Origin of the sequence: Acinetobacter sp. IK23 (assembly GCF_035615275.1) — a bacterium.
Taxonomy (GTDB): domain Bacteria; phylum Pseudomonadota; class Gammaproteobacteria; order Pseudomonadales; family Moraxellaceae; genus Acinetobacter; species Acinetobacter seifertii.
In genome coordinates this window covers 57672-115342 of sequence record NZ_JANBNX010000003.1, presented here as the reverse complement: position 1 = coordinate 115342, position 57671 = coordinate 57672, and the positions used below count along the sequence as shown (strand labels likewise).

Sequence of the window (57671 nt, the reverse complement as noted above, 5' to 3'; positions counted from 1 at the left end):
GATTTCATTGAGAGTGGTGATATTTATGAAAAGTATGAACAAGCTGTTGGTAAAAAATTTGTTATAGAACTTATTTATCGTTTCGATCCGCTTGTGACTGATCTTAAATTTATGGATAAGATTAAAAATTTTTTGAGTAGTATAGGCATAAAATTTCAATTTTCTAAGCTAGTCATCGGGTCGTAATTTATTGTTATTACAGACCTGAGTTTGATCATTATATGACTCGTTGAGCCAAAGAAAGCAAAGCTTTAATAGCTTTGCTTTTTAGTAAAACTATTTCTATTCCCTCACCCATCTTGGCATAGGAACCTGACTCTTTCGAACAGAGGATCAAATCTTTTCCCTAAGCTTGATGATTAAGCTATTTATAAAATTAATAAATAAACATATTCACCAACATTCATCCTAAGAGTAAAGGATATAAACGCGATCTAACTTTAGAGCAGTAGTAAATGAATAACCTAATTTCTAATGTACAAATTATGGAAGATCCTGAATACGGCGTAATACTAGTTTGTCGAAATTTGGAGCTTGCAGATCAATTTGAAGATTTTCTAACAGAAAAGCATTCTGTACTTTTCCATATAAAACTTGAAACAAATCAAGTTTCATTCTTTTTTGGTAAAACAAACACTGCTTCAGAGGTTAAAGAGTTATTCAATCAATTTATGTTATCTAGTTAAAATATTAAAGGAGATTGCGTATCAGATATCAAGCGGGAAATATGGGGGTAATTATTAATTAGGACTCACTTAAAAGTATTATGACACTGAGCGTACAAGGGGTTTAATACATGAAAAAGCAAAGGTTTAAAGAGGGTGCTTTATTACAAATTGACTTAAAAAATGGTCAATATGCATTTGGTCGGGTCATAAATAATGAGGAACACTTTTTTATGACTTTTTTACAGATAATATTTCTAGTCTTGGTCTCGATAAGATTTATTCAGCAAAAGAATTATTTCGATTGCCCGTAATGAAATATGCTATTACTTCTGGTCAATGGGTAGTGATTGACAATAAGCCTATTGAGGCAGATTTGGCGATACCAAATAAATATTTCATGCAGGATGTGATTACCAAGGAGTTCTCAATTTATCACCAAGGTAATATTCTGCCTGCAACATATGAGGAAATTAAGAATTTAGAATGTGCAGCGGTCTGGGAGCCAGAGCATGTGGAAGATAGATTGAGAGATTATTTTTCAGGTGTACCTAATGTATGGGTTGAAGATTTAAAACCAAAGCCTTAAGTAAGTATTCTGATACGGGGAACGAAGCTGTATTATAGAGATAATAAATCTCTAATTTCCAACTTACATTTCAAAATTAGCGCCGCATTAAGCCTAAAAATCCCCCTCTATAACCCCCCACTTAACAATAACCCACCCATTATTTAGCCTTACTTTTCTAATGATTTAATTTAAAACAAATGGCATTTTGTGTGCTTGACTGCAAAAGGGTTGGGCACTATTCTTTGCCTGCTGGCCTACATTGCCAGTCGGTCGTCGCGGACCGTAGTGAAAGATCGCATCAGAGTTATTCCGTCTGAGGGATACTCTTATGTGTTACTCCTAGTCTCCTCCCGTTGCGGTAGGACGGGAGTGGGACACCTTCGGGTGTGCTGGTTATCTTTCCCAGTCCGCGAACCCTCTTCCGTTCTGCCACCATAATTTCTATTCATGTCGGCAGAACTCCCAATAAAAAGGAGTTGGCTTTGCACATCCATTATTTCTTGGCTCTCAATGCCAAAAGCTATAACGACACAGCTTAAAAATTAAAGCAGCTTGAACGCCCTAAGGTTTTCAGGCTTTAAGTCTTTTTTATTTAAAACTTAGCAACAACAAACTTGAGATGTGCCAAGCACAGTCTTTACGGCTTTGCTGTGCCTTTTTTTCTCCCAAAAAGGGCACAGGCTTTTTATCTCATTTAGAAACAACAAGAATTTAAAACGGAAAAATTATGTCTCATTTAGAAATCTCTTCCAAAAAAATACAGGTTGTTCAAACCGCAATCCAACTCTTTACCACTCGTGGCTTTCACACTGTAGGTGTAGACCTGATTGCTAAACAATCCCAAATCACTAAATCTACGTTTTATAAATATTTTGGCTCAAAAGAACGCTTAGTTGAAATGTGCATCGCCTTTCAAAAAAGCCTGCTCCGAGAGAAAGTGCTCGCTATTATTTACTCAAGCTGTTATTACGCGTCAAAATATAAACTCAAAGAAATTATTATCTTACATACCAATTTAAACAGCCTCTATAACCTTTTACTTAAAGCTATTTTTGAAATAAAACTACTTCATCCGCAGGCTTACCGTATGGCGGTTGAGTACCGAAAGTGGCTGCGCCATGAAATTTTTGATCTGATTTTTAGCGGAGAAATCCGTGAGCCACAATTCGATGCCAACATGGTGGTAAACCTGATAGATGGTTTACTGTTTCAGGTTTTAGGCTCGCAAGGTTTGGAAGAAAGAGATGTAGTATTGGATTATTTTTTAAATTCTTTTGTTAGAAACTCTAGCCCACGATTACGGGAAGTATAAGCCCTAATGATAAATAGCGATTAGATGAGCTTTGAGCGTTGCAATAACAGAGTAATAAGTTGACTTCAAATTGTGGCTTAAGTGGTCTGAGGTCAAGTTTTTTTAAAGAGACTTCAGCAATATGGTTTGCGTAACTTCAATCAAATACTGAAATATGTCGAATTAGCGTATGAGTTGCCTACATCAGTCATCGTGTCACGCAAAAGTATGCTGAATATAAATAGAGGAGTCATTCATGGGTACGCGTTCAACCATTATGGATACCAATAGCTTTCGTCCAGAACATGCTGCTGAGCTGGACCATGCTACCCGCAAACTGACCGATAAAAGAAATAAAATTTTAGGTGAATCCTATCGCTTGTTTTATCGTAATCCCGTGCATCTGGTAAAAGGACAGGGGCAATATTTATGGGATGCAGCAGGTCATAAATATCTAGATGTTTACAACAATGTTGCCAGCATTGGTCATTGTCATCCTGCAGTGATTGAAGCAGTAAATGAGCAAATGAAAATGCTCAATACCCATACCCGTTATTTACATGAAAATATTTTGGATTATACCGAAGAACTTTTACAAACCACTCCCGATGAAATTGACCGTGCCATGTATATGTGTACTGGCTCGGAAGCGAATGATTTAGCGATTCGTATTGCCCGTGAATATAGTGGCGGTACAGGAATTATTGTGTCTCAAGAGTCGTATCATGGAACCAGTAGCTTAACCTCAGGATGCTCTCCGGCACTTGGAACTGAGCAGCCTTTAGATGCGACAACTCGTCTAGTTCCGGCACCCGATTATTATCGAATACAAACTGATGATTTGGGCACATGGTTCGCGCAGCAAATCCAACAGCAAATTGACGATATGAATGCAAAAGGCATCAAGTTTGCAGGTTTTTTAGCGGACTCAATATTTTCTTCTGACGGAGTCATGCCTAATCCTGTTGGGTTCTTACAAAAAGCAGTTGATGTTGTGCATGCCAATGGCGGTATTTTTATTGCCGATGAAGTACAACCGGGTTTTGCGCGCACTGGCGATTCTTTCTGGGGCTTTGGTCGTCACAATGTTGTGCCTGATATTATTACCACAGGTAAGCCAATGGGTAACGGAGTGCCAGTGTCAGGACTTTTAGCCAAGAGTGAAGTCCTTGCTGCTTTTAGCGATAAAATTCCATATTTTAATACTTTTGGCGGTAATCCTGTTTCTATGGCAGCGGCACAGGCTGTACTTAAAGTTATTCAGGAAGAAGAATTGCAAACCCATAGTAAATATGTGGGAGGGCTACTTCTCAAAGAACTCACTAAACTTATGGACAAACATGAGATGGTCGGCGATGTCCGTGGCGCTGGTCTGTTTATAGGGTTTGAACTGGTTAAAGATAGAGCCACAAAAGAGCCGAATAAAGCATTGGCTTTGAACCTTATTGAAGAACTCAGAAACACTCATCGAGTTTTAACCTCAGTTGCAGGTCCTTATGGCAATGTATTAAAACTGCGCCCACCTTTGGCTTTCCAAATAAAAGATATCGATTGGTTAGTTGGCGCTTTAGATCAAGCCTTAACAAAATTAAAGTAAGTCACTTAAATATAAAACATACCCTTCAAGTTGGATGTTAAATCTAATTTGAAGGGTATTTTGTTGTTCAATGATCTTATGTGTCTTTAGAATTTATCTCGAATTGCTTAAATAATAAAAAGGCCTTTATTCAAGGCCTGTATTTGCAATGTTTTAGTGTCTTAATTGACGTGGTGTAACACCAAACCAGCGTTTAAACGCACGAGATAGAGCACTTACTTCTGAGTAACCTAGCAGGAATGCCATTTCTGAAATTGGAATATTTTTCTGTTTAATATAATGTTCGGCCAACTCACAACGCACTTGATCAACTAAATGGGTAAAGGTGAGTCCTTCATTTTTTAAACGGCGGGTAAGGGTGCAACTCGTTAAACCAATATCATGAGCAATTTTTTCAAGGTTGGGTTCACCTTCACTCAGTTCAAGTTGGATGTGAGAGCGAACCTGATCTGCAAGACTTTGACTTGGTGACGCGCGATTGAGTAGGTGCAACGTATCTAGAATCACTGTTAATAAAATAGAATCACGCCCCGGCATAGTATGCTGGACGTCTTTTTTTGAAATGATGATGGAGTTAAAAGGTTGATCAAAATAAACAGGCGCGTTAAATAGTTTGCTGTGTTCTTGCCAGAATTCAGGTCGAGTATGCTCAAAGTGAATGGCACGTGGTGAATAATGAGGACCCATCACTTCACGAATCACATTCATAAACATGCCCATGGTGAGTTCTGCATCTTGGCGGCGCGTTAAAATTGCGCCGTGTTGAACTTGATAATCTATACGCCAGCTATCTCCTAAATCGACCATTCGATTGAGGGTATCTTTCTGATGCAAATAAAAATTATTGGTCATGTTCATCAGTGCAGACTCTAATGTATTTGAGCAAAGACCAATGTAACCAATGAGCCCTAATGATTTCGGTTGAAACTGTTGACCATAATGCAGACCAAAATTATCACAACCAGAAACCAGTGCTGCCTGTTCAAGCACCTTGCAATAATTTGGGAGTTGTAAGCTCAAAGTTGGGCTGATTAAAAGTTCAGGATTAATACCACTAATTCCTAAAACACGATCAACATCGGCACCTTTTTGACAAATAAACTCGCTTAATCCAGATGCAGCCGCAGACAATACACCTTGATTACACATATTTGAATCGACGTGATGAGCTGGATTGAGATGTAACATGTCAAGTCTCATAATATTTATTCCTAACTATTATTATATTAAGCAAAAGCCATACCAGTTTTTGCTTACATCCATGATTTTGTGTGATTAAAAGTATTTATAAAATAATGACTTATGTTTTGCTGTTTTAGGTTTCAGTTTTGATTCTTTAAGAAAAGATCAATCATTGTATTTAAGGTTGGTTAGCGAACTAAAAGAAGGCAGAAAATGCATTAGAGATAGGCAAAAAGGGCAGAACTCAAACAAGAAATTAAGCAGCTTCTCATGCATACAACATGTATTGTAGGCATGAGAAAATAAGTGAAATATTAATTTTTTGTAGTTTTTGCCGTTTGCGCGCCATAACTTAAACTGGCCATTGAAGGTCTAAATTGACCTGTATTGGCATCGCGGCCTTGCAGTAAAAATTTAGGATTGGCTTGACCATAGCCCTGCACAGCCTGCTGAGAAAACTTTCCAATATCAGAGCTTGGGCTGCGCAATCGATTGATAATCAGAACCTTCTGAGTCGCCTCAAAATCTTGCATCATATTTTGATCGCCTTCACTGTCACCTGCGATAAAAATTGGCCCGTAACCATATTTAGAGACTAAAAAACGCTGGATGGTTGCGGTTTTGCCTTTACCTTGAGTTTGCGCATAGCCATGACGAAACTCGGGTAAAATTCGATTTTGTGCATCTCGTTCCAACTCCATCGCGTAGGCATTTTTTTCATTAATGTTATAGCCGATCTCTGGATTAGAAATAATTTCCTTAATCACATCAATAAAAGATGCCGAGCAGACATAGACATCAATGCCATTGTCCTGAAAGGCCTTAAATAGATTTTGCATTTCTCGGTATGGTCTTAAACCATTTTCCCAAGTAGTTTTCACAACACCTGCTTGGCCTGAAAGCGCTGCGGGAGAGGTCCATGTTACAGGTCCAATCGGTTGCTGCATTTGCCAAGCCACCGTTGCTTTCACCAAATTACGGACTTGTTGTTCGGTAAGCCCAGTAAATAAATAAGTGACCCACGGATATGCAACTTCATGATCAAAGGTGTCTCCAATCGCCGCATATAGATACCTCATTTTAGTAATGAAATCGAGATAATGCGGATCTTGTTTAATTTGATCGAGACTTTGCTTACCTTTTAGACCGCTATAGTGGTGATAAAGCCATGAGTAGCTGGCAATAATATCTGGGGCAATTTTATCAATATTGACGGCTTGGCCTTGCTGGTTATTGTAGGCCGCTTCAAAATTTTTCGAGCTAATTCCTTTACGAATAATCTGATTTAGCTGCTCTGGCGTGACATTAAATGCTAAGTGTTCAAGCTGATAAATTAAAGTTGCTTCTTCGATGTCTAAAAATACCGAGGTATTGTCAAAGTCAGTGACAATATACGGGCGCTTGTCAGGATTGTAGTTTGGGCTATCTTTTCCATAGGTAGCAATTAATTGGTTAAGTTGGTCAAAGTTAAAAGCGTCCCATTGACCTTTTTGTATATATTCCTTTTTTTGAATAGCGACTGGGGGAGATGTGTTTTGTACAGGGTTGTAGTTACATGCGCTTAGGGCAATCATGCTTGCCAGACTACTGGTGAGTAATAGTGCTTTGGCAACTTTGCTCAGTTGATGGGTAGCTTGCATAAACCCTTCCTTTAAATTCTATAAAATTTAAAAACTAAAAATTGAAAATGAAGAAAAGCGATCTAAATCACTTTTCAAAGTCCGACAGGCATTTGTCCGTTTAGATATTTTTTACAAAGACGCACAGTTTCATTGGACCATTGATCGCCAAGACTTTGAGCCATTTCTGTTTGTGCGTGAGAACCATTCCAAGCCATCATTTGAATGCGGCGTTGCATAATAAAAGTCGGAATCATTTCATATTCTTCAGACTGAATATGACCTACGCGCTCGTAGCCTTTTAACCAGTAATCAACCCAATGCGGCGCATTTGCATAATGTTCATTGAAGCTAATTGCAGCGGCGAGGTCATGCATAAACCAGCTCATGCCGCAGTCATCAAAATCGATCACGCCGATACGTTCTTGTTGTAGTAATAAATTGGTTAAACGCAAATCGGCATGAATCAGGCCATAACGTTCTTGAGTTTTACCAAAGAAATTTAAATCTTTCGAAATCTGTGCAATGGCTTCTTCAATCACGCCGTGATCTTGTGGTCTTAAATGAGGTGCATTTTTCCAGTTTCCCCAGTGTCCATCTGCACCGACCATAGTTTCATGGTTCCACACAATACGTTGAAAGTTTTCAGGCGCTTGCCATGTCTTACTATGTACGTGCAACTTTGCGGTAATTTGTCCTAATTGTTCAAATGCAGTGGGGTCAACTTCAACAGTCGGCATATCGCCCTCAACCCAGTTGAAAAGGACTGCATAACGACAAATATCATTCGATAGTTTCAATGTAATTACGCGTTCACCCGATTGATCTGCAATCGCAACAGGAACTTGGATTCCACTCGCATTTAAGGCATCTAACCATTCAAGCTCACTTTGTATATCCAGTTTGCTGTGATAGTTGGGACGATGGATTCGAAGTGCATATCGGGCAGAACCAGTCGAAACCTGAAACGTTGCATTTTCAGACTGACACAGTAGTTTGACCTGTCCTTGATAGTCTGATGGATATTGCTTAATTGCTTGTTCTGCCAGTATTTGTAATTGAACTTGGCTTAAAAATTCATTTTGTTCTACAGACATAACCCATCTCCTCAATTTAATTTTTAAACACGTTTTGTGTTGAGATGCCGTCGATCTTATAAAAGAAAAAATGAATCAACTTGACTTCAAGTGGTCGGGGAGATGTTTTGCTGTCAAGTTTTATGAATATCTTTTGCGCAACTATTGGTGGTGTAAATTTGGTCGATAAGGCAATACGACAATGAAAGAGTCTGAATTAAGCGTAGATGTTGGTGCTCTACAACAGGACGCAGAGTATTTTGCAAAACGTCAGTTAAAAAAGGGGGCAGTAGGTTGGTTACTTTTAGTGGGGCTGGGTGTCTCTTACGTCATTTCGGGTGACTTTGCGGGTTGGAATTTTGGGCTGGCTCAAGGCGGCTGGGGAGGACTCTTTATTGCAACAGTCATCGTCGCGTTTATGTATCTCTGCATGAGCTTTGTAATGTCTGAGATGTCGACGATGTTGCCCACTGCTGGCGGTGGCTATAGTTTTGCCCGCGTTGCATTTGGTCCTTTTGGAGGATACCTCACAGGGACTGCGATTTTAATTGAATATGCAATTGCACCTGCTGCCATTGCCGTATTTATTGGGTCATATTGCCAATCACTCTTTGGAGTTGGCGGCTGGGCTGTTTATTTAATTTGCTATTTAGTTTTTATGGGCATTCATCTCAAAGGTGCAGGTGAAGCGCTTAAAATCATGTTTGGAATTACCGCCGTTGCTTGTATTGCACTGGTTGTATTTATCGTTGCGATGCTTCCACATTTTGACAGCGCACGTTTGTTTGATATTCCAGTCAGTTCTCATGCAGGTGCAAGTAGCTTTTTGCCGTTTGGCTATATGGGAATATGGGCCGCAGTACCTTATGCCATCTGGTTTTTCCTTGCAGTTGAAGGGGTCCCACTGGCAGCCGAAGAAGCAAAAGATCCAGTACGTTCTTTACCACGTGGCTTGATCGGTTCAATGTTGATATTGGCATCGTTTGCACTTTTAATTTTATTTTTGGGAGCAGGTGCAGCGGGTTCAAATGCTTTAAAAAATTCAGGGGCACCTTTAGTTGATGCACTTATTGCGGTATATGGTCAGCACACATGGTTGGCAAGCTTTGTTAACTTTGTCGGTCTTGCGGGTCTTGTCGCAAGTTTCTTCTCAATTATTTATGCATATTCACGCCAGATTTTTGCATTGTCACGTGCGGGATATTTACCAAAAAACTTATCGCTTACCAATGAAAATAAAGCACCATATTGGGCCATTATCATTCCGGGCATTATTGGTTTCTTACTCTCTTTAACAGGTGAGGGTGACTTACTCATTTTAATGGCAGTATTTGGTGCAACTATTTCTTATGTGTTGATGATGCTCTCACATATTAAATTGCGTTTGTCTCGCCCTGAATTACCACGCCCTTATAAAACGCCTGGTGGAATATGGACGTCTTGTATTGCTTTGATTCTTGCTGCTGTTGCTGTAGTGGCAGGTTTAATGGTGAATCCAAAAGTTTGGTTATTGGCCGCGCTGATTTATGTCGGATTTATACTCTATTACTTGTTATATAGCCGTCATCATTTGGTGAAAGGTACGCCTGAACAAGAGTTCGCCATGATTGATGACTGAGTTTGAGTGCAATGAAAATAAAGAGGCTTCGGCCTCTTTTTAGCTTTTATAAGTTATATCTGGCTCATGGAATCAATTATTTTCGCCAGTAAAAAGATCACATCTTCGGACTTTCGCTGTCAATGTGGAGGCTTTTACATTTTTTGTTCCCATGCTTTATTTATATGCATTCAAATGTTAATAAACTTAATACTAACCTCACGGTACGTAACTTATATGGGTCATAAATAAATATTATATTAAGGCTTATCACTATTAGATCCAGAAATTTTGGGATTTTATTTACTCAGCTAATTTTGAACATAATTTCATCAAATTAAGTAATACTCTTTTTATAGGATCAAACTTTTTTATAAATGCAGCTATATAATTTACACAGGATGAAGAATGAATAATTTGAATTTTAAAACTCTAAAGAAGTACTGGCTGCGATTCGTGGGTATTGCTGTAATCGCAGGTTTTTTAGTATTGGCATTTGCTTGGACTGCTGGTCTATTTGGACATCGAACAACATCCAAAACTTTTTTGGGTGACACAATAAACAACTTTGATCCCGGATATCGACGTGCACACGGTAAAGGGATTTGCTTTGATGGCACTTACCACAGTAATGGTGCAGCAGCAGCACTCTCGAAAGCCACTGTATTTGCCAAGTCTGATATACCGGCAATTGGCCGATTTTCTATTGGAAGCGGTAACCCGCATGCGGCAGATAATTCTACCGCAACAGTGAGTATGGCTTTATTACTTTCTCCAGCCGATCATTCGCAGTGGCGCATGAAATTAAACAACTTTCCTTATTTCCCTACGCGAAATGCTGAAGGTTTTTTGGCGCAGCAAAAAGCATTTAAACCGGTTCCGTCTACTGGTAAACCTGATCCAGTCCTTGTTGAGGCGTTTTTAAAAGAATATCCCGAAGCGCGTAAGTCTATTGAGCAAAAGGCAAAAATGCCATTAACCGGTAGTTTTAGCGGCGCAGAATTTTATGTCGTAAATGCCTTTATATTGTGGGCAGCCAATGGACAAGAACAGCCAGTACGTTGGTCTATGCATCCTCATTCAAAATTTATTAGTCTGACCAAAGAACAACGTGATCAAGCTGACCATGATTTCTTATTTAAAGACATCAAAAAACGTTTGGCTGAAGGGCCGCTCTATTGGGACTTAGTTTTGCAACTTGCCGAGCCAGGAGACCCAGTGAATGACCCATCTCAGCCTTGGCCAAAAGACCGTAAAGAAGTTATAGCAGGAACATTAGAAGTCAAAAATGTGACTGATCAGGTAAATGGCGCATGTCGTGATATTAACTTTGATCCAACTTTGGTGCCACCCGGAATTGAGTTATCAGATGATCCCGTACTCGCAGCACGAGCGGCGATCTATTCACAGTCTTACAATGCTCGATTACGTGAAATTGGATTTGGCAAAGCAACCGATGCTGTGGGCAAATAGGAGAGCGGAACAATGCAAAACAAATCTAACGATAATGCTCCACGTCATTTTAATTTGACTGCGCGATTACTGCATTGGCTTATGGCGGCAGCAATTCTGGGTATGCTATTTATTGGGGTAGGAATGACCACCTCAATTACGTGGCGTCCGTGGTTAATCGATATTCACCGTCCTTTAGGGATCGCAATCTTACTATTGGTCATCATCAGATTAATAAATCGACTTTATTACCCAATTCCACCATTGCCACCGACTGTACCGCGCTGGCAGGCGTTTATTGCTCATGCATCACATTGGCTGCTTTATATTTTGATGTTTAGTTTGCCATTGCTCGGATGGGCAACGCTATCGGCAGGTAATTGGCCTGTCACTTTATTTCCGGGTTGGGACCTTCCGCCTATAGCACCCACTAACTCTACGCTTTACGCTTGGTTCCGTACATTACATGGAATTTTGGCTTGGCTATTATTTGCTGTCGTTATTGGTCATCTCTCTGCTGCGTTATTACATGCATGGATTTATCGCGATGGCGTATTTTCGAGTATGGCTTTGGGGCCGTCTTCTAAAAAAGAGGACGCTGACTAGTTTGCTTGAAAGTTTTTGATTGAACGATGACTAAATTCTATTGAGCTACATCTTTGGATGTGGCTTTTTTCTAAAAAATATTGGGCATGATTCATATAAATTATGACATTCACAAAGCAAGCATGACTGTACAAAAAGGCCATGTTCAAGTGGACGAGGCCTCTTTTATTTTAAGCTTGCTTGTTCAGTTCAGGGGGTAAATGCTGTGCTAAATAATCAATTGCAAGACGGGTTTTTAGTGGCATAAACGGCAGCGCAGGCCATAGCAAATGAATCGGAAAAGCAATGCTCGACATGGTTTCTAATACTTGTACGAGTTTACCATCCTGTAATTCATTTTGAATGAGCCAATCGGGTAGCCAAGCGATACCTGCTCCAGCAAGCGCTGCATTTTTAATGGCCTGTAAGTCGTTTAAAAGAAGTTTTGCTTTGGGTTTAAAAAATAAAGGCTCGCTATTTTCCTTTTGGAGTTGCCACTTTTTTATTTGACCAAAATGCGGATCGGCAATGGTGGCGTGGTGGTCTAAGTCCTCAATATGTTCTAGGGGACCTGCTTCATTTAAATAGTCAGGTGAGGCACAAAGTAGCATTCGATGCTCACCAATCGATTTAGCAACGAGCTGAGTTGTATCAGACAATGTTCCGATTCTTATACATAAATCAAAACCTTCTTCGACCAAGTCTACAGTCCGATCATTAAATGAAATTTCGAGCTGTAAGTCCGCGTGCTGCTGAGCAAATTTAACCATGAGCGGGGTAGCAAAGACTTGTCCGAATAGCACTGGCACAGACATGCGCAAACGGCCTGTTGCGTTAATTTTCCCTTGGTCTAACAGAGCCGCAGCATTTTGTATTTCACTGACCGCTCGGCGGCTATGCTCATAAAACAAAGCGCCTTCATCAGTCATGCTGAGTGTTCGCGTTGTTCTTTTAAATAAAGCAACGCCAAGCTGCTCTTCGAGACGAGCAATATTTTTACTAATAGCTGAGCGAGTTAAATGTAATTGCTCAGCAGCTCTTACAAAACTTCCAGCTTCAACCACAGTCACAAATATAGAAATTGCATTCAGCTCATGTTGCATTATTGTTGCCTAAAAGGAACCAATGGTAAGAAATAATATCACCACTGTTGAATTTATTGTAAGGGTAATATGATTTTATCGAAAACGTGGAGTTAGTCATGGTTAAAATATTAGTATTAAAATCCAGCATTATGGGTGAGAGTTCTGAAACGAATCGTTTGATTGATTTAATGCTTGAGCATCGAAAAGAACAAGGTTTGCAAGATGACATCACCATACGCAATTTAGCTGAAATGAACCTGCCTATACTAGATTTGGAAATTTTTCAGGCGCTTCGTGGTGCTGAAAATATGAATGAAGAAATTAAAGAAATCGTCGGTTTATCTGATGAGTTAATTGCTGAATTAAAAAGTGCTGATTTAGTGGTTATTGGTGCGCCAATGTACAATCTAAATGTCCCGACTCAACTCAAAAACTGGTTTGATTTGGTGGCACGAGCAAGACACACTTTCCGCTACACCGAAACGTCTCTTCAAGGTTTGGTTGAAGGCGTGAAAGCTGTGGTTGTAAGTAGTCGGGGTGGTCTTCATTTGAGTCAAGAAACTGATGCGGTAACACTTTATCTCAAAGCTGTGTTAGGGCTAATGGGGGTTCATGACGTTAAGTTCATTTATGCTGAAGGTTTAAATATTCCAGAATATCGTAAAAATTCATTAGATAGAGCAGACCAGCAAATAAAGCAATTTGCGATTTAAAATCATGACCTGAAACTCTTGCATCCCTGTTTTGAAAACAAGAGTTTCTTGGTCTATTTAAATCACATTTCGTAGTTCATTTGCCGTGTTGCGTAGCAATGGCAAAATTTGCTGAACTAAATAATCTTCTTGTACACGGTTGGTTTGAGACATGCAGTTAAGCGCTGCTATCGCTTGACCTTGGGCGTTAAAGACGGGTACTGCAATCGCAATTACGCCAAGCTCATGTTCTTCTTTGGAAAGACAATAATCCGATAACGAAATACCCTTAAGCACTTCAAAAAACTTTGACTCATCTACTATGGTAAAAGGCGTTAAGCGCTTTAAACCGTAGGTTTTTACCCATGCATGTTGAGCTTCTTCGGACAGTGATGCTAACAATACTTTACCTGTAGACGTGGCATGGGCAGGCAGTCGGTTTCCTAAATGCATACCATAAGGGCTAACACGCAAATTATCTTGCTGTGGTAAATAACTACGAGCAATCGGCACCACTTCGTTATCGTCCAGAACCACAATTGAAAAAGTAAGAGATGTCTGTGCACACAAAAGATTTAAAAATGATTGGGCAACTTTAGGCAAGTGAGCAGAGCTTAAATAAGAACTCGAAAAGCGCAGTACACGATGAGTGAGCCAAAAGTAATGTTCATCGGTTTCTAAATAGCCTAAGTATTTTAAAGTCTTCAGATAACGCCTTGCCGCTGTACGACTAATACCGGTTCGCTCGGCCACTTGAGTCACGTTGAGCCGTTGTCGGTCTGTTCCAAAAGCTTCCAGTAAAGCTAAGCCTTTTGCTAATCCTGCAATGTAGTCATCTTGACGTATTTTCTCATGCGAGTTCGGGTGCTCTAAAAAAGCATCGAGAGAAGGCATCCTTTCATTCCTGCTATTTTGGTTGTTTCTGTCCGCTATTCGGACAAACTAAATGATAAACGGTTATTTTTGTCTTGCATACATAGTGTACAAAACTTAAAGCCAGTAATTTAAAAGTCAGGATGGAACAAGGATGAAGTTATGGATATTTTAAAGACACAGGTTGCAATTATTGGTTCTGGGCCAGCAGGGTTATTGCTTGGGCAACTTCTATATAAAGCTGGTATCGATCATATTATTGTTGAGCAACGTAGTGCTGAATATGTGGCTTCACGCATTCGTGCAGGAATTTTAGAGCAAGTTTCAGTCGACTTACTGAAACAAGCAGGCGTTGATCAAAACTTAAAAGAAAAAGGATTACCGCATTCGGGCATTGAAATCTTAACCAATGGTGAATTGCATCGAGTTGATTTAGCAGCACTCACGGGTGGTAAACAAGTGACCGTATATGGTCAGACCGAAGTCACCAAAGATTTAATGACTGCGCGTGAAGCGGAGCAGCTCAAGTCATTTTATGAAGCTCAAAATGTACAAGTGAAAGATTTTTACACTGCACCAAAAGTTGAGTTTGAGTACCAAGGTAAAGATTTTCAAATTCAGTGTGACTTTATAGCAGGGTGTGATGGTTACCACGGTGTCTGCCGTGCCAGCGTACCTGAAGATAAAATTAAAACCTTTGAAAAAGTTTATCCGTTTGGCTGGTTAGGGGTGTTGGCAGATGTCCCACCTGTAGCCGATGAACTCATTTACGTACAATCAGAACGTGGTTTTGCTTTATGCAGTATGCGTTCAGAGACACGTAGCCGTTATTATTTGCAAGTGCCTTTAACAGATCACGTAGAAGACTGGTCCGATGAAAAGTTCTGGGATGAGTTAAAAAACCGCCTAGACCCTGAAAGCCGTGAAAAGTTAGTGACAGGACCTTCTATTGAAAAAAGTATTGCGCCGTTACGTAGCTTTGTGACTGAACCAATGCGTTTCGGAAAACTATTTTTAGCAGGTGATGCTGCGCACATTGTTCCACCGACAGGAGCAAAAGGCCTAAACCTCGCTGCATCTGATATTGCTTATTTATCAAGTGCACTCATTGAATATTATGCCGAAGGTTCAGAGCAAGGTATAAATGAATATTCTGAAAAATGCCTGCAACGTGTATGGAAAGCAGAGCGTTTTTCTTGGTGGATGACTCATTTATTGCATCGCTTTGAAACTGAAAGTGAGTTCGATCACAAGATTAAACAAGCCGAGTTAAGTTATGTACTGGGTTCAATTGCAGGTAAAACCACATTAGCCGAAAACTATGTCGGTTTGCCTTATGAAATTAAGCAAATTGATAGTTTTAAGCATGCAAGCTAAAGACTAAATAAAAAGGGTATGAAAATGCTCTTTTTTATATAAGAATTTAAGTAGGATGTAATAGATTAAGAGATATGGTCATACTAAAAGTAGCCCCGATACTTTTTGAAATATAGGGCTACTTATCAATTCACCTAAAGTTTACTCAGCGGTTGCTGTAACTTGATGATTACTGATTTGCGTTGATTGCTGAGATTGAATAGGTTTAATCACTTGTGGATTAGAGTTACTCCATGGAGTATAGGCCTCTGTCAAAATATGGCCTGTAAGACTCGTTAAATCACTAGATTGAACCTCAGCATTGCCTTGACGACCATATAATACAACTTCATCGCCAGCTTTGGCTTCTGGAATATCTGTTACATCAACCATAACAGTATTCATTGATACTCGACCAACCACTGGCGCTTTTTGTCCATTGACTAAGACAAAAGCTTTATTACTAAAACTACGACGGTAGCCATCCGAATAACCTACAGGCAAGTTTGCGAGTTTAGAATCACGTGTCAACGTATAAGTTTGGTCATAACCTACAGTTGAACCTTTAAGGTAATTATTAATTGCAGCAATTTGTGTTTTAAATGCCATCATGCGTTTAAATTCAGGGTGATTAGGAAAATCTCCATAAATAATTGCGCCTGCACGGACCATATCTAAATGTGATTCAGGAACATTTAAAGTAGCAAATGAATTTGCTGTATGTAATGTTAATTCTTTACGATTCAGTTTGGCTTTTTTAATCAACCATGCTGTTTGTTCATTAAATTGAGCTAGGCGCTCACGAACATATTTTTCATCTTCTACAGCATAATGGGTCATAATGCCGTCAATTTTAAGATTTGGAAGCTTAGTGATTGCAACAGCTTGTTCTTTACCTTGAGCTGTAGACATTTCAAGACCATTACGATCCATACCACCCGAATTTAAAGCCAAGCTATAATGAACAGTTGTATTGTTCGCTTCTGCCCATTTAGAGATACGGGCAGCCTGATCATAATTACCCAAAAGCTCTTCGATATTTAACGCATGTGCATTGATGATTTCACTATCAGTTGCTGTACGTAAACGTGTAATTTTACCTTTATAGCCATGCTTACGCACCATCGCCGCTTCTGCATTACTGGTGATGCCAATACAAGACACATTTAATTTCATAACACTCGGCATAAGTAGATCAATACTATGCCCATATGCATTTGCTTTCATGACTACACAAAGTTGTGTTTTGCCATTAAGTAATTGATTTGTCCTTTTAATATTATCTTCAAATGCTTGAGTGTCAACTTCAATCCATGCATTTGCTGTAGGTGCAGGGCTGACTTCATTTGTGATATGAGACGTGAGTAAAGGTGCAGCATGGGCAAATTGTATGGAACCGAATAATACCAATGCACAGCTATAAGCGAGATGCGAAAAATTTGTTTTAAGTTTCATGAGTTTTTTAATCTTTCCTGGCTGAATATGATTTAACGCTGGGTGGATTTTTATGGTTAAGTACAGAGATATAATTAATTTAAAATGTCACACGATTTGGTCGTAATAATACTTTCTCCTTAAAATATTATAGTCAGTGTTAAGTAAAATTTAATTTTGCTTAAACTGTATTCATAAAATACAAATGTGATTTTTAAATAATCTTAATTAAATCTAAATATACATTTGTGAAAAAACAAGAAGAAAAATCATTATATTTTTTTGAATGTTATTTTTTTAATCTAATTATTGGTGATATTTTTAATGACATTTTTTAAAATATAACATTTGGTAAATAATTAACTTTATTATTGCAAGAGGTTTTTTATTTTTTATAATTTATTGATTGTGATTTTTTATCATTTGGTAAAATATAAAAAATATATGGAGGTAAACATCCGAAACCTTGTTTTATGGCATGTGAAATATTAAAATCATTATATTTATCATATACTTAATTTTGTATATTAAAATTATTTAGAAATTTTTGGTTATACTGTGACAAATTTTTAAGCATCAAATGTCATATTTAATAGTTTTTAATTAATTAATTTAAATTTTATAAATGAAATATTAATTAGATTGAATAAATAGTTGAGTAGTATTTAACCTTGGAGATATAGCTATAGTTTTGTATAATAAATCGACGAATTGGCCTTATCTTCTTTTTTTAATTAAATTTGTTGTTTGAAATTTTGATTAAATTAAAATTTTATGTTTATTTTTAAATCAGGAAATTTTCTTAATATTTTAGTTTTTATTAAATGGGGGAATTTTATATTGAGAGTTTTTAAATATAAGATGATGGGTTTATTTTTAAATTACTCAAGAAGTTTTGGGTTTTTATTGACCATACTATTCTAATTCTACAAGGCAGTAATATAGCAGAGCGGATATTGAGTGTTAGGGCAAATCCTCAATTCCTGTAAGAGTCAGTACAAAATATGAATTTTTATCTTAAATAAGTGTCTCAATAAATATGATGTAATGGTTACGCTATGCCGTTTTCCTTGATAAACAGATGAGTCAAGGAAAGTTTTCCAAAGCCAGAGTACGCGTGCATACACGATTTTTTATGGAAAAGCTGAATTGAAGAAAAGGGGGGGATAGGACGCGTTTTGCTTAAAAGATCAGCATTAATAAAAGCTTTTGTCACATTTTTTCAGTATATTGCTATTAATTTCTTTATTTATAAATTCTAAGTTTGTATGGAACAGGACCAAGCACGCATACCTAAATATATTCCTATTCGCGATGCGATTGCCCATGATATTGAATCTGGTGTATTAGAAGCCCACGCAAAACTCCCATCAGAAAGAGTGCTGTCTGAACAGTTCCAAACTACTCGTGTGGCTGCACGTGAAGCTTTACTGGCTTTGGAAACTGATGGCTTGATTTATCGCTTGGACCGCCGTGGTTGGTATGTTCGTTCTCCTCGTATTATTTACCACCCGCAATCGACAAAAAATTTTAATCAGTTTGTGATTGAACAGGGCTATGAACCTTCGACCGAAGTGATTTCGAGTGAGCTTACACAAGCCACTTCTTGGGATGCCAAGCATTTAAAAGTTGAAAAAGGGCATCCGATTTATTCAGTTTGGCGACGTCGTTGTATTAATGGACGACCTGTTTTGGTTGAGCATTTACGTGTTAACACCGAGTTTTTCCCTGAGTTTTTAACTCATGATCTTAAGCAATCCATTACTTTACTGATGGCAAATCAATATAACTGCCATATCACCAGAGCTGATATTAACCTCTATCCAACCGCTTTATCGGAACAGCAGGCCAAAGCACTGCATGTGAATGTTGGGGCGCTTGGTCTATATATTTGTCGTAGCAACAGAAATGAACAAGGCGTAATCACCGATGTTGACCAAGAATATTGGCTACACGATGTTTTAGATTTGCACTTCGAAGCGCGAGCATAAAAATACAATCTGGTTTAAACCAGATTAATTAAACTGTCATATAAAGCTGTTGAAATACGATCATCAAATAATTGCATTCGATGGTTTGCAGATGAAACAGTACGTTCAACAGACAATTAAACTTGGCACTGCATCAGTTTTAGGTGTGGTGGTCGCTATTCAAATGGGATGTTCATCAGCAACATCAAAACAATCAGAAGAAATTACAGTCTATACGGCAGTGGAAGCCGATCAGCTTAAGCAATACCAAGAAGAATTACACAAAGCCTATCCAGAACTCAAAGTAAAATGGGTACGTGATTCAACAGGGGTGATCACCGCTAAACTTTTGGCAGAGCAGAAAAATCCTCAAGCGGATGTGGTTTTTGGTGTGGCTTTAACCAGTTTGCTGGTCATGGAAAAGAAAGACATGCTTGAGCCTTTTAAACCTGAAGGCATTCAAAATTTAAAACCAGAATTTGTCAGCCAAAAAACTGTACCGACTTGGACGGGTATGGACGCATGGGAATCTGCAATTTGTGTTAATAAAGTCGAATTAGAAAAACGTAAGCTACCGATTCCAAAAACTTGGAAAGATTTAACCAACCCGATTTATAAAAACTTAATTGTGATGCCAAATCCAGCCTCAAGTGGTACAGGTTATTTTGATGTCACAGCTTGGATGCAAATTTGGGGTGAAAAGCAGGCATGGGACTATATGCAGGCTTTAAATAAAAACATTTCACAATATCCTCACTCTGGTTCAAAACCTTGCAAGATGGCGGCACAAGGTGAAATTCCAATTGGTGTTTCTTTTGGTTATCCAGCATTTAAATTAAAAGCCGAGGGTGCACCTTTAGAAGTGGTTTATCCAACTGAAGGTTTAGGCTGGGAAATGGAAGCTTCAGCGATTGTGAAAGGAACGAAGAAGCTAAGTACTGCACAGAAATTTATAAACTGGTCGGTAAGCAAAGCGGCAAATGAAGCCTATGCACACAACTTTTCAATGGTGGCCTATAAAGGCATTGAAAATACGACGGTGAGCTTCCCGAAAAACCTTCCTCAAATGCTCGTAAAAAATGATTTTTATTGGGCGGCCGAGCAGCGTGAACGTATTTTGGCTGAATGGTCAAAGCGTTTTGAAAAGTGATCTTTTAGATAAAGGCCTCATTATGCAAATTCCTTCGTCATTGCAATCATCGCTGCTAGGTCAAAACCAGAAAGGTGATTTAGCAGGGCATTTACTGTCGTCATTAACGACCTATAAATATCCTGAACATGGTCCGTCGGTTTTAGAAGTGGTGGATATACAAAAAAAGTTCCAACACTTTCAGGCCATAACGCATATTAATTTAGACCTGAAAGCTGGCGAGTTCGTGAGCTTTTTAGGGCCTTCAGGGTGCGGTAAAACCACTTTACTACGCATCATTGCGGGTCTAGAAAAACCTGATTATGGAAAGGTTATAAAAAAGGGCGTAGACATTACGTTGCTTAGTGCTGAAAAGCGTCACTGTGGCATTGTGTTTCAGAACTATGCGTTATTTCCAAACTTAAACGTCGAAGAAAATATTGCTTTCGGCTTAGAGAAAAAAAAGTGGGATAAGGCGCAGCGTAGCCAACGAGTTCAGCAGTTATTAGAACTGATTGAATTACCAGATATTGCAAAAAAATATCCAAACCAATTGTCGGGTGGGCAGCAGCAACGTGTTGCGCTTGCTCGTGCAATTGCACCAAAGCCTGATATTTTACTGCTTGATGAACCATTGTCTGCACTTGATGCTCAGGTACGTCTAAAATTAAGACAAAAGATTCGCTCAATTCAATCACAGCTTAATTTGCCAACCATTATGGTCACGCACGATCAAGAAGAAGCGTTAAGCATTTCTGACCGTGTGGTTGTCATGAATCATGGCGTCATTGAGCAGATTGATACACCGCACAATATTTACTACAAGCCACAAACCCAATTCGTTGCCAAGTTTATTGGCACCATGAACTTTTTAAGAGCCACTTGTTCGATAGTTAATCAGCTCGAGGTTCTAGGTTTTATTCCTCTAAATTTGGAACAGCAAAAACTTAAAGCAGGGCAAAGCTACAACATTGGTTTTAGACCCGAAGCTGTCGAATTGGTTGATGATTTTGGTAGTGATAAAGAGTCGTTGTATTTGCCAGTCAAAGTATTAAGCACAGAATTTTTAGGTGCCAAACGTCGTTTGTTTTGCACTATTCATATCGATGGAATTGAGCAAGCAAAACACCTGTTGCAAATTGAAATTGAAAATACCAAGTTCAAATCTTTGCAAGAACTGATGTTTATAAAAGTGCCTAATCAGCTCATTCATGTCTTTGACGAACAAGGGTACGCACTATGTTAAATGAAGCTGCATCAGCGGTTTTAAAAACACAGCCGCGTCGAAAAACTGAATTTTCATTAAGATCAAATATTGCTTTAGCAAGCGTTGCAATTGCTTTGACTTTAGTGATTGTTGCTCCTTTAATCATGCTGTTTGAAACTGCATTTTTTGATGAAAATCAAAATTTTGTTGGTCTTGAGAATTTTTATCATTATTTTGGCAGTCCCGCTTTACTCAGCTCTGTATTTAACTCAGTGTGGGTTGCTTGTACTGCTACTGTCATTACAGTATTTCTTGCCAGTATTTATGCTTTTGCACTTACCAACGTCAATATGAAAGGCAAAGGCTTCTTTAAAGTGGTCGCTTTTTTACCCATTTTAGCGCCGTCACTTTTACCTTCTTTGGCATTGGTTTATTTGTTTGGTAAGCAAGGTGTGTTTAAACCTTTACTGGGCGATATACAAATTTATGGCCCAATCGGTATTTTAATCAGTTACTGTTTTTGGCTATTTCCAGCAATTTTAATGTTAATGATGGTGTCTTTTCGAAGTGTCGATCAGCGTTTAATTGAGGCGTCTTTGTCACTGGGTAAAAATATCTGGAAGACACATTACCACGTCACATTACCTGCAATTCGCTATGGACTCATCAGCGCAAGTCTAGTGGCTTTTATTTATGTATTAACCGATTTCGGAATTCCGAAAGTCATTGGCGGTTCATTTAACATGATGGCGCTTGATGTCTATAAACAGATTATTGGTCAGCAAAACATGAGCATGGGTGCGGTAATTTCCATCTTATTGTTGTTACCAGCAGTTTTTGTATTCATTTTCGATCGTATTCAAAGCAAACGCCATGCACGTTTTCAAGCTTTTCAGGCTAAACCTTATATCTCAACATCGAACAAAAAACTTGAAGTCGTTCTGAGCTTATTTTGTGGTTTAGTTTCAGGTTCGATTTTACTGATTATCTTAACGGCTGTGCTGGCGTCATTCATTCAGTCTTGGCCTTATGATTTGTCTTTGACCTTGGCACATTACAGTTTTGAATATGTCGATGGCGGTGGTTGGACTGCATACTTCAACTCGGTTCGCATGGCACTCTTTAGTACGGTTTTTGGAACGGCACTTATTTTTATGGTGGCACTGTTAACCGAACGTTTTAAAGCACATCCACTGATTAAAAATTATGTGCAAGCTTTAGTTTTATTACCTCTTGCTGTACCGGGGCTAGTTCTAGGTATTGCCTACATTTTGTTTTTTAACCAGCAAAGCAACCCGTTAAATGTGCTGTATGGAACCATGACCATTTTGGTGATTTCAACCATCGTGCATTATTACACCGTGCCACATCTTACTTTAACCAATGCCATTAAACAGATTCCGCTACAACTCGATCAGGCAGCACAAACACTAGGAACATCGAAGTGGAAAACTTTTTGGAAAGTGTATTTGCCTATGTGCTTTCCAGCGCTATGCGATGTGTCGGTCTATGTTTTTGTCAATGCCATGACCACTGTGTCGGCTGCCATTTTCCTCTATTCACCAGACACAAGTTTAGCTGCGGTGGCGGTTTTAAATATGGATGATGCGGGAGACACGGTTGCTGCTGTTGCGATGAGTATTCTCATTTTAACGACCTCATGTGTTGTAAAACTCATTCACTGGTTATTTACCAGAAAGATTATGGCAAGAAGTCAGCAATGGCGTGAAAGCACTCACTAAGTTTTAGCTAAACACAATTTTTATTTAACCGACTGAAATGAAAATGCTTTGTTCAACAAGGCAAGGGTTTATTCATCCTAAATTTCGCAAATTGGAAGTCTTATGAATAACGCACAGTTTGATTTAATTGTTGTAGGAGCCGGTATTTTAGGTTTGTCCGCGGCCATACAAGCGCAAGAACAAGGCTTAAAAGTTTGTATGTTCGAGAAAAATGCCAAACCTGTGGGCGCAACTCGTCGTAATTTCGGCATGGTTGGAACATCAACCTTAACCCATCCTGAACAGCAGTGGCGAAAATACGCTCTTGAAACGCGTTCTTTTTATCAGCGTATCCAGGCTGAAACCGATATTTCGTTTGCTCAACGCCAAGGTATTTATCTCGCAAACACTGCACTTGAATGGCAGGTTTTAAAAGAATTTGCTGAGCGTGCAAATCATTACCAAATTCCAGTTCATTTGCTAAAGCATGATGAACTGGTCACCCAATTTTCTTATTTAAATCCCGAACAGCAGTTTCAAGGCGGCTTGGTTTTTGAAGAAGATTATTCGGTCGAACCACATGTGATTGGGCAGCGACTGTTGGCATATGCCGAAAGTAAAGGCGTAAAGATTTATACCAATGCTTGTGTTGTTCAAACTCAATATCAACATAGAAGCTGTCACGTTCGTTTAGCAAATGGCGAGGTATATCAGGCAAATAAAGTTTTGATCTGTCACGGTGAAATCATCGATGTTTTATATCCAGATCTATTACAAAGTTTAAATCTGAAACGTTGTGGCTTACAAATGGCCCTGACTCAACGGTTTCGCCAAAACTTAAATGCTTCTCTTTATTCGGGCTTATCCATTTCACGTTATCCAGCTTTTGAAATTTGTCCAAGTCATGCAGAGCTAATTAAAGCGTCACAACAAGGCTTCATTAAAGAATTCGGTATTCATATTCTGATTAAACAAAACGAATTTGGTGAACTGATCGTGGGCGATAGTCACGAATACCATCCGATTAATGAAGCGCCTCAGTTCGAGCAGCGTGAAGAGATTAATGAGTTTATTCAAGCTTACTGCTACGAAAAACTAGGGCTGACTTTACCTCCAATTCAAAAACGTTGGAATGGTTATTACCTGACCCATGAACATGAGTTGGCCTGTGTCACTGAAGCCGAAAAAAATATCTTTCTGGTGAGTGCGATTGCTGGCAAAGGCATGACTACAGGGGCTGGATTTATGAAAGAAATATTAGAACAAAATATTTACTAGTTTGTCATCTGGTTTAAACCAGATTGGTGTATATTGAAATGAACGCAAAAGAAATGAGTAACATTATGAACATGCAACCCCAACTTGATATGGATTTAGAGAACAAGTATTTGCTTCTTACTCCAGGGCCATTATCAACTTCTGCGACAGTCCGCCGTGCCATGCAAAAAGACTGGTGTACTTGGGATCAAGAGTATAATTCGCTTGTACAAGATATCCGCTCTCGTCTAGTCAACTTAGCAACTAGCCAATCTGAAAAATATACGGCTGTGTTGATGCAAGGCAGTGGAAGTTTTGCTGTGGAGTCTGTGCTTGGGTCAGCTATTCCGCGTGATGGCAAAATCTTGATCATTAATAACGGTGCATACGGTGCACGTATGGTGCAAATGGCGCGTTGCTTAAATATTGAAGTTGTAGAACTGAACTATTTAGAAACCCAAACACCAGATTTACAAGAGATTGAGCGCGTTTTACAAGATAAAACCATTAGCCATGTTGCGTGTGTGCACTGTGAGACCACCACAGGAATTTTAAACCCGATTCAAGACATTGGCCGTTTGGTGAAAGCAGCAGGAAAAATCTGGATTGTGGATGCCATGAGTTCATTTGGCGGTGTGCCAATGGATATGGCTGAGCTTGAAATTGATTTCCTGATTTCAAGTGCGAATAAATGTATTCAAGGTGTTCCGGGCTTTGGTTTCATTTTGGCGAAACGGGATTGCCTAGAAGCGTGTAAAGGTTTGGCACGTTCGGTTAGCCTCGATTTATATGACCAGTGGAACACAATGGAGCAACATAATGGTAAATGGCGCTTTACCTCGCCAACCCATGTGGTACGTGCATTCTATCAAGCATTGCTTGAGCTTGAGGCAGAGGGCGGAGTAGCTGCACGTTATCAACGTTATTTACAAAACCAGCAAACCTTATCTCAAGGTATGCAACAGCTTGGTTTTGAGTTGGTACTCGGTAAAGAGTGTCCACAATCACCAATTATCACCACATTCCTTTATCCGACAGTTGAAACATTTAGCTTTCAGACCTTTTACGAAACCTTGAAAAAATCAGGTTATGTAATTTATCCGGGTAAAGTCACTGACCTTAACTGCTTCCGTATTGGCAATATTGGCGAAGTTTATATTCAAGACATTGAAGGACTTCTTGCTGCAATTGCGAGTTATTGCAAAAACCACCTAAATCAAGCTGTAACAGCATAGTTTTTATTAAAATATTTGAATTAAAGGAAATACACCATGACGACCAACAATACACAAATTCAGGCTGTGGTTTTTGACTGGGCAGGTACAACTGTAGATTTTGGCTCACGGGCACCAATTTTGGCTTTTATGGCGTTATTTAAAGACAATAAAGTTGAAATTACGATTGAAGAAGCGCGTGCGCCAATGGGCTTAGAAAAACGTGATCATATTGCAGCAGTTTTAAAAATGCCGCGTGTAGCAGCGGCATGGCAGGAAGTATATGGGAAGCCTGCAACTGAAGCCGATATCGACCGTTTATATAAGGACTTTATTCCTTATCAGTTAAACTCTATTCCAACATGCTCTGCTTTAATACCGGGTGCATTGGCGACTTTTGAAAATATTAAAAAGCGTGGCGCAAAAATTGGCAGCAACACAGGTTATGCATCCATGATGATTGGTCGTTTGGTTAAAGATGCTGCCGATCAGGGCTATCGACCAGACTGTATCGTTACGGCAAGTGATGTGAAATATGGCCGTCCATATCCTGAAATGTTATGGAAAAACTTAATTCAACTCGACGTATCCGACATTAAAACTGTTGTAAAAGTAGACGATACCGTGGTGGGCATTGATGAAGGTTTAAATGCCGGATGCTGGACAGTAGGACTTGCAGTTAGCGGTAACGAAGTCGGTTTAAGCTTTGAGGAGTGGAGTGCATTATCGGCTGGTGAACAGATTGTACTAAAAGATAAGGCATACCAAAAAATGAATGCGTCGGGCGCTCACTATGTGATTGATAGTGTCGCTGACTTACCAAATGTACTTGATGATATTGAACGCCGTTTGGGGCAGGGGGAACGTCCTTAAACAAATAATTTTGTAAAAAAAACCTGCTATAAAGCGGGTTTTTTTATAAGTTGAAATACCTGTATTGGTGAAATTTAAAAGAAGAATATGTACATTATGAAGTCTTTTATAATTATTTATGAACTTCATAATGTATTTTTTAGGTACTAATGAATCTTCTGGAGTATCTAATAAAATCTTAGGAATTAGTTTTAGTACTCACTATTTTAATAGGTTGATTTTAATGGTTTAGCCAGACAGGTTTTCTCGCCCTATAGTTAAAATTGCAATGGTTAAGAATAGAAGTGATGGAACATAATCAAACCATGATGCTTTTTGTATGATAGATTTTAATTTGTGAGCCATTACACCTACAGTCATATTTACACAGATCCCACCAAAGTTAAATACTAAGCCATATAATAGGAAATATAGCCAAGCTGGATGAGAATCCGAAGATATAAATTGTGGTAATAAGCTAATAAAGAAGAGGCCAATCTTTGGATTAGACAAGTTAATTAACATACCTTTGCTAAATGAATAACGAGCTGATTCTGTAGAGTTTTGTGAAGGAACATTCGAGCTTTCTATTGATTTACGTTTGGGCCAAGCTACATAAGCTAGATATAGTAAATATAAAGCGCCAGTGAATTGAAGAATTTTATATAACAGAGGAATTTGTTGAAATATAAACATTAATCCAAATGCTGATAACAATACATAGAAAAATACGCCAAATTCAACTCCTGCTGCTGCTTTTAGTCCCGCTTTTATTCCATATTTTAATGATTGATTCATTACATAAAACATAGCAGGGCCTGGTGCTAAATTAATCACTAGCGCCGTTAGAACAAAAGATAAAAAACTATAATTCATTACTTCTTATTTCCATCAAGGTGTTTTTTAGAGTGCAGATTTGGAAATGGTTTATAATGCTTTAAAATATAATTTATTTCTATATGTTTTTGATTGATTAATTGGTGTGTAGATTTTGAGTGGTTATGGAATTTTATTTTATTGTTGATACTAATTTAAATTTATCTTAACTTTATTTTAAATAATATTAATAAATTTAAATATTTTAAATTGAGAATAATAAAATAGTGGAATAAGTAATATCTAGCATTTTGCAAAATTAGCTATAACAGAAAAACGATTCCAAATTTGAATTTGTTCAGTAAGTTCTGTTGATTACTATTTATAGTAAAAAAATTATGCCAAATTTTTCTACAATTACGAGGTGAAATCAACAAGTGAAATTTTACCTAGTGATTAAATTTGTAATTTTAGACTCATCAGTTTTTGGTAGGAAAAACCAGTTGAGCCAAATAAATAGAGGGTTAACATAAGCATTAAAACGTGAATTTTCATCAAATATTGATGTTGGACAAGGACTAAGGAAAGAAAATCATGAATGCTTATTATCAATTACTGAATAGAACAATTGGTCCTCAAGGTGAAGTGATTGCTCATTATTGCTCAACTATCCATGCACAAGGGGCTTGGAACCCTCATGAACAGCACATGGCACCTGCAAGTGGTGTCATCGCAGCTGAGTTAGAGCAATTTTCACCTCGACAAGATATGCGAATTGGTCGAATTAGTTTTGATATTTTTGGATTGATTGCATTTGGTGAATTTACGATTAAGACACATGTGATTCGTGCCGGTAAAACGATTGAATTGATTGAAGCTGAAATGCAAGCACAAGGTAAAACCTGTATTGTGGCTAGAGCATGGCGCATGTGTACTCAAAACAGTTCCGAGATTGCGGGGCTTGAAGATCAACCAATTCATCATCCCGATACTTTTACCGAATGGACAGGTATGAAAAGATGGCCGGGTGGTTTTATCCAGACACTCGTCACTAAAACGGATGATCAGCATCGCGCAGGTAAAGGCATTGTTTGGCTCAATAATGATAAAGAAATGGTTGAAGGGCAGCCGACGACAGATTTTGCCCATTTGATTGGCATGATAGATACAGCAAACGGGATTGTACCAAGACAAGAAGGCGAATTTACTTGGGGGTTTCCAAATCTTGATTTACAGATTCACATGCACCGTTATCCGCAAGGTAAATGGTTGGGGCTGGAAACCGTTCAGCAATATGGCTCAGATGGTATTGGTTTAACCAGTGCTGTTTTACATGATGTGTATGGTCCATTTGGACGAAGCGAGCAGATTTTAACTTTACGTAAAATGACTAAGTAAATTTTAAGTCAATAAAAAGTCATCCCTAAGGATGACTTTTTTATTTTCAGATTTAAATTCTAAGCAATTTCTTAGCTACGAACTTTAATGAGTGTTGGTGTAAGTTCATCCCAACGCTGTTTTGCAGCATCCATTGCTTTCATTTTGATGTGCCCATAACCACGAACTTCTGCTGGTAATTTTGCAATTTGTTCAGCAACTGCCAAGTTATGATTATCTGGTGCTTCAACAAGTGATTCAACAAATGCGATGTAACGATCACGCCATGCTTGTTCATGTTGACGCTCTTCTTGACGTGCAAATGGGTCAAGGAAAGTTTCACGAAGCCATTGTAAGCGAGCGAGCATCATCATTGGGAAGCGCATCCAGTAACCAAACGCACGTTTACGAACATTTTTCAGACCACCGAGTAAAGCTGGTGGAGCAAGGTGATACGTTAAACGTAAGCCTTTACCGAACTGGGTTTCAATCGATTCTTTGAAGCTCTTACCTGTTAAAAGACGTGCAACTTCATATTCATCTTTATAAGCCATAACTCTATAAAGCTGAGTTGCTATCATACCTGTTAATTCTTCAGGTAACTTTTTAGCTGCTAGTTCGACAAGTGTGCGGTATTTAGCTGCGTAAGCTTCATTCCAATAGTCTGTTAGACGAGCAGAACGGTCTTCAACAAGTTCAGCTAAAGTTTGCGGAGTTTTGGTCTTTGGCATTGCCGCAACTAAACGTGCAGCTAAAGTTGGGTCACTTGCAAGATGACAACCCACACGGAAAGCTTCGAGGTTCTTTTCAACAGCAGTACCATTCAAACGAATTGCTTTTTCAATGCTTTCACGTAATAGCGGAATACGACCAGATTGCCATGCCATACCGAGTAATAACTGGTTGGTATAAATTGAATCACCTAACAGTTGTGTTGCAATACGAGCTGCTGGCAAAGAAACCAGTTGACCTTGACGAACACGACCACGGAGGCGATCAATTAAATCGCTAATAGGTGCATACCAGTCACGAGATTTAATAAACTCAGAAGTAGGAGTACTGTCTTCATTCACAATAACCAAAGCATCATCTTTTAAGCGAGATAGAGCAGCGCTACCACCAGCCACTACCGCATCTGCACCAATCAATAATTCACATTTGCCTGCCGGAATTTTGGTAGAAGAAATTTGCTCATCACTTGCTGCAAGTTGAACGTATGAATAAACCGTACCACCTTTTTGCGCAAGTCCAGCCATGTCCATTACACGTGTTGCTTTACCTTCTAGGTGAGCTGCCATACCAAGCAGTGCACCAATAGTCACAACACCTGTACCACCAATACCACCGACCATAATACGACTTGGAACGTCATATAACTGAGGAATAACTGGTGATGTTGGCCAGCCTGCACCAATACCTTCAAATTTAGCCGGTCGTTTCATGTCGCGTGTATGAACAGTCACAAAACTAGGGCAGAACCCTTCAGCACAAGTGAAGTCTTTGTTACAGCTACTTTGGTTAATTTGACGTTTAGTACCCAATGCTGTTTCTACTGGCTCAATAGATAAGCAGTTTGATTTTTTCGAACAGTCGCCACAACCTTCGCAAATATCACTATTAATGTATAAACGCTCAGCTGGGTCAGGGTAGGCATCACGTTTACGGCGACGGCGTTTTTCACTGGCGCAGGTTTGTACATAAATTAAAGCGGTGACACCTGTAACTTCACGAAGCTCGCGTTGAACTGTATCGAGTTCATTACGGTGGCGAATTTCGACACCCGGTGCAATGCCGTCTTCTTCGTTTAATAGTTTAACTTCATCAGTTACGATGACTTGTTTTTTAATACCTTCAGCAGCAAGCTGACGAGTTAACTGCGCAACGCTCAAATGACCATCTACATGCTGACCACCTGTCATAGCGACCGCATCGTTGTAGAGGATTTTATAGGTAATATTAGTTTTTGCAGCGATAGACTGACGGATTGCTAAGTAACCAGAGTGGAAGTAAGTTCCGTCACCAAGGTTCGCAAAAATATGTTTTTCATTGGTAAATGGTGATGCACCCACCCAACTTACACCTTCACCGCCCATTTGAGAGAACGTTTCAGTACCGCGGTCAAGTGAAACGGCAATATAGTGACAACCGATACCGCCTAATGCACGACTACCTTCAGGGACGACTGTTGATGAGTTATGTGGGCAACCGCTACAGAAATACGGTTTACGTTCAGCAAGATCAATAACACGTTTTGATTCTTGCTCTGCTTTTAGCAGTAAATCGATTCTGCTTTGAATTTGTGTTTTTAAGCTTTCTGGAATATCGAGTTTTAAGAAGCGAGCAGCCAGCATTTTTGCAATAGGTTCAGGCTGGTACTCATAGTGACCAATGAGCGGCGCTTCTTCAATAGAAGTACTCCATTCGCCTTTGCCGTCAGGTGCTTTACCAATCACATGTGGGCGTTTGCCATCAGGCAGTGAGTACAGCTCATCTTTAATTTGTGTTTCAATAATTGGACGTTTTTCTTCAATAACGATCAGTTCTTGTAAACCTTCAGCAAACTCGCGAACGCCTTGAGGTTCTAACGGCCAAATCAAACCAACTTGATAAACACGTAGCCCAAGCTGCTGAGCAGTTTCATCTTCAATACCTAAAATACGTAAGGCTTCAATCGTATCTAAATAACCTTTACCACTTGCGGCAATACCAATACGGGCATTTTCACAAGGCCATGTAACAGTATTGATTTTGTTCGCGCGGGCATAGGCCAAAACCGCAGGTAAGCGATATTTATAAAGACGTTCTTCTTGTTGGATACCATGATCTGGCCAACGAATATTGACGCCTCCTTCTGGGAAATTGACATCTTCTGGTATAACTGGAGTGACACGGTCTAAGTCGACATGAACAGATGCAGAAGTTTCTACGATTTCACTGACGAGCTTCATTGAAGACCAAAGGCCAGAAAAACGTGAAACTGCAATGGCGTGAACACCAAAGTCTAAAATTTGTTGAACGGATGTTGGATAGAAAATTGGAATACCGCAACCAATCATGACATGTTCAGACTGGTGAGGGATTGTAGAAGATTTACATGAGTGGTCATCACCAAATAAAGCAACGACACCACCACGTTCAGAGGTACCAGCTAAGTTAGCATGGCGGAGTACATCGCCTGAACGGTCAACACCCGGGCCTTTACCATACCACCATGAAGACACTCCATCATATTTGCCTTGGCCTGAAAGATTAACTTGTTGGGTACCCCAAATAGCGGTAGCAGCCAAGTCTTCGTTTACACCAGGTTGAAATACAACATTATGGGATTTAAGTAATCCTTGAACTTGCCAAAGGAAACTATCATAGTTACCAACAGGAGAACCGCGATAACCAGAAATAAAACCAGCAGTATGATAACCATTCATCGCGTCACGGCGAGTTTGGGCAAGAGGCAACCGAACAAGTGCCTGAATGCCGGTCATATATGCTGTACCGTTATCACTTACATATTTATCTTCAAGTGACACATCCTTTGTTGTAATAATATTTGGAGTGACTTTTGTAGCTATATTCATTTATATCTCCTTAGAATTTTTAGTAGCTCGGACTACTTTCTTTTTTCAACATCCAGTTGAATATTTGGAGCAAGTGACATACGAAATAAAAAAAGATCGGTTCCTCTTCTTAAAAAGAATTAGTGCCAATGTATGTACATTTAGTCATTGTGGTTGAACTAAACTGGTGCAACAATCCGTAATTTAGGAAAACATATTTACGTTATGCGCAAAAATCTCGATGGTGGACTATTGCATGCAATGCATGCATTCCTGAAAGTGATTGATAGCGGGAGTTTCACAGCAGCAGCTGAGCAGATGGATCTGACCACAGCACAGGTTTCACGTCTTATCAGCGAGCTAGAAACACGCTTAGGTACAAAATTAATACAACGCTCAACGCGCCAGCAGGCACTGACCGATATTGGTGCGACTTATGCAGAGCGCTGTCGCCAAGTCATTTCAATGGTGGATGAAGCAGAATCAGAAGTAACAGGAACGGCATCTAAACCGAAAGGACGTTTGCGGGTATTAAGCATGGGAAGCTTTGGGCATCATTATGTTTTTCCAGTGATGGCCGAATTTTGTAAGCATTATCCTGAACTAACCGTGGAATATACGACCTCACAATACGTTCCAGACTTGTTGGCAAAAGGGGTCGATGTCAGCCTGTATCTGACCGAATCCTTAACAGACTCTCGGTTTGTTGCACGCAGAATTGGCACTATTTTTTCTGTTTTATGTGCTTCACCAGCGTATCTAGAAAAACATGGTATGCCAAAGTCCCCAGAAGACTTAAAAAATCATGCCTGTTTACGCTTGGTAAACCCGTCTATTACACCAGATTGGCATTTATTAAATGCTAATGGTGAGTTTTACCAAATTGATACTGGCGGGCAACTCATTGCAGATAATCCTGAATTATTGTTAGATGTGGTGCAGCAGAATATGGGCATCGCATTATTGCCGATGTTTTCGGCTTTAGATGCAGTTCAAAATGGAAGATTATGTCATATCTTGCCAGAGTGGCGTTCACCTGATATCGGGGTTTATACCTTATTGCCTTCACGCCATTTTATTGATGCGAAAACGCGTGCATGGCTAGATTGGGTGGAAGAACATATTTCTCCAAGAATTGAAATGGATGCTTCTTATTTTTATAAATAATGAGATAAATTTTTAAGGACTACAATTGAAAAAGGATGAAGAATAATAAGGATTTAGAATAAAAATAGGGTAGAGAATGCTTCTGTTGAGAGAGGCATTTGATACAGAGATAAATGATAAATTTTAAAAAAATTGCATGAGGGATTTAGTCCCAATTCCTGAACGAAATGAGATAAAGATTAGACGTGATAATCTGGTATTCGGCCTAATATTAAGCCTTATACCAGATGCTGAGCTATTTTAATTTATGACTATGCACACTTAGTCTGCCAATAAGCATTTGCATAATTTGACAAGCTTTTTCGGTTTAATACATTGCTAATATTTTGGCTGGCTTGCATCAGTTTTTCTAAGTCGATGCCAGTTTCAAAACCCATGTGTGACAGCAAATAAAACAGATCTTCGGTCGATACATTGCCAGAAGCACCTTTGGCATAAGGGCAACCGCCAAGTCCTGCAAGAGACGAATCAAAAACACGAATGCCTTGCTGTAAAGACTGATAAATATTGGCAATCGCCATGCCATAGGTATTGTGGAAATGCCCAGCCAAAACCTTGCTGTCAAGTTCAGCGAGGCAGGCTTGCCAAACCTTTTGAACGCGATCTGGTGTTGCGGTACCAATAGTTTCACCTAAAGACACTTCATAGCAGCCCATGTCATAGAGTCGTTTAACAACTTTTACGACTTGCTCAGGGGCAATTGCGCCTTCATATGGACAATCGACAATACAGGAGACATAACCACGCACACGGATGTTATGTGTTTTTGCTGCACTCATGACATCGCTAAATTTTTCAAAGCTTTCGTCGATTGAGCAGTTAATATTTTTACGGGTAAAGCTTTCAGAAGCTGCGGTAAATACCGCAACCTCTTTGCATCCTACTGCTTGAGCTGTCTCAAAACCTTTGATATTGGGGGTGAGCAGGCTAAATTGCACATCGGTTGTTTGGGGTAATTGCTTAAATAGCTCGTCACTTTGAGCCATTTGCGGCACCCATTTTGCTGAAACACATGAACCGACTTCAATCGATTTCAGACCTGTATTAATCAGGTCATTAATGAAGTTTAAGCGTTGTTCGACGGTTAAAGCCTGTTTTTCGTTTTGCAGGCCATCTCTGGGACCGACCTCCACGATTTTGACAAACTCACTCATGCAACTTCCTCCTGTGCAGGCTGAAATTCCACAAGCTCATCGCCAGCTTTGACCTGATCACCGACTTGGAAATAGGAGTCTACAATTAAGCCGTCTTTAGGCGCACGAATGGTATATTCCATTTTCATGGCTTCAAGCGTCATTAAAATATCGTCTTTCTTCACGCTATGATTTGCGCTTACTAACACTTGAGTGACCACACCCGGCATAGGTGCTTTTAGGTGGCCTTCATCGGCTTGGCTATCTGTTTGATTAAAATCTTGGCGAATATAAGCAAACTTATAGCTTTGTCCATTTTGGAATAAGGTAATGCCTTGCTGACTTTGGTTAAAAGACAGTTTTTGCTTAGTCCCAGCAATTTGAACAGAGGCAGTATGTGCATCAATCAATTGACCTGAAATCGGGTAGCTTTGACCGTTATATTCTGCGGTGAAGCCATCTTCATGTGAGGCAAATTTGATTTGGATATTTTGGTTTAAATAGTTCAGTTTAATACTGTGCTGATAAGCAATATTTAAACGCCACAATGGTTGAGCCTGCCAAAGCTGTTTTTGGCTTGAGCTGTTGTTATTAAGTTTACTTAGAAACTCAATAAATGCCGCTGCCACCACCAGTTCTGGTTTGATCTCTTCAGGGCTAAACAAGAAGTTTTGTTCACGTTGAATCAGGTTGGTATCAAGCTTGGCTTGTTTAAACGATTCGCTACGAACAATTTTTTCAAGAAAGGCAATGTTGTTGCCTAAACCATCGACATGGAATTGGCTTAAAGCATTTTGCATTTGAATAAGCGCAGCTTCACGGTTTTTACCCCATACAATCAGTTTGGCAATCATTGGATCGTAATAGGTCGTGATTTCATCGCCTTCAACAATACCGCTGTCTACACGCACATATTGGTTTTGAGTTGGGTAGCGCAAATAGTCAATTTTACCGATTGCAGGTAAAAAGCCTTTTTCAGGTTCTTCTGCGTAGATCCGTGCTTCAAGCGCATGTCCATGAATCTGCAATTCGTTTTGTAGTTTAGGCAAAGGTTCGCCATAAGCCACACGAAGTTGCCATTCGACCAAGTCTTCACCTGTAATCATTTCAGTAACAGGGTGTTCGACTTGTAGACGGGTATTCATTTCCATGAAATACGCTGTACCGTCTTGTTCTACAATAAACTCAACCGTACCAGCACCGACATAATTTACGGCACGTGCAGCATCAATTGCAGCTTGGCGCATTGCATCGAGCTTCTCGCTTGGCATTTGTGGAGCAGGGGCTTCTTCTAGCACTTTTTGATGGCGACGCTGCACAGAACAGTCGCGTTCAAACAAATGTACATAGTTGCCATGTGTGTCACCAAACACTTGAACTTCAATATGGCGTGGTTGAATCACATAACGCTCAATTAAGACATCATCATTACCAAAGCTCGATTTGGCTTCACGCTTACAAGAAGCTAAGGCATGCAGAAAATCTTCACTGCGTTCCACTAGACTCATGCCTTTACCACCGCCGCCCGCGCTGGCTTTAATTAAAACAGGATAGCCAATTTGGTCTGCCTGTTGCTTTAAAAAGTCGGCATCTTGGTTGGTTCCGTGATAACCCGGTGTTAAAGGGACACCAGCTTTTTCCATTAAAGCTTTAGAAGTCGCTTTTAAACCCATCGCTAAAATGGCATCCACTGGTGGACCAATAAAGCAGATGTTGTGTTGTTGGCAAGCGAGTGCAAACTGATCATTTTCTGAAAGGAAGCCGTAGCCAGGGTGAACCGCTTGGCTACCTGTATCAATCGCTGCTTGAATAATGCGGTCAGCTTGTAAATAACTTTGAGTTGCAGGGGACTGACCAATATAAATCGCTTCATCTGCAAGTTTGACATGTTGTGCATTTGCATCTGCATCTGAGTAAACGGCAACCGTTCTAATACCTAATTTTTTAGCTGTACGAATTACACGGCAAGCAATTTCGCCACGGTTCGCAATTAAAATCTTTTCAAACATGATGATCGTCCTTAATTGTTGTTATTCGAGTTAGAAACCCAAGCAGGCTGTTGTTTATTTAAAAAGGCACTCAGACCTTCTTTTGCTTCGCTGCCTTGACGAACTTGAGCAATATGATGTGCTGTCTGTTGCAGCAAGTCATTACTCATGGTCTGGTTGCTCACCATTTGAATGAGTTGTTTTGAGGCCGCTTGAGCATGCGGGCCACCGAGTAATAGAGCATCAATAATTTCTTGAACTTTTTTATCTAAGTCTTCGGCATCTGCTACTTCGTGTGCTAAACCAATGTGTTTGGCTTCACGTGCTGAAATTCGCTCGGCAGTTAAGAAGTACCGAGAAGCTTGTCTTGCACCAATTGCACGAATTACATAAGGACTAATGGTAGATGGAGCAAGTCCTAAACGAACCTCAGATGTTGCAAACTTGGCATCCGTGCTGGCAATGCAAATATCACACGCTGACGCTAAACCCATTCCGCCACCAAAGGCAATGCCATGTACACGAGCAATGGTCGGTTGCTTAAGTGTTGCAAGTGCATCAAGCATTTGTGCAAGTTTTAATGCATCTGCTTCATTTTCTGCTGAAGATGCTTGACCTGCCTGTTTCATCCAATTGAGGTCGGCACCTGCCGAAAAGCTTTTGCCGCGACCAGCTAAAACCACAACACGAATGTCATCACGGGTATTGATTTGTTTAAAGCAGGCATGTAGTTCTTCAATGACTGTCGTATTAAAAGCATTGTGTAATTCAGGGCGGTTCAGCCAAACATAGGCAACCTGACCTTGTTGTTCGAGTTGTAAAAACTGATAGCTCATATACACCTCTTACATGCGGAACACGCCAAATTTGGTTGGCTGGATTGGAGCATTCATAGCAGCTGCAAGACTTAAACCAAGTACCTGACGAGTTTGAGCTGGGTCGATTACACCGTCATCCCAAAGACGAGCAGAAGCATAGTACGGATGGCCTTGACGTTCATATTGTTCACGAATCGGTTGTTTAAATTCATCTTCTTGTTGAGCTGACCACTCGGCACCTTTTTGCTCAATTTGATCACGTTTTAACGTTGACAGTACGCTCGCTGCTTGTTCGCCGCCCATGACTGAAATACGAGAGTTCGGCCAAGTCCATAAAAAGCGTGGTGAGTAAGCACGTCCACACATACCGTAGTTACCTGCACCAAAAGAACCACCAATAATCAAAGTGAGTTTTGGTACATTTGCGGTGGCAACTGCCATAACCAATTTAGCGCCGTTTTTTGCAATCCCTTCATTTTCATACTGGCGGCCAACCATAAAGCCCGTAATGTTTTGTAGGAATAACAATGGAATATTGCGCTGTGTGCATAGCTCAATAAAATGCGCGCCTTTTTGAGCAGACTCGGAAAATAAAATTCCGTTATTGGCAATTATGCCGACTGGCATACCATAGAGTGAAGCGAAACCGGTAATGAGTGTTGAACCAAAGCGTGCTTTGAACTCATCAAAACGAGAGCCATCTACAATACGGGCAATCACTTCACGCACATCGAAAGGTTTACGCGCATCACTTGGAACCACGCCATAGAGTTCCGATGCATCAAACAGAGGCTCATCAATTTGCTTGTTTAACTCATTTGGCTTTTTATTTAAGTTAGCAACAATGTTACGTGCAATCGCAATTGCATGTTCATCATTTTCAGCTAAATGGTCAGCCACACCTGAAAGACGTGTGTGGACATCACCACCGCCTAAATCTTCACTGCTCACCACTTCGCCAGTTGCAGCTTTTACCAAAGGAGGGCCACCTAAGAAAATCGTACCTTGATTACGTACAATAATGGTTTCATCAGACATGGCAGGAACATAAGCACCACCTGCGGTACAGCTACCCATTACTACAGCGATTTGGGCAATACCTAGGCTCGACATACGTGCCTGATTGTAGAAAATACGCCCGAAGTGATCACGGTCTGGAAAAACCTCATCTTGCATTGGTAAATAGGCACCGCCTGAATCCACCAAATAAATACAAGGCAAGTGATTTTGTTCAGCAATTTCTTGTGCGCGTAAATGCTTTTTAACCGTAAGGGGATAATACGTTCCACCTTTAACCGTTGCATCGTTGGCAACGATCATGCAAGTGATGCCGTTGACCTGACCAATACCAGCAATCACACCCGCAGCAGGAACATCATCTTCATAAACGTTGTACGCTGCCAACTGACCAATTTCTAAAAATGCCGTGCCGACATCAATGAGTTGATCAATACGTTCACGAGGTAAAAGTTTACCTCGAGCCAAATGTTTTTGACGGGCATTTTCACCACCACCTAAAGCAATACGCTGGGCAACTTGTTTGAGATCTGTGACCAATGTTTGCATGGCTTGCTGGTTTGTTTTGAAGTCTTCGCTTCGAACATTAATCTTGCTTTGTAATTGGTTCATAAGATGCGTCCTTATTTATAATTATTATTTGGTTTCATTAAAAAGTTCGCGGCCAATCAGCATGCGGCGAATTTCAGAAGTTCCGGCACCAATTTCATAAAGTTTTGCATCGCGCCATAAACGACCAGCAGGGAATTCATTGATATAACCATTACCGCCTAAAGTCTGAATGGCTTCACCTGCCATCCAAGTTGCTTTTTCGGCAGCATATAAAATGGCACTTGCGGCATCTTTGCGTAAACTGCGGTCATGATCCGCTTTGTCACAGGCAGCACCAACAGCATAAACGAGCGCTTTACATGCCAACCAAGTTGAATACATATCGGCAAGTTTGCCTTGCATAAGTTGGAATTCACCTAACGCCTGACCAAACTGTTCGCGTTGATGTAAATAAGGAATGACCACATCTAGACAGGCATCCATAATGCCTAAAGGTCCGGCACTTAAAACTGCTCGTTCATAGTCCAAACCACTCATGAGTACTTTTGTACCGTTACCCACGCCGCCGAGTACGTTTTCAGCAGGTACTTCTACATTGTCAAAGAACAGCGGGTAAGTGTTAGAGCCACGCATACCGAGTTTGTCTAAGTGGTTGCCGTGACTAAAGCCTTTCATGCCTTTTTCAATTAAAAAAGCAGTCATACCTTTCGCGCCAGCTTGCGGATCAGTTTTAGCGTAAACCACGAGTACATCTGCATCACCGCCGTTAGTGATCCACATTTTTGAACCATTTAAAACGAAGTGATCACCTTTTTGTTCAGCACGTAATTTCATGCTGACGACATCAGAACCCGCATTCGGTTCAGACATCGCAAGGGCACCCACATATTCACCGGAAATCAATTTTGGTAAATACTTTTGTTTTTGCTGCTCGTTACCGTTACGGTTAATTTGGTTTACACATAAATTAGAATGAGCACCGTAAGACAAACCAATGGCTGCCGAAGCACGAGAAATTTCTTGCATAGCAATAATATGAGCTAAATAACCCATATTGGCACCGCCATATTCTTCAGAAACCGTCATGCCTAAAAGGCCCATATCTCCGAATTTTTTCCAGAGATGTGCAGGGAATTTGTTGTCTTGATCAACTTGTTGGGCAATAGGTGCAATTTCCTTTGCACAAAATGCCGCTACTGAATCTTGAAGTGCAATTAAAGTTTCATCTAGACCGAAATTCAAGCTGCGTAGGTTCATGGTATTTTCATCCTATTGGTTATATTTGTTGTCCATAAAATATTTTGTGGGTATTTGATAAGTAACATACAATGATTTTTTGAAAAAGTGAATACTGATTCATAAAATGATTTACAATTCATTTTATTTGTTAGAGAATAAATTATGAGCTATAAACGATCATCTTTAATGCAAGAGCGGATGGAGCAAAATCGGAAGTCGATTTTGAATTCAGCCAGAAAAATAATTTCAGAGGGAGGATTTAAAGACGCGCAAATACAAACAATTGCAGAGCAAGCGGGTGTATCTAGTGGACTGGTTTATCGCTACTTCGATAATAAAAGCCAAGTGCTCATTGAAGTTTTGTCTGATGCGATTAATACAGAGCTATTGGTCATCGATTCGATTACCGAAAGTGATTTATCGGCAAAGCAGAAATTGCACAAGGCGGTGGCAACCTTTGTAAAACGGGCACTGAATAGTCCTCAGCTTGCATATTCACTTATGTTTGAACCCGTCGATTCAACGGTTGAACATGAGCGTTTTCGTGTGAAGCAATTGATTAAACAAAGTATTAAAAAAATACTTGCGGATGGAAATGCAAGTGGTGAGTTTGTCTTGGATGATTTAAACACAGCAGCACTTTGTGTAGTCGGTGCTATGACTTATGTGGTGGTTGAACCCCTAGACCCAGCTCAAAATACAAAGTTTGATCATGCGCATAAAGACTATTTTTCAAAACAGATTGCTGACTTTTGTGTGGATGCTGTGCAGAAGAAATAGGGCATATAAAGGATATAAAACAACACAAAATAAGTAGTTTGGAAAAGTAGTTGCAGTAACAACAATTAGATCAGGTAAGAAGAGAATTAAAAGAATCAAGGAGAATGATTCAATGCAACAAGAACGGTTAAGCTACGCCTCGGGACCAAGCACACAGCCCTTATTGGGTATGACCATTGGTGAACAATTTGATCAGGCTTGTCGGCAATATGCTGAAAAGGAAGCAATCGTTAGTTTCCATCAAAATAGACGATTAACCTATAAAGCTTTACAGGATGAAGTAAACGCTTTTGCTTGTAGCCTTTTAAAATTGGGATTAAAAAAAGGAGATCGCTTAGCGATTTGGTCGCCTAACTGTGTGGAATGGACGGTAACCCAATTTGCAGCTTTTAAAGCAGGGATTATTTTAGTCAATCTAAATACAGCTTATAAAAGCCATGAACTTGAATATGTATTGAATAAAGTCTCATGCAAAGGATTGATTATTGCTTCTCAATTCAAAACGACTGATTACCAAGAATTACTCACAAAAATTGCCCCTGAGTTAACTAACAGTTTAGATAAAGTGCTCAGTTCAGCGAGACTGCCACATTTAAAATTTGTCATTAAAATCGATGACCAACAACATACGGGTATTCATCGTTTTAGTGATTTAGTTACTACACCCACTTCTGAACAGCTTGAGCAATTAAAACAATTAGCGAAGCAACATCAGTTTGATGAAACCATTAATATTCAATTTACCTCAGGTACAACAGGTAACCCTAAAGGAACCATGTTGACCCACCATAATATTTTAAATAATGGCTATTTTGTGGGGGAAGGCATTCGTTTAACCCCTCAAGATAAAGTCTGTATTTCTGTGCCGTTGTTTCATTGTTTCGGCATGGTGATGGGGAATTTGGCATGTGTTACGCACGGCGCAACTATGGTCTATCCATCGGCGGTATTTAATCCTTTAGAAACTTTAAAAGCGATTCATCAAGAACGCTGTACGGCAGCTTATGGCGTGCCTACTATGTTTATTGCGACATTAGAACATGAGCAATTTAATGAGTTTGACCTGTCGAGCTTAAGAACAGGAATTATGGCAGGTAGTCCTTGCCCACGTGAAATTATGCAACGTGTGATTGACCGTATGCATATGTCTGAAATCACCATTTGTTATGGTATGACTGAAACCTCACCAGTAAGTGTACAAAGTTCGGTAAATGATTCAATTGATAAACGAGTAAGCACGGTTGGGCATGTTCATCCGCATGTTGAAATTAAAATTGTCGATTTAGAAGGGCAGATTGTTCCGCAAGGCACTTTAGGTGAGTTATGCGTTCGCGGTTATTCAGTCATGGCTGGCTATTGGGGCGAAGAAGAAAAGACCAAAGAGGTCATTGATTCAGCTGGCTGGATGCATACAGGTGATATTGCCGAAATGGACCAAGACGGTTTTATTAAAATTAAAGGCCGTATTAAAGATGTGGTGATTCGTGGTGGGGAAAATCTCTTTCCAAAAGAAATTGAAGACTTTTTATATACCCATCCAGATGTAAGTGATGTCCAAGTTATTGGTTTACCAGATGCCAGATATGGCGAAGAACTCTGTGCTTGTATTATTTTGCATGAGCATCATCAAATTGATGAAAACAGTATTCGCCAATTCTGCAAAGAGCACATTTCTCATAATAAAGTGCCGCGTTATGTCCGATTCTTTAATGAGTTTCCAATGACTGCTTCAGGCAAAGCACAAAAGTTTAAATTGCAGGAAATTATGCGAGCTGAGCTGAATTTAACTGGAAATGTCTTTGATTAAAGAAGTCGAAAGCCCGTTCAAAGTGCAGCAAATTATAAATTTAAAGGCAGTTTAAATAGAGGATAAGCAAAATGGCAAAAGACTTTAATAGCCCAAAAGTAGTCGAAGGATATGACGAACATATTCGTAAATTAATTCCAGGTTATGAAGTTATCCATCAACAGGTGGATGCCATTTTGCAATCGGTGTTGAAACCTAATGCTCATATTTTAATTGTGGGCTGTGGTACTGGGTATGAACTCGAGTATTTACTTAAACGACATCCGAACTGGAAATTTATAGCAGTTGATCCATCTTTGACCATGCTGCAAAAAGCTCAGGAACAGGTTGAACTTTTAGATAAATCTTCACAAGTAACCTTTGTACATGGTGAAACTTCGGCTTTGCCTCTTGAGAGTTGCTTTGATGCTGCACTTTCTATTCTCGTGGCTCATTTTATTGCAGATGACATAAAACCCGTTTTTTTTAAAGATATTTATGATCGCTTAAAGGAAAAAGCGGTTTTACTTACTTACGATTTAATGACGTGTGTAAACCCACAGCAGCTTCAAGCACTACGTTATTTATGCTTGGATCAAGGTTTAACGGAAGAGCAATGTCAGAAAATGTTAGAGCGTATGGCACAAGACTTTTTTAGCTTAACCACTGAAGGATATATCAAACTTTTGCAAAAGACTGGTTTCGAGAGCGTACAGCCATATACGCAGATTTTGACTTATCAGGGTTTTATTGCAAAAAAATAATGTCAGTAGAGACAAAGGAATGTTGTCTTAACACCTAAATATTCTCAATGAGGATGAGAATATAAAAAAACGAAAAAATTAGAAGAACTAGCTTTACCTATAACACATTAAAAAGTGGCCTCAATGCTGCTTAAGGGAGGTTTTGTCTAAAAAATATGAGGAAGACTTTCTAGAGGAAGAAAGTCTGATGTTTAAGGGCCTGTTTTAGATAGGTATACAACAAAAAGGATGTCGAGATCTTTAAGTCTAATTAAAGATCAAAAAAGGAAAGTTTTATGATAAATGCTTTAAATACAACGGTTCAAAAAAGCCTATTGGCAGTTTCTGTGACCCTGTTTGTGTCTTCTGCTTTTGCAGGTCAAACAGATCCTGAAATAGAACAACTTCGCCAAGAAGTAAAAGAACTACGGGCTATGCTACAAGCCAACATGCAAGCTCAGAAATCTTTATCGCAACAAAGAGTAGAGCTAGCAACTTCTGCAATGCCCCAAGCTGCTCAGCCTACAAAACAAGGGTTAACTAAGTCTGGTGCAGAATTTAATTTATACGGTTATATACGGGCAGATGCTTCTTATCAAATGAAGGGCGCATCTACCATGTATAACAATATTAGTGGGGTTCCACTCGAAAATACGCCTGAAGAATCTGCTCAAAAAGACCAATTACACAGTACCGTTAATGTGACACGTTTCGGGTTGAATTTTAAAACCCCAACTGCTGCGGGTGATGTGGGCGGGAAACTTGAAATGGACTTCTTTGGGGCTGCTACTCGGGATCAGTTTCGGATACGCCATGCTTATTTAACGTTTGATAAATGGCTCATTGGTCAAACGTGGTCAACCTTTATCGCACCTGAATATTATCCGGAAACGATTGATGCAGGCACATTTGTAGGCAGTGCATTATTAAGATCACCGCTCGTCCGTTATAGCGATAACTTAACGGCAAATACAAGCTTTGCAATATCGGTTGAAGATCCGAAATATACTGCGACCTCAGACCCAGATAATAAAATGCGTTTACCAGCTTTGGTAGGACGCTTAAATCATAAATTTGCCAATGGTTCGATGTTATCTGCCCGTAGTCTAGTTGCCGAAAAAAGAACTAATAATGATGACCAAGTCGCTTGGGGCGTGGGCTTCGGCGGTAAATACCAAATTACGCTCGATACATTACTCAAAGCCGATTATTACCATGTCAAAGGAGATGGGCGTTTCTTGCTATGGAGTAACAGTGGCTATGCAATAGATGATCAAAACAATATGCATAGCAATGAATTTGATACCGTTTCTTTCGGTATTACTCATCAATTTACGCCACAAATTCGTTCAACCTTAGCTTATGGCTATATGAAAGCCAAAGATGATAACCGTTTTGCTGAATTACAACGTAATAGCACCACCCAAAATAAAGAGCTTTGGCAGGGCTGGGTGAATGCACTTTATAACCCATACAAACCAATTACCTTGGGGGTCGAATATGTGTATGGCGAACGAGAAACTTTTGATGGCCGTAACGGGATTGATAACCGCTTCAATATGATGGCGAGTTATGACTTTTAATTTATTCAACAAGACCTTGAATAATCTGTTTTTTCTTTAGGGTGCAGTATGTCGTTTTAAAAAATTAAATATGAATTTATCTCACAGAGGAGGTGAGTAAATGACAACATCTAAATTAAATGTAAATGAAGTTATTGATCAGGCCCGATTTACCCCTTTTCACTGGAGCATTTTGCTTTGGTGTTTATTAATTATTATTTTTGATGGTTACGATCTGGTGATTTATGGCGTTGTACTGCCTTTGCTCATGCAAGAGTGGTCATTAACAGCTGTACAGGCGGGGATGTTAGCAAGTACAGCACTATGCGGAATGATGTTTGGGGCAATGTTCTTTGGAACTTTGGCAGACAAAATAGGCCGTAAAAAAGTAATTTTAATCTGTGTGACTTTTTTTAGTGGTTTCACCTTTTTAGGCGCTTTTGCATCAAGCCCACTTGAGTTTGGCGTACTTCGATTCTTGGCGGGACTGGGCATTGGTGGGGTCATGCCAAATCTAGTTGCTTTGACCTCGGAATACGCACCTAAACGTATACGAAGTACGCTGGTGGGGACCATGTTTAGTGGTTATGCGATTGGTGGAATTCTTTCAGCCTTAATTGGTAGTTATTTGGTTGAAAGTCAGGGGTGGCAAATTATGTTTTTAATTGCCGGTATTCCACTATTTTTATTACCTGTAATCTGGAAGTTTTTACCTGAGTCATTAACTTTTTTAGTTAAAACAGGTAAAACTGAACAGGCACATAAAATTATTCAAAAAATTTCACCTGAACAAACACTAACAACCCATACGCAATTAGTGCTTAATGAAGATAATGTTCCAACAGGCAGTTCTGTAAAAGGATTATTTCAACAAGGCCGTGCCTTCAATACACTCATGTTCTGGCTCGTATTCTTTATGTGCTTACTCATGGTGTATGCCTTAAGTAGCTGGTTACCAAAACTCATGCTGGCAGCAGGGTATTCATTGGGCAAAAGTATTTTATTCTTGCTTGCTCTAAATGTTGGCGCAATGATCGGTTCAATCGGCGGGGGTATTTTGTCTGATAAATTCCATCTAAAACCTGTAATTATGGGAATGCTACTGGCAGGTGTTGTTGCTTTAGTCGGTTTAGGTTTTAAGTCACCAGCCTATGTTTTATATGGTTTGGTGACTGTGGCAGGAGCAGCAACGATTGGTACTTCAATTCTTCTTTATAGTTACGTTGCACAATATTATCCATTGAGTGTGCGTTCTACTGGAATTGGCTGTGCTTCTGGTGTTGGTCGTATTGGGGCTATTGTTGGACCTATCTTAACGGGCCTGTTATTGGCTTTAGAGTTACCACATAAGATGAATTTTGTGATGATCGCAATTCCTGCAATTTTAGCGCTTTTCGCCGTCATGGTTTTAAGACGATATGCAGCTGAAAAACAGCCTATTACACCAAAACTTAATGTCGAGTTAGAGGGTAATTAATCCATATGGATACGGGTAGGGAGCAAATTTCTACCTGTATCTGGACGTTTTATTGATTAACTAATTCGTTTAAATCAACTAGATTTGCCATTTGCTGATTACCTTTATCATTTGGATGTAAATGATCTCCAGAATCATAAATTGGATTTAATCGATCGGAATGTTTTGAATCTTTTAAGCCTTGCTCAAGATCAAGAACTCCATCAAATGTTTTACTGGTTCTCATCCAGTGATTAATGCGCTGGCGTAATTCATCTTTATTCGGTTGGTAATAATTATCTAAAGGTGTATTAGGTAAGGCACCTGAAAATGGAAGTAAGGTTGCACCAATTACCTGAATACCTTGTTGGTGAGCTTCTCTCACAACACGTTTATAACCTTCGGTTAATGCTTCAAAAGAAGGTATTTGCTGTTTAGAAGCAAAGGCTGTACCTGGCCATGAAATATCATTAATACCAACTAACACAATTAAAGTTTTAACACCTGAATATTGAAACACTTCACTGTTTAAACGTTTTAAAGCACTGTCACCCATACCGTCTGTAAGTAACCGATTCCCAGAAATTCCACTATTAATGACCGCTATTTTATGGGTCGATAAGCGCTTAGCTAAAAAGTCAGTCCATCTCGTATTTGCATCCAAAGTTGCAGTTGCGCCGTCGGTAATGGAGTCTCCAATGACTGCAACAACATGTGCTTTATGCTTTGGTTTTACTTCAATAGCCGATAATAATAATCGCGCAGTTGTTGTTTTTGCACTGCTGGGCGTATTTAAGTTCGCGGTCTGATTGCCCGTAATGAGCCAACTGGTTTGTTTCGCATCCCAATGAAAAGTTTTAAATGCAGTGGGCTTTTCAATAAAGCTATTTACCATTAACTGCGCATGATCGGGAACAGGTAGTTGAATTGGATCACTAATCAGTTGTTTGCCAGGTAAAATTTGTGCTTTAAGTTTCCCAGAAAAATAAACAGGATAAGCACTCTTAGCTTTTAGACTTTGTCCTTTGAATATTCCCACAGTTGTTTTATCAATAGATAACGGTTGATCCCCATATTGATTGGTAAAAACAAGCCGAACAGCTTCACCACCTAAACTAATTTGGCTGATTTGTTTGATGGTCTGATTCGTTATTTGCTCTGGAATATTGGTCGGGAAAACGAAATCTTTATTCCAGACTTTTTGGGGGCTGGCTACCCAAGTGGTAATCCATTGGCTCTTTTGTACTTCTGCTTGTGCAAAGCTCGTAAATAAAATGAGAGAGAATAGGGCAGGTTGATAAAGTTTCATCTCGTGAACTCTTTAAAACGAATTAAAGTTATCTTGAAATAAATTGCTGGCTTGTTATAGCGGGCTAAGCGGAATAAGATTTGTGAATACAATTCATAAATAAATTTTGTTATGTCATATTTTGATATTAATCGGTCTGGCGAGTTGGCAATTTTTATACGTGTGGTCGAACTTGGAAGTTTTTCAGCCGTAGCACGAGCATGTGACATGACGCCGTCTGCGGTCAGTAAGTTAATTTCTCGGTTGGAAAAAAGACTTGGTGTCAGACTGCTGAACCGTTCGACACGCCAGTTTCAGCTGACGAGTGAAGGATGCCAGTTTTATGAGCAAGGTCTTCAAATACTCAATAATTTAGATGAACTAGAACAATCCGTTACCGCAAATCACATGCCACAAGGGCGAATCAGAATTCATACTAGTCTTTCATATTGGACGCATTTTTTATTACCGTGTATTTCCTTATTTAATCAGCGCTATCCACAAATTGAATTAGAGGCTCATTTGAGTGATGAAGTCATTAATTTAGTTGAGCAACGGATTGATGTTGCAATTCGTACAGGGCCTTTAAAAAGCTCAAATTTGGTTGCTCGCTCACTCGGAAGCACGCAGAAACATTACGTCTGTTCACCTGCATATATTGAAAAGTATGGTTATCCGCAACACCCAGAACAGTTATACGAACATCAGCTTTTAGACATAAGTTACCAACGTCAAAATAAAACGTGGCTTTTTAAAAAAGACGATCAAGAAATCACACTTGCTCCCACTAAGGTTTTACGGGTAAATCATGGAGAAGCCATCTTACAGTTAGCGCTTGCAGGTGCTGGTATTGCACAGCTTAACCAATTCCAAGTCAAAAAAGCTTTAGAACAAAAACAGTTGGTCAAAATCCTTGAAGACTGGAATATCAAGGCTTCAGAAGAATTTCATGCTGTTTGGATTGGTCATGATAAATATGTCCCTAAACGTGTACGTGTATTTTTAGATTCTCTGGTAGAACATGCCCTTATAAGGTAGATAGCTATTTTCTAGCACTAAATTGGCACTGTCGCATTGTTGTATTCATGGTGTCTACAAAGTTCATTTTGGCATCAATATTCTGCAAACTCACTTTTGGTAAGTTTTCAACAAATTGTGGTGAATAGTGTTGTTCTAAAGAGTTATAAATACAATTACACTGTGAAACGTCATGTCCTGCCCAAACACAATGCGCATTAAATTCTTTTTTGCTCAATGGTCTGCATCCTATTAAATTTAAAACACTTATCGCAAGCAGGCTCACCAGAACAAAACGACGTAGAAAAAACATTATTGTTACTCTGCATAGGTTGTTGTTATCGCTAAGTGATGTTGATAGAAGTTCTTATCTTTATGCGGTTTTTTTGAATACATAAAACCCTTACCTAAACTTATATAGATGGGTAGGTAAAAGGATTAAATAAACAATTTTTGAACTCTATATAAGGTTTTTATTTTAGAGAGATGTGAGGGGCGATCTCTAAAAAATGCCTGAATAAGTAAAAGATGTCGAATATAAATATGATTAATAAAAGAATTTAAAAAATATAAAATAATAGTCATGAGTGACTCCTTAATTAAAGAAGTTAAGCCCATTCATTGCTAATCATTATGGTGGTGAAACGAAAGAGGGTTAGCAGACTGATACCTAAGAAACCAGCACACCCGAAGGTGTCCCACTCTCGTTCCTCCATCAAAGGCACGAGGGGCTTCACACCAAAAAACGTGTTTTTAGTGCACTTAGGTAGACGGTCTGCTAAAACCGACTGACAAAATTGGTCAGCGCGAGCATCATAAGCTGAGCATTAGAGTGGGTCAATTGCAAAAATAAAAGATTGATTTATATAATTTCATATAAATATTTGCCTGTTTTTATTTAGAAAATAGAAAAACTAAAACGCATAACATTAATATAACTCATTTTTATTTTACGTGAGGTGTTGTTTTTTAATCATATATATCAATTATTTATTAATTGTTTATTTATATAGTATGTCAATGTCATTAATTGGATGTATGGTTTTGCTAAACTATTTAATAATTCTATTTTTATAAGTTGGACTATGGAGTGTATGCACTTCATGCCAAAAAATAACCAGAATTTCAATTGCAATAAATATAATTTTACTGATCATATTTTAGGTTTTTACATAAGCTTGCATAATCTACAAAAGTTAAGAGAACCACAGCAGTAGGCCAACATAAGATAATGCTATTCGTAAGCCTACATTTTAATATTTATAAAGGTGATTTAAATGGTTAGAATCTTTTGTGCAGTGAGTATGGTACTTGTAATAGCGATGGGCGTGAGCGCATGCCAAGACCGCAATTCAAGAAATGATGGAATGCGTGGAGCAAGTGATCCAGCAGCACCTCATGATATCAATAGAAATTCACAATAATTAGTTTTATTTAACAAAGCCTACTTATTAAGTGGGCTTTTTTTATTGTTATTTGATCTAAAAAATATAGCATAATAAAAATTAAATATATGAAAATATAATGTTTATCAGTTATTTATTATCTATTTTCTGCTTGGCAATCTAAGTGTTACTGAATTGTTGTAAAATGAATATATCTTTTCAAAAAGTTAATAAAATAAAAACAATAGCTTACTTATATTCATCCAAAATTCATTTTAGTAATAATGAACTATAAAGGTAAGGATATGCCCCAATATTTAAAAATAGCTGAGAAAATATATCAAAATGTCAAAGAAAAAAAAGGTTTCACGGATGAGTCGATGGAAGATCTTAACAATTTGATGATCGAACTCAAACATGAAATAAAAGGGACACAGCTAAAGCTTTTATATAATTATATTGATTTCGCTGAACTGCTAATTAAGCCTTTGCAAGAGTCAAAAATTAAATTGGATTTAAGTCTTATTCCTAAAAGTAAAAATACACAGGAGTTTGTACTCTGGCTTGCTGGTTTCATTGAGCGGATTACTACGGGTGGACAAGAGAAATTACCTTCAATTCGGGCCAAAATTACATTACCAGCTTATGCATATGAGGAAACTTATCCTTTACAGAAAAAGCCGGTAAATAATGGTGAAGAAATAATTGAATATTTTAAGAAAAATCAAAATTGATTTTTAACGAAAACCTGAATTGATTATCTAAGTGAGGTTTTTATTTTGATAAGCCATTAATTATAGGTATTGAAGATGACATGTTTGTTTGTACATTTTACACAAGCAACTTGCATTAGCGATTAGGAAATTTATGGTATAAAAGCAAAAGTGAGCAAAACAAAACGATAAAAAAAGCCTATTTCCCAGGGCCAATAGGAAATAAGCTTATAGCTTTGGACCGTTTGAGGATGTTAAATATCATCCCATGCATCTTTAATGGCTTGTTTCGCATGTTCCCATTTTAAGCGAGACTCAGCTTTGAGTTCTTCCCATTTTTGCTGCAAACTACCTTCCATGTCTTCAAACTGAGTTCCTTCCTTATATTCAGAACGAGCCCGATGACCAAGTTCATAAGCTGTAGAAAAGTCACGATCATAATCTAGATCTGGTGTTGTTAATTGCGCTTCTTGGTAATAAGGTCGGGTAAGATAGCTTTCACGCCAGCGCGAGTCAGAATAGTTATGATCGCCAGCTACTAGTTGAGCATGATCTGTATTTTGATCTGTCATTAGAATTCCCTCATATTTTATTAAATTTTATGCTTATATTAGATTTAGGAAGGTGAGTTCACCTTCCTAAATGATCGACCGCATCAAAGAACAATTACAAACGATTAACGTTGTTGGTTGTTATTTGAATTTTGTTGGCCAGAATCTTTTTGGTTAGATCCTTGTTGTTGGCCACGGTTATCATTTTGCTGTTGCTGCTGATTATTGCGTTGTTGATCGTTTTGCTGTTGGTTACCGTGTTGTTGTTGATTACGGTTGTCATTTTGCTGTTGTTGCTGTTGCTGATTATTGCGTTGATTTGCTTGATTATTAGTAGTGCTCATTTTTTAATACCTCATATCAATTATGACGATGTGTTTTATCTGAGAGCTTCAGATAGGGTTATTAAAACATGTAGCTTTAAAATGTGTAGGGTAGGGGTGTTACCCCATATTTAAATGTAAATTTAAAAACTATTAATTTTAAATAACTCGCTGATTTTTAGTGAATGTGATTTTTAGTCATAAACATAATTAATATGAATGTTTAAAAAATTACATTTCAGCACATAATATTTAAGAAAGATAATAAATATTTCCAAATGTATATTTGTTAACTTTTTATATAATTTAAGAGGCTTTTTTATCTAATATAATAAGTTTTATATCTTGAGTAATATAGTGCGTCAAATTTCTAAGTTTTAAAAAGGCTGGTCCTTTTAAAACACGTCTAAAATTATAAAAATTATTTTTATAATATATTGAATAAAAGAACGTTCCTACAGGTTTTTCCTCTGTTTCAGAACCCCTTTTCTTTAAGAGACCTGTGCAGGCAACATACAGTTCAGCATGCAAAAGTTCCTTTCCTATATTAATCATTTCAACAGTCACTTGCATTGATTCGGCAGTATATTTTTCAATAAGTTGCTCTGAAATATGCAGGGTGTTTTCCTTTATTAGAAGATCATAACTTACAAGACTACCTATAAGGATATCTCCTGAATAAGGACTCAAAGAAAAACGATAAGCAAGATAGCCAGCCGAAGCGCTTTCAAAAAAAGCAATTTTGATTTTCTTATCTGCTAATAATTTACAACATGAATTAAACATTCTAATTCTCCCTTTAATTATTTTTTAAATGTTATAGAACTATTTGAAATTTTGATTCGTTATTTTTAACGGTTTATTTTTGATGGTTAAATTAATGTAAATTTAGATTAATTTTTGCAAATTTTATATAAAAACAGTGGCTTAAATAATTCTAAAAATTTAAATGTAATTTTACGTGAATTTGTATATCTTTGAATTTTTTGATTTATGTGTTTTATCTTAATTTTTAATAACGCAAAATAACAAACTTAAAACTTGATTATAATTCGGGTGACGTATGGTAATTGATATCTCACAAACGGAGAATGAAAATGCCTGTTGTAGTGAAAGAAAGATTATTAGACTTATTACAAGATAATCAAAAAAATTATTATGAATTGTTTGTTTTTTTTCTTGACCCTGATGTTTCAAATTTTGAGAAAGAGAAAAAGGCAAGAGATTTACTGATTAAAGAGATTGAAAAATTAGAGATAGAGGAAATAGATTTTCCTTCAGATATCAATTCGATTAAATCATGGTGTGTGAACGATAATAAAAAAAATTGTCAGGAATTTCAGGCATATTTAAACCGTAGACAAGCTGGTCAAGATAGAGAGTATTTTCAGAATGTTGCTCAGGCGTTTGAATTTCTCATAAAAGTATCGCCGACTAAAAAGGTCGATGGTGCATGGTTATATAGCTCAGTGCATTATTGGAATGATCCAGTCTTTCATGAGCTCATTATTACTTATTTGGAAGAACTTGGTTTAGGTGAACCGAAAGCGAACCATGTCTGTATTTATGATGACCTTTTACGCAGTCTCGGACTCGACAGCTTCGATTTGCTTTTAGAAGACGAATACTATCATCAAGCAGTCGTTCAGCTAGCACTAGGGTATGCACCACCTGAGTTTATTCCTGAAATGGTCGGTTTTAATTTAGGATATGAACAGCTTCCACTGCATCTTTTAATTTCAAATTATGAGTTTGCCGAATTAGGCATTGATTCTAAATATTTTAATCTACATATCACCATTGATAACATTGACAATGGGCATGCCCATAAAGCCATTAAAGTTATTGAAGATATTTACAACAAATACAGAGATAAAGAGCTTTTCTTTACCAAGTTAAAACAAGGTTTTGCCTTGAATAACCGTGGTGAATCTTCCTCAAATATTATCAAGAATTTAAATCTTGAAGACTTTGTTCATAAAATCTTGAAAAGAAAGGCACTTGTCGGGCAGCTCATTCATAACGAAACCAGACAGTTTGGCTGCAAAACCATTAATCAATGGCTATCAAACCCTGATGATATTGCAGGTTTAATCACTCATTTAACTGAACAGAAATGGATTAAGTTTAATACTGACCCTGAACAGAGCGTGTTCTGGCGAATGATTAATGAAGAAAATGGAAAAATGTTTGGGGTATTTAACCCTGTAGAGCGCCAAATTATTCATGACTGGATTGCTGGTAGTGATCATTCTTCTAACTTCTTGGCATACAGCCGAGAACTTAAGAATAGCCAGCGTATTCAGGACTATTTATTTAGTTATATCTCTGATGGCGAGCTTGATGCACTGCAACAGCGCGTGCTGCAATCGAGCGATCTTGCAATAAAAATATGCAAACTTACCCCATTTCTAGCCCCTGATTCTCATCATAAAAGTATTGGTCTTTGGAGTACTCGTAAATACGTAGAACTTCTTTTTCCTTATTTAGGTACGTTTAAAAACTAGTTTGATAAACGTTTTCAACTTCAACCCCAAGTTTAACTTTCAAAACATAGGTAATGGACATGAACGACAAAACTAAATTAACTAATAAAACAAGTGAAATGGCTGGCGCCGATGCAGCAAATAAAGCCAATACTACCCAGAAAACTGAACAGTTAGACACAGTAAGAGATGATGCAACCAATGAGGCATTAACCACCAATCAGGGGGTTAAAATAGCGGATAACCAAAATAGCTTAAGAGCGGGTATTCGTGGCTCAACTTTATTGGAAGATTTCATTTTAAGAGAAAAAATCACCCACTTTGACCATGAGCGTATACCTGAGCGTATTGTGCATGCGCGTGGTGTAGGGGCGCATGGTTATTTTCAGGCATATGAAGGAAATGAACGTTTAACCAAAGCTGGTTTTTTAACAGACCCAACTATTCAGACGCCTATTTTTGTACGTTTTTCAACAGTGCAAGGGCCACGTGGTTCAGCCGACACCGTTCGTGATATTCGTGGTTTTGCAATTAAGTTTTATACCCAAGAAGGTAACTTTGACTTAGTGGGAAATAACGCACCTGTCTTTTTTGTGCAAGATGGCATTAAGTTTCCGGACTTTGTGCATGCAGTAAAACCTGAACCCGATACAGAAATGCCAACAGGGGCAACTGCACATGATACTTTCTGGGATTTTGTGTCTTTAGTTCCAGAATCTGCACATGCGGTAATTTGGGCAATGTCAGACCGTGCGATTCCACGTAATTTACGTTCAATTCAAGGGTTTGGTGTGCATACCTTCCGTCTAATTAATGCCGAAGGTAAATCACATTTCGTAAAATTTCACTGGACACCAAAACAAGGTTTAAGTGCGCTGGTATGGGATGAAGCTCAGAAACTTGCAGGTAAAGACCCCGATTTCCATCGTCGTGATCTTTATGAAGCAATTGAGCAAGGTTTTTATCCAGAATGGGAACTCGGCGTGCAGATTGTCGAAGAAGAAGATGAAATGAACTTCGACTTCGATTTGTTAGACCCAACCAAAATTATTCCTGAAGAATTAGTTCCTGTTACGCCAATTGGCCGATTTGTTTTAAATAGAAATGTCGATAACTTCTTTGCTGAAACAGAACAGGTGGCTTTCTGTCCGGGCCATGTAGTACCTGGTATTGATTTTACAAATGACCCACTTTTACAAGCACGTCTATTTTCGTATACAGATACCCAATTAAGCCGTTTAGGTGGACCAAACTTCCATCAAATTCCAATTAATAAACCAGTGTGTCCATTCCATAACAATCAACGTGATGGCATTCATCAACATACCATCCATAAAGGCCAAGCCTCATATCAACCAAACTCAATTGATAATGATTGGCCAGCAGAAACACCACCCGCTGCTTCAAATGGTGGTTTTGAAAGCTATCCTGAACAAATTAGTGGTCACAAACTTCGTCAAAGAAGTGAAACCTTTTCCGATCATTTTTCACAACCGCGCCTTTACTATAAGAGCCTTGCACCGCATGAGCAAAAACATGTGGTCGATGCCTATACTTTTGAATTAAGTAAAGTTCAAAGAAAACATATTCGTGAGCGCCAAGTTCAACAAATTTTAGCAAATATCGACCTCGATCTGGCACGTCAAGTCGGTGCGAACCTAGGTATTGAAGTGCCTGACTTAACCTTAGATTATAAGAAAATAGCAATTGAAAAATCCGCCAAGTTGTCTTTTTTAGCTTTCCCACCTGAGGATATTCAAGGTAGAAAAGTTGCTGTACTTATTCATAATCTTGTGAAGTCAGATACACTTGAAGCTATTAAAAATTGGGCGATTAAAGAAGGTGTGGTTGTTCATTTACTAGCGCCGAGCTTGGCTCCAGTAAAAGATCATAAAGACAGTATTATTGTAGCTGATGGTATGCAAATGGCTGAACCTTCAATTGCTTATGATGCTGTAATTGTTCCAGATGGCGATAATTTAAATGCAGTGATGCAAGATGGGGTAGCGCGCCATTATGTACTAGAAGCTTATAAGCATTTAAAACCAATTGCATTTTTAGGTAATAAATCTGATTTGCTTGAGCCACTTGGTTTAGTTGCAGATGAAGGAACTTTAATAGAAGATGAGTTCCAGCCTATTGCGGAAAAATTTAAAAATCTGATTAAAGCTCATCGGGTTTGGTCACGAGAACAAATAGCCGCACACGTACCGGCTTAAATAAAGAAGCCCTGAAAGTTAATTTTTTAACTAAATGAAATTGCTGCCTTAACTACGACAATAATGTGGTAATCAAAAACGCGATGCCTCTGGACGTTTTACGTCTTAAGCAGATAGTTTTTGAGAATAGAGGAGGCATTATGCCTCCTTTATTTTTATAATTTTATAAGCTTATGAGTGAGTAAGAGGGTGTAGGCCTTTTACAATATCTGTAAATTCTGAGCCATTTAACCAAAAAGATTTCTTTAAAAATAGTGTCGTCATAATACTTTCAGCTGCTTCACTTTCCGGATTTTCACAGAAAATTCCGTAGCTTTCACCTAATACCGCATCATTTTCAATAAGACGGATAAAGTAAGCATGTTGCTCATTTGCATAACCTAAAACTGCATCACGTTGATTTTTCATTTCGCATGTCTCCATACCAAAAACTGAATCTAACTCATATTTAAGTGTCCAGAATTTCATTTGATAAAAATCAAAACAGTCAGTAATAAGGACTATTTCACAATAGGTTTTGATTTTCTTCAAATTGCCATTTTCGTTTTAGCATCCCTGTTAAAAGCAAAATGGATTAAAATCTGATCATGAGATTTATTGTTATGCAAAAAAAATATTTCGTCAACTTGAAAGTGTAACTTTTTCAAGTTACATTGTTTGTGTAGGATTTGAACGGTGAGATGGAGGCGGTATGCCAAAGAAAAAAGAATTCGAGCATGGCGGTGCACGGGAAAATGCTGGTCGTAAAGCACAGTTTAATGAACCCACCAAAGTGATTCGTGTTCCTGAATCTCAAGTCAACTTTATCAAAAATTGGTTACTGAATAATGTCAAAACTGATAACCAGACAGATTTTAGTTCAAAACTAAAAATACAACAGGTTCATCCAAACAACGATAAAATTTATCAGATTCCTTTGGCAACAGAGCGTGTTGCTGCAGGTTTTCCTTCTCCTGCGCAAGATGATATTGAGCAAGCGCTCGATTTAAATGAATATTTAATTAGAAATGAAAATGCTACCTTTATTGTTAAAGCCAATTCTTTATCCATGCTAGACGCTGGAATTGATATTAATGATCCGCTTATTGTGGACCGTAGTATTCCCGCTAAATCGGGTGATATTGTGATTGCACTCATCGACAATGATTTCACTGTGAAGCGCTTAATGATTGATAGTCAATTTAAGCCGCCTAAAGTTTGGCTAAAAGCAGAAAACCCTGATTATCAGAATATTTATATTGAAGAGGGGCAGGAACTGGTTATTTGGGGAGTGGTG

Annotated in this window: 48 protein-coding genes and 1 pseudogene (2 of these 49 cut by a window edge); 30 read left to right on the top strand and 19 right to left on the bottom strand. The window is 38.7% G+C overall.

Features of this window, described 5'->3' with window-relative positions; genetic code table 11:
• The 5 genes and pseudogenes from MSG95_RS03670 to MSG95_RS03650 form a co-directional block, all read left to right on the top strand.
• Positions 1–186: the 3' portion of a DUF6572 domain-containing protein gene (locus MSG95_RS03670; RefSeq protein WP_004835426.1), read on the top strand. It extends 141 nt beyond the left edge of the window; the window shows 186 of its 327 coding nt (coding positions 142–327); the start codon falls outside the window, past its left edge; the stop codon is at positions 184–186.
• 269 nt (positions 187–455) lie between these two features.
• On the top strand, positions 456–686 hold the full coding sequence (locus MSG95_RS03665) for a hypothetical protein (RefSeq protein WP_004835425.1): 231 nt from the start codon (positions 456–458) through the stop codon (positions 684–686).
• A 110-nt stretch (positions 687–796) separates the two neighbouring features.
• Positions 797–1254: pseudogene (locus MSG95_RS03660) on the top strand (Imm26 family immunity protein).
• 709 nt (positions 1255–1963) lie between these two features.
• On the top strand, positions 1964–2548 hold the full coding sequence (locus tag MSG95_RS03655) for a TetR/AcrR family transcriptional regulator (protein ID WP_000018734.1): 585 nt from the start codon (positions 1964–1966) through the stop codon (positions 2546–2548).
• 235 nt (positions 2549–2783) lie between these two features.
• A complete protein-coding gene (locus tag MSG95_RS03650) occupies positions 2784–4124 on the top strand; it encodes an aspartate aminotransferase family protein (RefSeq protein ID WP_000537255.1) in 1341 nt (446 codons plus the stop codon).
• Positions 4125–4277: 153 nt separating this feature from the next.
• On the opposite strand, the gene MSG95_RS03645 is transcribed toward MSG95_RS03650, so the two are convergent.
• The 3 genes from MSG95_RS03645 to MSG95_RS03635 all read right to left on the bottom strand — a co-directional run bounded on the left by MSG95_RS03645 (position 4278) and on the right by MSG95_RS03635 (position 8022).
• Entirely contained in the window at positions 4278–5312 is a 1035-nt protein-coding gene (locus tag MSG95_RS03645) for an AraC-like transcriptional regulator QhpR (protein WP_000902934.1), read from the bottom strand.
• A gap of 308 nt (positions 5313–5620) precedes the next feature.
• Entirely contained in the window at positions 5621–6946 is a 1326-nt protein-coding gene (locus tag MSG95_RS03640) for a hypothetical protein (RefSeq protein WP_001149040.1), read from the bottom strand.
• Positions 6947–7020: 74 nt separating this feature from the next.
• Complete coding sequence (locus MSG95_RS03635) at positions 7021–8022, bottom strand: phosphotransferase enzyme family protein (RefSeq protein WP_000110158.1); 1002 nt, start codon at positions 8020–8022, stop codon at positions 7021–7023.
• A 181-nt stretch (positions 8023–8203) separates the two neighbouring features.
• Here MSG95_RS03635 and eat point away from each other — a divergent pair, with 181 nt between their 5' ends.
• From eat to MSG95_RS03620, 3 genes are all read left to right on the top strand, one after another.
• Positions 8204–9619, top strand: coding sequence for an ethanolamine permease (eat, locus tag MSG95_RS03630; RefSeq protein ID WP_000664817.1), 1416 nt, complete (start codon positions 8204–8206; stop codon positions 9617–9619).
• Between the two features lie 387 nt (positions 9620–10006).
• On the top strand, positions 10007–11071 hold the full coding sequence (locus MSG95_RS03625) for a catalase family peroxidase (protein WP_213033576.1): 1065 nt from the start codon (positions 10007–10009) through the stop codon (positions 11069–11071).
• A 12-nt stretch (positions 11072–11083) separates the two neighbouring features.
• The gene (locus MSG95_RS03620) at positions 11084–11656 is read left to right on the top strand and encodes a cytochrome b (RefSeq protein WP_001180294.1); all 573 of its coding nucleotides are present in this window, start codon (positions 11084–11086) and stop codon (positions 11654–11656) included.
• A 170-nt stretch (positions 11657–11826) separates the two neighbouring features.
• Here the strand turns inward: MSG95_RS03620 and MSG95_RS03615 are convergent, their stop codons facing one another.
• Complete coding sequence (locus tag MSG95_RS03615; protein WP_001163426.1) at positions 11827–12738, bottom strand: LysR family transcriptional regulator; 912 nt, start codon at positions 12736–12738, stop codon at positions 11827–11829.
• Positions 12739–12836: 98 nt separating this feature from the next.
• Here MSG95_RS03615 and MSG95_RS03610 point away from each other — a divergent pair, with 98 nt between their 5' ends.
• A complete protein-coding gene (locus MSG95_RS03610) occupies positions 12837–13433 on the top strand; it encodes an NAD(P)H-dependent oxidoreductase (protein WP_000238964.1) in 597 nt (198 codons plus the stop codon).
• 57 nt (positions 13434–13490) lie between these two features.
• Here MSG95_RS03610 and pobR read toward each other — a convergent pair whose 3' ends face one another.
• Positions 13491–14306: an IclR family transcriptional regulator PobR gene (gene pobR, locus MSG95_RS03605; protein WP_001139496.1), complete on the bottom strand. Its 816-nt coding sequence runs from the start codon at positions 14304–14306 to the stop codon at positions 13491–13493.
• 141 nt (positions 14307–14447) lie between these two features.
• On the opposite strand from pobR, the gene pobA reads away from it, so the two are divergent.
• Positions 14448–15662 carry a 4-hydroxybenzoate 3-monooxygenase gene (gene pobA / locus MSG95_RS03600; RefSeq protein WP_000353522.1) on the top strand — a complete coding sequence of 405 codons (1215 nt, stop codon included), beginning with the start codon at positions 14448–14450 and terminating at the stop codon, positions 15660–15662.
• A gap of 141 nt (positions 15663–15803) precedes the next feature.
• On the opposite strand, the gene alr is transcribed toward pobA, so the two are convergent.
• Positions 15804–17096, bottom strand: a complete 1293-nt coding sequence (alr, locus tag MSG95_RS03595; protein WP_000769880.1) for an alanine racemase — start codon at positions 17094–17096, stop codon at positions 15804–15806.
• 1247 nt (positions 17097–18343) lie between these two features.
• On the opposite strand from alr, the gene MSG95_RS03590 reads away from it, so the two are divergent.
• The 7 genes from MSG95_RS03590 to phnX all read left to right on the top strand — a co-directional run bounded on the left by MSG95_RS03590 (position 18344) and on the right by phnX (position 26446).
• Positions 18344–19066, top strand: a complete 723-nt coding sequence (locus MSG95_RS03590) for a UTRA domain-containing protein (protein ID WP_000434320.1) — start codon at positions 18344–18346, stop codon at positions 19064–19066.
• Positions 19067–19157: 91 nt separating this feature from the next.
• A complete protein-coding gene (locus MSG95_RS03585; protein ID WP_000816401.1) occupies positions 19158–20195 on the top strand; it encodes a putative 2-aminoethylphosphonate ABC transporter substrate-binding protein in 1038 nt (345 codons plus the stop codon).
• Between the two features lie 22 nt (positions 20196–20217).
• Complete coding sequence (locus MSG95_RS03580) at positions 20218–21420, top strand: ABC transporter ATP-binding protein (RefSeq protein ID WP_002126673.1); 1203 nt, start codon at positions 20218–20220, stop codon at positions 21418–21420.
• A complete protein-coding gene (locus MSG95_RS03575; protein WP_000930928.1) occupies positions 21414–23123 on the top strand; it encodes a putative 2-aminoethylphosphonate ABC transporter permease subunit in 1710 nt (569 codons plus the stop codon). The genes MSG95_RS03580 and MSG95_RS03575 overlap by 7 nt, the downstream gene beginning before the upstream one ends.
• 102 nt (positions 23124–23225) lie before the next feature.
• The gene (locus tag MSG95_RS03570) at positions 23226–24380 is read left to right on the top strand and encodes a TIGR03364 family FAD-dependent oxidoreductase (protein WP_001057866.1); all 1155 of its coding nucleotides are present in this window, start codon (positions 23226–23228) and stop codon (positions 24378–24380) included.
• A gap of 26 nt (positions 24381–24406) precedes the next feature.
• On the top strand, positions 24407–25594 hold the full coding sequence (phnW, locus tag MSG95_RS03565; RefSeq protein ID WP_077165869.1) for a 2-aminoethylphosphonate--pyruvate transaminase: 1188 nt from the start codon (positions 24407–24409) through the stop codon (positions 25592–25594).
• Between the two features lie 36 nt (positions 25595–25630).
• Positions 25631–26446 carry a phosphonoacetaldehyde hydrolase gene (phnX, locus tag MSG95_RS03560; RefSeq protein WP_077165868.1) on the top strand — a complete coding sequence of 272 codons (816 nt, stop codon included), beginning with the start codon at positions 25631–25633 and terminating at the stop codon, positions 26444–26446.
• Positions 26447–26674: 228 nt separating this feature from the next.
• On the opposite strand, the gene MSG95_RS03555 is transcribed toward phnX, so the two are convergent.
• A complete protein-coding gene (locus tag MSG95_RS03555) occupies positions 26675–27301 on the bottom strand; it encodes a LysE family translocator (protein WP_077165867.1) in 627 nt (208 codons plus the stop codon).
• A gap of 534 nt (positions 27302–27835) precedes the next feature.
• Between MSG95_RS03555 and MSG95_RS03550 the strand changes: the two genes are divergently transcribed.
• Complete coding sequence (locus tag MSG95_RS03550) at positions 27836–28639, top strand: thioesterase family protein (RefSeq protein WP_077165866.1); 804 nt, start codon at positions 27836–27838, stop codon at positions 28637–28639.
• A gap of 71 nt (positions 28640–28710) precedes the next feature.
• On the opposite strand, the gene MSG95_RS03545 is transcribed toward MSG95_RS03550, so the two are convergent.
• Complete coding sequence (locus MSG95_RS03545; protein WP_324644954.1) at positions 28711–32193, bottom strand: indolepyruvate ferredoxin oxidoreductase family protein; 3483 nt, start codon at positions 32191–32193, stop codon at positions 28711–28713.
• Positions 32194–32397: 204 nt separating this feature from the next.
• Between MSG95_RS03545 and MSG95_RS03540 the strand changes: the two genes are divergently transcribed.
• On the top strand, positions 32398–33339 hold the full coding sequence (locus MSG95_RS03540) for a LysR family transcriptional regulator (RefSeq protein WP_077165864.1): 942 nt from the start codon (positions 32398–32400) through the stop codon (positions 33337–33339).
• Positions 33340–33590: 251 nt separating this feature from the next.
• Here MSG95_RS03540 and MSG95_RS03535 read toward each other — a convergent pair whose 3' ends face one another.
• From MSG95_RS03535 to MSG95_RS03515, 5 genes are read right to left on the bottom strand one after another with little or no spacing between them, the layout of a single operon-like run.
• Positions 33591–34493: a hydroxymethylglutaryl-CoA lyase gene (locus MSG95_RS03535; RefSeq protein WP_077165863.1), complete on the bottom strand. Its 903-nt coding sequence runs from the start codon at positions 34491–34493 to the stop codon at positions 33591–33593.
• Positions 34490–36481, bottom strand: a complete 1992-nt coding sequence (locus tag MSG95_RS03530) for an acetyl/propionyl/methylcrotonyl-CoA carboxylase subunit alpha (protein WP_077165862.1) — start codon at positions 36479–36481, stop codon at positions 34490–34492. The genes MSG95_RS03535 and MSG95_RS03530 overlap by 4 nt, the downstream gene beginning before the upstream one ends.
• An 11-nt stretch (positions 36482–36492) precedes the next feature.
• Positions 36493–37296, bottom strand: a complete 804-nt coding sequence (locus MSG95_RS03525) for an enoyl-CoA hydratase/isomerase family protein (RefSeq protein ID WP_077165861.1) — start codon at positions 37294–37296, stop codon at positions 36493–36495.
• A 9-nt stretch (positions 37297–37305) separates the two neighbouring features.
• Positions 37306–38907: a carboxyl transferase domain-containing protein gene (locus MSG95_RS03520; RefSeq protein WP_077165860.1), complete on the bottom strand. Its 1602-nt coding sequence runs from the start codon at positions 38905–38907 to the stop codon at positions 37306–37308.
• A 24-nt stretch (positions 38908–38931) separates the two neighbouring features.
• Positions 38932–40104 carry an isovaleryl-CoA dehydrogenase gene (locus tag MSG95_RS03515; protein ID WP_002114559.1) on the bottom strand — a complete coding sequence of 391 codons (1173 nt, stop codon included), beginning with the start codon at positions 40102–40104 and terminating at the stop codon, positions 38932–38934.
• 144 nt (positions 40105–40248) lie between these two features.
• Between MSG95_RS03515 and MSG95_RS03510 the strand changes: the two genes are divergently transcribed.
• The 5 genes from MSG95_RS03510 (at position 40249) to MSG95_RS03490 (ending at position 46434) form a co-directional block, all read left to right on the top strand.
• The gene (locus MSG95_RS03510) at positions 40249–40866 is read left to right on the top strand and encodes a TetR/AcrR family transcriptional regulator (protein WP_000120687.1); all 618 of its coding nucleotides are present in this window, start codon (positions 40249–40251) and stop codon (positions 40864–40866) included.
• Positions 40867–40978: 112 nt separating this feature from the next.
• Positions 40979–42673, top strand: coding sequence for an AMP-binding protein (locus MSG95_RS03505; RefSeq protein ID WP_077165859.1), 1695 nt, complete (start codon positions 40979–40981; stop codon positions 42671–42673).
• Between the two features lie 71 nt (positions 42674–42744).
• The gene (locus MSG95_RS03500) at positions 42745–43416 is read left to right on the top strand and encodes a class I SAM-dependent methyltransferase (protein ID WP_324624515.1); all 672 of its coding nucleotides are present in this window, start codon (positions 42745–42747) and stop codon (positions 43414–43416) included.
• A 278-nt stretch (positions 43417–43694) separates the two neighbouring features.
• Entirely contained in the window at positions 43695–44978 is a 1284-nt protein-coding gene (locus MSG95_RS03495) for a DcaP family trimeric outer membrane transporter (protein WP_139344799.1), read from the top strand.
• Positions 44979–45078: 100 nt separating this feature from the next.
• Entirely contained in the window at positions 45079–46434 is a 1356-nt protein-coding gene (locus MSG95_RS03490) for an MFS transporter (RefSeq protein ID WP_077165856.1), read from the top strand.
• 49 nt (positions 46435–46483) lie between these two features.
• Here the strand turns inward: MSG95_RS03490 and MSG95_RS03485 are convergent, their stop codons facing one another.
• Positions 46484–47722: an SGNH/GDSL hydrolase family protein gene (locus tag MSG95_RS03485; protein WP_077165855.1), complete on the bottom strand. Its 1239-nt coding sequence runs from the start codon at positions 47720–47722 to the stop codon at positions 46484–46486.
• A 111-nt stretch (positions 47723–47833) separates the two neighbouring features.
• Here MSG95_RS03485 and MSG95_RS03480 point away from each other — a divergent pair, with 111 nt between their 5' ends.
• Entirely contained in the window at positions 47834–48739 is a 906-nt protein-coding gene (locus MSG95_RS03480; RefSeq protein WP_077165853.1) for a LysR family transcriptional regulator, read from the top strand.
• Between the two features lie 4 nt (positions 48740–48743).
• Here the strand turns inward: MSG95_RS03480 and MSG95_RS03475 are convergent, their stop codons facing one another.
• A complete protein-coding gene (locus tag MSG95_RS03475; RefSeq protein ID WP_077165852.1) occupies positions 48744–49031 on the bottom strand; it encodes a hypothetical protein in 288 nt (95 codons plus the stop codon).
• A 964-nt stretch (positions 49032–49995) separates the two neighbouring features.
• Between MSG95_RS03475 and MSG95_RS03470 the strand changes: the two genes are divergently transcribed.
• Complete coding sequence (locus tag MSG95_RS03470) at positions 49996–50142, top strand: hypothetical protein (protein ID WP_077165850.1); 147 nt, start codon at positions 49996–49998, stop codon at positions 50140–50142.
• A gap of 266 nt (positions 50143–50408) precedes the next feature.
• Positions 50409–50837, top strand: coding sequence for a hypothetical protein (locus tag MSG95_RS03465; protein WP_151819529.1), 429 nt, complete (start codon positions 50409–50411; stop codon positions 50835–50837).
• 233 nt (positions 50838–51070) lie between these two features.
• On the opposite strand, the gene surA1 is transcribed toward MSG95_RS03465, so the two are convergent.
• The 3 genes from surA1 to MSG95_RS03450 form a co-directional block, all read right to left on the bottom strand.
• Positions 51071–51388 (bottom strand): surface antigen protein 1, encoded by a 318-nt coding sequence (gene surA1, locus MSG95_RS03460; RefSeq protein WP_077165503.1) that lies wholly within the window; start codon positions 51386–51388, stop codon positions 51071–51073.
• Positions 51389–51492: 104 nt separating this feature from the next.
• Positions 51493–51711 (bottom strand): hypothetical protein, encoded by a 219-nt coding sequence (locus MSG95_RS03455; protein ID WP_049064913.1) that lies wholly within the window; start codon positions 51709–51711, stop codon positions 51493–51495.
• 285 nt (positions 51712–51996) lie between these two features.
• Positions 51997–52476, bottom strand: coding sequence for a CinA family protein (locus MSG95_RS03450; RefSeq protein ID WP_077165504.1), 480 nt, complete (start codon positions 52474–52476; stop codon positions 51997–51999).
• 311 nt (positions 52477–52787) lie between these two features.
• Here MSG95_RS03450 and MSG95_RS03445 point away from each other — a divergent pair, with 311 nt between their 5' ends.
• Together MSG95_RS03445 and katE are read left to right on the top strand one after the other, a co-directional pair.
• Entirely contained in the window at positions 52788–54197 is a 1410-nt protein-coding gene (locus MSG95_RS03445) for an iron-containing redox enzyme family protein (protein ID WP_151819353.1), read from the top strand.
• Positions 54198–54250: 53 nt separating this feature from the next.
• The gene (gene katE / locus MSG95_RS03440; RefSeq protein WP_077165506.1) at positions 54251–56395 is read left to right on the top strand and encodes a catalase HPII; all 2145 of its coding nucleotides are present in this window, start codon (positions 54251–54253) and stop codon (positions 56393–56395) included.
• Between the two features lie 171 nt (positions 56396–56566).
• Here katE and MSG95_RS03435 read toward each other — a convergent pair whose 3' ends face one another.
• Positions 56567–56803, bottom strand: a complete 237-nt coding sequence (locus MSG95_RS03435; protein WP_004702323.1) for a hypothetical protein — start codon at positions 56801–56803, stop codon at positions 56567–56569.
• A 283-nt stretch (positions 56804–57086) separates the two neighbouring features.
• On the opposite strand from MSG95_RS03435, the gene MSG95_RS03430 reads away from it, so the two are divergent.
• Positions 57087–57671, top strand: partial view of a LexA family protein gene (locus tag MSG95_RS03430; RefSeq protein ID WP_019458855.1) — the 5' portion only. It continues 27 nt past the right edge of the window; 585 of the gene's 612 nt are visible here — the first part of the coding sequence; the start codon lies at positions 57087–57089; the stop codon falls past the right edge of the window.

Bases quoted from the DNA above. Each gene is read 5' to 3' on its own strand.
- MSG95_RS03665 (WP_004835425.1), top strand. From the start codon at position 456: ATGAATAACCTAATTTCTAATGTACAAATTATGGAAGATCCTGAATAC.
- MSG95_RS03655 (WP_000018734.1), top strand. From the start codon at position 1,964: ATGTCTCATTTAGAAATCTCTTCCAAAAAAATACAGGTTGTTCAAACC.
- MSG95_RS03650 (WP_000537255.1), top strand. From the start codon at position 2,784: ATGGGTACGCGTTCAACCATTATGGATACCAATAGCTTTCGTCCAGAA.
- MSG95_RS03645 (WP_000902934.1), bottom strand. From the start codon at position 5,312: ATGTTACATCTCAATCCAGCTCATCACGTCGATTCAAATATGTGTAAT.
- MSG95_RS03640 (WP_001149040.1), bottom strand. From the start codon at position 6,946: ATGCAAGCTACCCATCAACTGAGCAAAGTTGCCAAAGCACTATTACTC.
- MSG95_RS03635 (WP_000110158.1), bottom strand. From the start codon at position 8,022: ATGTCTGTAGAACAAAATGAATTTTTAAGCCAAGTTCAATTACAAATA.
- eat (WP_000664817.1), top strand. From the start codon at position 8,204: ATGAAAGAGTCTGAATTAAGCGTAGATGTTGGTGCTCTACAACAGGAC.
- MSG95_RS03625 (WP_213033576.1), top strand. From the start codon at position 10,007: ATGAATAATTTGAATTTTAAAACTCTAAAGAAGTACTGGCTGCGATTC.
- MSG95_RS03620 (WP_001180294.1), top strand. From the start codon at position 11,084: ATGCAAAACAAATCTAACGATAATGCTCCACGTCATTTTAATTTGACT.
- MSG95_RS03615 (WP_001163426.1), bottom strand. From the start codon at position 12,738: ATGCAACATGAGCTGAATGCAATTTCTATATTTGTGACTGTGGTTGAA.
- MSG95_RS03610 (WP_000238964.1), top strand. From the start codon at position 12,837: ATGGTTAAAATATTAGTATTAAAATCCAGCATTATGGGTGAGAGTTCT.
- pobR (WP_001139496.1), bottom strand. From the start codon at position 14,306: ATGCCTTCTCTCGATGCTTTTTTAGAGCACCCGAACTCGCATGAGAAA.
- pobA (WP_000353522.1), top strand. From the start codon at position 14,448: ATGGATATTTTAAAGACACAGGTTGCAATTATTGGTTCTGGGCCAGCA.
- alr (WP_000769880.1), bottom strand. From the start codon at position 17,096: ATGAAACTTAAAACAAATTTTTCGCATCTCGCTTATAGCTGTGCATTG.
- MSG95_RS03590 (WP_000434320.1), top strand. From the start codon at position 18,344: ATGGAACAGGACCAAGCACGCATACCTAAATATATTCCTATTCGCGAT.
- MSG95_RS03585 (WP_000816401.1), top strand. From the start codon at position 19,158: ATGAAACAGTACGTTCAACAGACAATTAAACTTGGCACTGCATCAGTT.
- MSG95_RS03580 (WP_002126673.1), top strand. From the start codon at position 20,218: ATGCAAATTCCTTCGTCATTGCAATCATCGCTGCTAGGTCAAAACCAG.
- MSG95_RS03575 (WP_000930928.1), top strand. From the start codon at position 21,414: ATGTTAAATGAAGCTGCATCAGCGGTTTTAAAAACACAGCCGCGTCGA.
- MSG95_RS03570 (WP_001057866.1), top strand. From the start codon at position 23,226: ATGAATAACGCACAGTTTGATTTAATTGTTGTAGGAGCCGGTATTTTA.
- phnX (WP_077165868.1), top strand. From the start codon at position 25,631: ATGACGACCAACAATACACAAATTCAGGCTGTGGTTTTTGACTGGGCA.
- MSG95_RS03555 (WP_077165867.1), bottom strand. From the start codon at position 27,301: ATGAATTATAGTTTTTTATCTTTTGTTCTAACGGCGCTAGTGATTAAT.
- MSG95_RS03550 (WP_077165866.1), top strand. From the start codon at position 27,836: ATGAATGCTTATTATCAATTACTGAATAGAACAATTGGTCCTCAAGGT.
- MSG95_RS03545 (WP_324644954.1), bottom strand. From the start codon at position 32,193: ATGAATATAGCTACAAAAGTCACTCCAAATATTATTACAACAAAGGAT.
- MSG95_RS03540 (WP_077165864.1), top strand. From the start codon at position 32,398: ATGCGCAAAAATCTCGATGGTGGACTATTGCATGCAATGCATGCATTC.
- MSG95_RS03535 (WP_077165863.1), bottom strand. From the start codon at position 34,493: ATGAGTGAGTTTGTCAAAATCGTGGAGGTCGGTCCCAGAGATGGCCTG.
- MSG95_RS03530 (WP_077165862.1), bottom strand. From the start codon at position 36,481: ATGTTTGAAAAGATTTTAATTGCGAACCGTGGCGAAATTGCTTGCCGT.
- MSG95_RS03525 (WP_077165861.1), bottom strand. From the start codon at position 37,296: ATGAGCTATCAGTTTTTACAACTCGAACAACAAGGTCAGGTTGCCTAT.
- MSG95_RS03520 (WP_077165860.1), bottom strand. From the start codon at position 38,907: ATGAACCAATTACAAAGCAAGATTAATGTTCGAAGCGAAGACTTCAAA.
- MSG95_RS03515 (WP_002114559.1), bottom strand. From the start codon at position 40,104: ATGAACCTACGCAGCTTGAATTTCGGTCTAGATGAAACTTTAATTGCA.
- MSG95_RS03510 (WP_000120687.1), top strand. From the start codon at position 40,249: ATGAGCTATAAACGATCATCTTTAATGCAAGAGCGGATGGAGCAAAAT.
- MSG95_RS03505 (WP_077165859.1), top strand. From the start codon at position 40,979: ATGCAACAAGAACGGTTAAGCTACGCCTCGGGACCAAGCACACAGCCC.
- MSG95_RS03500 (WP_324624515.1), top strand. From the start codon at position 42,745: ATGGCAAAAGACTTTAATAGCCCAAAAGTAGTCGAAGGATATGACGAA.
- MSG95_RS03490 (WP_077165856.1), top strand. From the start codon at position 45,079: ATGACAACATCTAAATTAAATGTAAATGAAGTTATTGATCAGGCCCGA.
- MSG95_RS03485 (WP_077165855.1), bottom strand. From the start codon at position 47,722: ATGAAACTTTATCAACCTGCCCTATTCTCTCTCATTTTATTTACGAGC.
- MSG95_RS03480 (WP_077165853.1), top strand. From the start codon at position 47,834: ATGTCATATTTTGATATTAATCGGTCTGGCGAGTTGGCAATTTTTATA.
- MSG95_RS03475 (WP_077165852.1), bottom strand. From the start codon at position 49,031: ATGTTTTTTCTACGTCGTTTTGTTCTGGTGAGCCTGCTTGCGATAAGT.
- MSG95_RS03470 (WP_077165850.1), top strand. From the start codon at position 49,996: ATGGTTAGAATCTTTTGTGCAGTGAGTATGGTACTTGTAATAGCGATG.
- MSG95_RS03465 (WP_151819529.1), top strand. From the start codon at position 50,409: ATGCCCCAATATTTAAAAATAGCTGAGAAAATATATCAAAATGTCAAA.
- surA1 (WP_077165503.1), bottom strand. From the start codon at position 51,388: ATGACAGATCAAAATACAGATCATGCTCAACTAGTAGCTGGCGATCAT.
- MSG95_RS03455 (WP_049064913.1), bottom strand. From the start codon at position 51,711: ATGAGCACTACTAATAATCAAGCAAATCAACGCAATAATCAGCAACAG.
- MSG95_RS03450 (WP_077165504.1), bottom strand. From the start codon at position 52,476: ATGTTTAATTCATGTTGTAAATTATTAGCAGATAAGAAAATCAAAATT.
- MSG95_RS03445 (WP_151819353.1), top strand. From the start codon at position 52,788: ATGCCTGTTGTAGTGAAAGAAAGATTATTAGACTTATTACAAGATAAT.
- katE (WP_077165506.1), top strand. From the start codon at position 54,251: ATGGACATGAACGACAAAACTAAATTAACTAATAAAACAAGTGAAATG.
- MSG95_RS03435 (WP_004702323.1), bottom strand. From the start codon at position 56,803: ATGAAAAATCAACGTGATGCAGTTTTAGGTTATGCAAATGAGCAACAT.